54 protein-coding genes (2 of these 54 cut by a window edge) are annotated in these 57030 nt (G+C 65.3%); 20 read left to right on the top strand and 34 right to left on the bottom strand.

Annotated features, from left to right (window positions below):
- The 4 genes from CIT37_RS12220 to CIT37_RS40190 all read right to left on the bottom strand — a co-directional run.
- Positions 1–293, bottom strand: the start of a protein-coding gene (locus CIT37_RS12220; RefSeq protein ID WP_095427035.1) for an AI-2E family transporter. The gene continues 820 nt to the left of window position 1, outside the view; only the first 293 of its 1113 coding nucleotides appear in the window; it begins with the start codon at positions 291–293; its stop codon lies off the left edge, out of view.
- Positions 294–341: 48 nt separating this feature from the next.
- Positions 342–584, bottom strand: a complete 243-nt coding sequence (locus CIT37_RS12225; protein ID WP_038949682.1) for a hypothetical protein — start codon at positions 582–584, stop codon at positions 342–344.
- A 30-nt stretch (positions 585–614) separates the two neighbouring features.
- Complete coding sequence (locus CIT37_RS12230) at positions 615–2054, bottom strand: basic amino acid/polyamine antiporter (protein WP_038949681.1); 1440 nt, start codon at positions 2052–2054, stop codon at positions 615–617.
- Positions 2055–2185: 131 nt separating this feature from the next.
- Positions 2186–2485 (bottom strand): DUF6894 family protein, encoded by a 300-nt coding sequence (locus tag CIT37_RS40190; protein WP_414645265.1) that lies wholly within the window; start codon positions 2483–2485, stop codon positions 2186–2188.
- Between the two features lie 142 nt (positions 2486–2627).
- Here CIT37_RS40190 and CIT37_RS12240 point away from each other — a divergent pair, with 142 nt between their 5' ends.
- Complete coding sequence (locus tag CIT37_RS12240; protein ID WP_095426980.1) at positions 2628–3338, top strand: Bax inhibitor-1/YccA family protein; 711 nt, start codon at positions 2628–2630, stop codon at positions 3336–3338.
- Positions 3339–3358: 20 nt separating this feature from the next.
- On the opposite strand, the gene CIT37_RS12245 is transcribed toward CIT37_RS12240, so the two are convergent.
- Entirely contained in the window at positions 3359–3862 is a 504-nt protein-coding gene (locus tag CIT37_RS12245) for a DUF1269 domain-containing protein (RefSeq protein WP_028143792.1), read from the bottom strand.
- Positions 3863–4074: 212 nt separating this feature from the next.
- Entirely contained in the window at positions 4075–4275 is a 201-nt protein-coding gene (locus tag CIT37_RS12250; RefSeq protein WP_095426981.1) for a DUF3551 domain-containing protein, read from the bottom strand.
- Positions 4276–4548: 273 nt separating this feature from the next.
- Here CIT37_RS12250 and CIT37_RS12255 point away from each other — a divergent pair, with 273 nt between their 5' ends.
- The 11 genes from CIT37_RS12255 (at position 4549) to CIT37_RS12305 (ending at position 18152) form a co-directional block, all read left to right on the top strand.
- Positions 4549–5655, top strand: a complete 1107-nt coding sequence (locus CIT37_RS12255; RefSeq protein ID WP_095427036.1) for an efflux RND transporter periplasmic adaptor subunit — start codon at positions 4549–4551, stop codon at positions 5653–5655.
- Positions 5652–8717: an efflux RND transporter permease subunit gene (locus CIT37_RS12260; protein WP_095426982.1), complete on the top strand. Its 3066-nt coding sequence runs from the start codon at positions 5652–5654 to the stop codon at positions 8715–8717. Before CIT37_RS12255 ends, CIT37_RS12260 begins: the two co-directional genes overlap by 4 nt.
- 143 nt (positions 8718–8860) lie before the next feature.
- Complete coding sequence (locus tag CIT37_RS12265; protein WP_095426983.1) at positions 8861–10294, top strand: basic amino acid/polyamine antiporter; 1434 nt, start codon at positions 8861–8863, stop codon at positions 10292–10294.
- Positions 10295–10320: 26 nt separating this feature from the next.
- On the top strand, positions 10321–11583 hold the full coding sequence (gene arcA, locus CIT37_RS12270; RefSeq protein ID WP_038949677.1) for an arginine deiminase: 1263 nt from the start codon (positions 10321–10323) through the stop codon (positions 11581–11583).
- A gap of 145 nt (positions 11584–11728) precedes the next feature.
- Complete coding sequence (locus CIT37_RS12275) at positions 11729–12550, top strand: outer membrane beta-barrel protein (protein WP_095426984.1); 822 nt, start codon at positions 11729–11731, stop codon at positions 12548–12550.
- 586 nt (positions 12551–13136) lie between these two features.
- A complete protein-coding gene (locus CIT37_RS12280; RefSeq protein ID WP_028143786.1) occupies positions 13137–14345 on the top strand; it encodes a sensor histidine kinase in 1209 nt (402 codons plus the stop codon).
- 60 nt (positions 14346–14405) lie between these two features.
- Positions 14406–15029: a response regulator gene (locus CIT37_RS12285; RefSeq protein ID WP_018318087.1), complete on the top strand. Its 624-nt coding sequence runs from the start codon at positions 14406–14408 to the stop codon at positions 15027–15029.
- Positions 15030–15197: 168 nt separating this feature from the next.
- The gene (locus CIT37_RS12290) at positions 15198–15833 is read left to right on the top strand and encodes a response regulator (protein ID WP_028143785.1); all 636 of its coding nucleotides are present in this window, start codon (positions 15198–15200) and stop codon (positions 15831–15833) included.
- Between the two features lie 130 nt (positions 15834–15963).
- On the top strand, positions 15964–17310 hold the full coding sequence (locus tag CIT37_RS12295) for a hypothetical protein (protein ID WP_167456563.1): 1347 nt from the start codon (positions 15964–15966) through the stop codon (positions 17308–17310).
- A 12-nt stretch (positions 17311–17322) separates the two neighbouring features.
- A complete protein-coding gene (locus tag CIT37_RS12300) occupies positions 17323–17832 on the top strand; it encodes a DUF2249 domain-containing protein (RefSeq protein WP_095426985.1) in 510 nt (169 codons plus the stop codon).
- Positions 17829–18152 carry a metal-sulfur cluster assembly factor gene (locus CIT37_RS12305; protein WP_028143782.1) on the top strand — a complete coding sequence of 108 codons (324 nt, stop codon included), beginning with the start codon at positions 17829–17831 and terminating at the stop codon, positions 18150–18152. The genes CIT37_RS12300 and CIT37_RS12305 overlap by 4 nt, the downstream gene beginning before the upstream one ends.
- Positions 18153–18169: 17 nt before the next feature.
- Here CIT37_RS12305 and CIT37_RS12310 read toward each other — a convergent pair whose 3' ends face one another.
- Complete coding sequence (locus CIT37_RS12310) at positions 18170–18766, bottom strand: UbiX family flavin prenyltransferase (RefSeq protein WP_028143781.1); 597 nt, start codon at positions 18764–18766, stop codon at positions 18170–18172.
- A complete protein-coding gene (locus tag CIT37_RS12315) occupies positions 18763–20286 on the bottom strand; it encodes a UbiD family decarboxylase (protein ID WP_095426986.1) in 1524 nt (507 codons plus the stop codon). The genes CIT37_RS12310 and CIT37_RS12315 overlap by 4 nt, the downstream gene beginning before the upstream one ends.
- Before the next feature lie 166 nt (positions 20287–20452).
- Here CIT37_RS12315 and ubiT point away from each other — a divergent pair, with 166 nt between their 5' ends.
- The 3 genes from ubiT to ubiV are packed head-to-tail and all read left to right on the top strand — an operon-like array spanning position 20453 to position 22869.
- Positions 20453–20932: a ubiquinone anaerobic biosynthesis accessory factor UbiT gene (gene ubiT, locus CIT37_RS12320; protein WP_246554280.1), complete on the top strand. Its 480-nt coding sequence runs from the start codon at positions 20453–20455 to the stop codon at positions 20930–20932.
- Positions 20932–21909, top strand: coding sequence for a ubiquinone anaerobic biosynthesis protein UbiU (gene ubiU, locus CIT37_RS12325; RefSeq protein WP_161966535.1), 978 nt, complete (start codon positions 20932–20934; stop codon positions 21907–21909). Before ubiT ends, ubiU begins: the two co-directional genes overlap by 1 nt.
- A gap of 27 nt (positions 21910–21936) precedes the next feature.
- Positions 21937–22869 carry a ubiquinone anaerobic biosynthesis protein UbiV gene (gene ubiV / locus CIT37_RS12330; protein WP_095426989.1) on the top strand — a complete coding sequence of 311 codons (933 nt, stop codon included), beginning with the start codon at positions 21937–21939 and terminating at the stop codon, positions 22867–22869.
- Between the two features lie 21 nt (positions 22870–22890).
- On the opposite strand, the gene CIT37_RS12335 is transcribed toward ubiV, so the two are convergent.
- The 20 genes from CIT37_RS12335 to CIT37_RS12430 all read right to left on the bottom strand — a co-directional run bounded on the left by CIT37_RS12335 (position 22891) and on the right by CIT37_RS12430 (position 45217).
- The gene (locus tag CIT37_RS12335; protein ID WP_095426990.1) at positions 22891–23517 is read right to left on the bottom strand and encodes an FMN-dependent NADH-azoreductase; all 627 of its coding nucleotides are present in this window, start codon (positions 23515–23517) and stop codon (positions 22891–22893) included.
- Between the two features lie 3 nt (positions 23518–23520).
- A complete protein-coding gene (locus CIT37_RS12340; RefSeq protein ID WP_095426991.1) occupies positions 23521–25092 on the bottom strand; it encodes an isochorismatase family protein in 1572 nt (523 codons plus the stop codon).
- 21 nt (positions 25093–25113) lie between these two features.
- Positions 25114–25962 (bottom strand): N-acyl homoserine lactonase family protein, encoded by an 849-nt coding sequence (locus CIT37_RS12345; RefSeq protein WP_018318076.1) that lies wholly within the window; start codon positions 25960–25962, stop codon positions 25114–25116.
- Positions 25963–25993: 31 nt separating this feature from the next.
- Positions 25994–26878: an amidohydrolase family protein gene (locus CIT37_RS12350; protein WP_095426992.1), complete on the bottom strand. Its 885-nt coding sequence runs from the start codon at positions 26876–26878 to the stop codon at positions 25994–25996.
- Positions 26875–27996 carry a vWA domain-containing protein gene (locus CIT37_RS12355; RefSeq protein ID WP_095426993.1) on the bottom strand — a complete coding sequence of 374 codons (1122 nt, stop codon included), beginning with the start codon at positions 27994–27996 and terminating at the stop codon, positions 26875–26877. The genes CIT37_RS12350 and CIT37_RS12355 overlap by 4 nt, the downstream gene beginning before the upstream one ends.
- The gene (locus CIT37_RS12360; RefSeq protein WP_095426994.1) at positions 27993–28874 is read right to left on the bottom strand and encodes an AAA family ATPase; all 882 of its coding nucleotides are present in this window, start codon (positions 28872–28874) and stop codon (positions 27993–27995) included. The genes CIT37_RS12355 and CIT37_RS12360 overlap by 4 nt, the downstream gene beginning before the upstream one ends.
- A gap of 10 nt (positions 28875–28884) precedes the next feature.
- Positions 28885–29907: a xanthine dehydrogenase family protein molybdopterin-binding subunit gene (locus tag CIT37_RS12365; RefSeq protein WP_095426995.1), complete on the bottom strand. Its 1023-nt coding sequence runs from the start codon at positions 29905–29907 to the stop codon at positions 28885–28887.
- Between the two features lies 1 nt (position 29908).
- Positions 29909–31501 (bottom strand): xanthine dehydrogenase family protein molybdopterin-binding subunit, encoded by a 1593-nt coding sequence (locus tag CIT37_RS12370; RefSeq protein WP_028143769.1) that lies wholly within the window; start codon positions 31499–31501, stop codon positions 29909–29911.
- 8 nt (positions 31502–31509) lie between these two features.
- Positions 31510–31986 carry a (2Fe-2S)-binding protein gene (locus tag CIT37_RS12375; protein WP_038949659.1) on the bottom strand — a complete coding sequence of 159 codons (477 nt, stop codon included), beginning with the start codon at positions 31984–31986 and terminating at the stop codon, positions 31510–31512.
- Between the two features lie 3 nt (positions 31987–31989).
- Complete coding sequence (locus tag CIT37_RS12380; RefSeq protein ID WP_038949658.1) at positions 31990–32808, bottom strand: FAD binding domain-containing protein; 819 nt, start codon at positions 32806–32808, stop codon at positions 31990–31992.
- Positions 32809–32810: 2 nt separating this feature from the next.
- A complete protein-coding gene (locus CIT37_RS12385) occupies positions 32811–33254 on the bottom strand; it encodes an SRPBCC family protein (RefSeq protein ID WP_095426996.1) in 444 nt (147 codons plus the stop codon).
- A gap of 2 nt (positions 33255–33256) precedes the next feature.
- Positions 33257–33694, bottom strand: coding sequence for an SRPBCC family protein (locus CIT37_RS12390; protein ID WP_018318067.1), 438 nt, complete (start codon positions 33692–33694; stop codon positions 33257–33259).
- A 9-nt stretch (positions 33695–33703) separates the two neighbouring features.
- Positions 33704–36619, bottom strand: coding sequence for a flotillin family protein (locus tag CIT37_RS12395; RefSeq protein ID WP_095426997.1), 2916 nt, complete (start codon positions 36617–36619; stop codon positions 33704–33706).
- 26 nt (positions 36620–36645) lie between these two features.
- Positions 36646–37479, bottom strand: a complete 834-nt coding sequence (locus tag CIT37_RS12400; RefSeq protein WP_028143764.1) for a phosphoenolpyruvate hydrolase family protein — start codon at positions 37477–37479, stop codon at positions 36646–36648.
- A gap of 3 nt (positions 37480–37482) precedes the next feature.
- Positions 37483–39693, bottom strand: a complete 2211-nt coding sequence (locus CIT37_RS12405) for an ABC transporter permease (protein WP_095426998.1) — start codon at positions 39691–39693, stop codon at positions 37483–37485.
- Positions 39686–40468 (bottom strand): ABC transporter ATP-binding protein, encoded by a 783-nt coding sequence (locus tag CIT37_RS12410; RefSeq protein ID WP_028143762.1) that lies wholly within the window; start codon positions 40466–40468, stop codon positions 39686–39688. Before CIT37_RS12410 ends, CIT37_RS12405 begins: the two co-directional genes overlap by 8 nt.
- Positions 40461–41543 (bottom strand): branched-chain amino acid ABC transporter permease, encoded by a 1083-nt coding sequence (locus CIT37_RS12415; RefSeq protein WP_038973241.1) that lies wholly within the window; start codon positions 41541–41543, stop codon positions 40461–40463. Before CIT37_RS12415 ends, CIT37_RS12410 begins: the two co-directional genes overlap by 8 nt.
- 1 nt (position 41544) lies before the next feature.
- Positions 41545–42555 (bottom strand): branched-chain amino acid ABC transporter permease, encoded by a 1011-nt coding sequence (locus CIT37_RS12420; protein ID WP_095426999.1) that lies wholly within the window; start codon positions 42553–42555, stop codon positions 41545–41547.
- A gap of 458 nt (positions 42556–43013) precedes the next feature.
- On the bottom strand, positions 43014–43841 hold the full coding sequence (locus CIT37_RS12425; protein WP_028143759.1) for a helix-turn-helix transcriptional regulator: 828 nt from the start codon (positions 43839–43841) through the stop codon (positions 43014–43016).
- A gap of 125 nt (positions 43842–43966) precedes the next feature.
- Positions 43967–45217, bottom strand: coding sequence for an ABC transporter substrate-binding protein (locus tag CIT37_RS12430; RefSeq protein ID WP_028143758.1), 1251 nt, complete (start codon positions 45215–45217; stop codon positions 43967–43969).
- A 233-nt stretch (positions 45218–45450) separates the two neighbouring features.
- Between CIT37_RS12430 and CIT37_RS12435 the strand changes: the two genes are divergently transcribed.
- Positions 45451–46308 (top strand): SDR family oxidoreductase, encoded by an 858-nt coding sequence (locus CIT37_RS12435; protein ID WP_028143757.1) that lies wholly within the window; start codon positions 45451–45453, stop codon positions 46306–46308.
- Positions 46309–46394: 86 nt separating this feature from the next.
- Here the strand turns inward: CIT37_RS12435 and CIT37_RS12440 are convergent, their stop codons facing one another.
- Positions 46395–46910 carry a YciE/YciF ferroxidase family protein gene (locus tag CIT37_RS12440; protein WP_038973240.1) on the bottom strand — a complete coding sequence of 172 codons (516 nt, stop codon included), beginning with the start codon at positions 46908–46910 and terminating at the stop codon, positions 46395–46397.
- Positions 46911–46997: 87 nt separating this feature from the next.
- Between CIT37_RS12440 and CIT37_RS12445 the strand changes: the two genes are divergently transcribed.
- A complete protein-coding gene (locus CIT37_RS12445; protein ID WP_038973239.1) occupies positions 46998–47192 on the top strand; it encodes a hypothetical protein in 195 nt (64 codons plus the stop codon).
- Positions 47189–47500, top strand: coding sequence for a hypothetical protein (locus CIT37_RS12450; protein ID WP_131233148.1), 312 nt, complete (start codon positions 47189–47191; stop codon positions 47498–47500). Before CIT37_RS12445 ends, CIT37_RS12450 begins: the two co-directional genes overlap by 4 nt.
- A 156-nt stretch (positions 47501–47656) precedes the next feature.
- Here the strand turns inward: CIT37_RS12450 and CIT37_RS12455 are convergent, their stop codons facing one another.
- Positions 47657–48007, bottom strand: coding sequence for a RidA family protein (locus CIT37_RS12455; protein ID WP_095427000.1), 351 nt, complete (start codon positions 48005–48007; stop codon positions 47657–47659).
- A gap of 203 nt (positions 48008–48210) precedes the next feature.
- Between CIT37_RS12455 and CIT37_RS12460 the strand changes: the two genes are divergently transcribed.
- Entirely contained in the window at positions 48211–50532 is a 2322-nt protein-coding gene (locus CIT37_RS12460) for a molybdopterin guanine dinucleotide-containing S/N-oxide reductase (protein ID WP_095427038.1), read from the top strand.
- A gap of 24 nt (positions 50533–50556) precedes the next feature.
- On the opposite strand, the gene CIT37_RS12465 is transcribed toward CIT37_RS12460, so the two are convergent.
- Positions 50557–51543, bottom strand: a complete 987-nt coding sequence (locus tag CIT37_RS12465; RefSeq protein WP_161966380.1) for a helix-turn-helix domain-containing protein — start codon at positions 51541–51543, stop codon at positions 50557–50559.
- A 355-nt stretch (positions 51544–51898) separates the two neighbouring features.
- On the opposite strand from CIT37_RS12465, the gene CIT37_RS12470 reads away from it, so the two are divergent.
- On the top strand, positions 51899–54781 hold the full coding sequence (locus CIT37_RS12470) for an ATP-binding protein (protein WP_095427003.1): 2883 nt from the start codon (positions 51899–51901) through the stop codon (positions 54779–54781).
- Between the two features lie 52 nt (positions 54782–54833).
- Here CIT37_RS12470 and CIT37_RS12475 read toward each other — a convergent pair whose 3' ends face one another.
- The 3 genes from CIT37_RS12475 to CIT37_RS12485 all read right to left on the bottom strand — a co-directional run.
- Positions 54834–55790, bottom strand: a complete 957-nt coding sequence (locus CIT37_RS12475; protein ID WP_038949644.1) for an alpha/beta fold hydrolase — start codon at positions 55788–55790, stop codon at positions 54834–54836.
- Between the two features lie 190 nt (positions 55791–55980).
- The gene (locus CIT37_RS12480) at positions 55981–56688 is read right to left on the bottom strand and encodes a hypothetical protein (RefSeq protein WP_038949643.1); all 708 of its coding nucleotides are present in this window, start codon (positions 56686–56688) and stop codon (positions 55981–55983) included.
- Between the two features lie 118 nt (positions 56689–56806).
- On the bottom strand, positions 56807–57030 hold the final stretch of the coding sequence (locus CIT37_RS12485) for an ATP-binding protein (RefSeq protein WP_028143740.1). 2635 nt of this gene lie beyond the right edge of the window; only the last 224 of its 2859 coding nucleotides appear in the window; its start codon lies beyond the right edge, outside the window; it ends in the stop codon at positions 56807–56809.

The raw sequence follows: 57030 nt of genomic DNA on the forward strand, positions 1-57030 counted from the left end.
AGGCCGAAACAAGAGAGCGCGGACAGAAGCAAGACAACGAGCGTCAACCGCCAGGCTCGTTTGAGTGGAAGGACCGGCGCCAAAGCTCGCGCCAATGCGTCCAGGAAGGCGGCGAACAGCACCCCGGCAAAGACAATCAGAAGGCTGGAGACCATTTGCCAGATCAGGAATAAAGCGACGCCGGCGGCGAGGAGGGTGAGACCGACGGCTAGCAGGCTTGGCCGTCCGGCTTCTCCGGGCTCGTCGGCAGCGTTCTCATGCCGGGGGAGCTCTCGGTATTCTTCGGAGCGCATGCCGGATCCGCTGTCAGGTTGATCCATTGAAGGGGCCACTACGATGTCTCAGGTGCGAAGGCGGCGGCTGCCATAATGCGGGTGTCTGCCGCCGCGATGACGCCAGTACCGGTGCTTTGTCGGGTTGGTGTTGGTGTTCGGGGGCGCCTCCTTTTTGGATGTGGCGGTCCCGATCTGCTTTGCCATCGCCGCGCTGTCGTCTTTCGATTGCGCGAGCGTGACGGTGGGCGGCGCCGCGACGGCCAGCAACCCGGCAAGGAGCAAGCTGCAACGCGTGATCGTCATGTTCATGTTCGCTTCCCTACAATCAAAGACGCTGGGTCAGATCGAAATGGCACCGACGGCGAGCCCATAGACTCCACCGGCCGCCGCGATTGCGACCGCCGCAAACAGGATGGCTTCGGTTCTCGTGAATGTGCTTTCCTTGCGCTCGCGTTTGGCCATCAGGAACAGCAAGGTTCCGGGCGCGTAGAGGATCGAGGACAGCAGGAGAAACTTTGGTCCGCCGGCGTAGATCATCGCGGCGGCGTAGAGCGTCGCAACGGCGGCGCGGATCCAATCGGTCGTGCGGGCGCGCTCGCCGGCGTAATAGGTCTCGCCGGTCGATGCGAGCTTGAGGCCGTAGGCCGCGACGAGAACGTAGGGAATCAGCGTCATCGCGCTCGTCATCTTCAGTGCGAGCGTGAAGGCATATTCGGCGAACCAGCTGACGAGCAGAAACGCCTGGATCACACAGTTGGTCAGCCAGAGCGCACCGACAGGAACCTTGTTCGCATTCTCACGCGCGAGAAAGGACGGCATCGTGTGGTGCATCGCCGCCGAATGCAGGATCTCCGCGGCGAGCAGCGACCAGGACAGATAGTTGCCGAGGATCGAGATCAACAGGGCCAGGCTGATGAACACGCTGCCCCAGCGCCCGACCATTGATTCCATCACGCCTGCCATCGACGGCGTCGAAAGATCCGCCAGCTCGCTCCGCGGCAACACGCCGTAGGACAGCAGCGTCACCAGGACGAGCAGGCAGAGAACGCTCAAGAAGCCCACCACCGTCGCAATGCCGATGTCGGCGCGATTCCTGGCGTAGCGCGAATAGACGCTCGCGCCCTCGACGCCGACGAACACGAATACGGTAAGCAGCATCGTAGAGCGCACCTGGCTCAGCACCTGCTGGAGATTGGGCGGCTCAGTTCCCCAGAAATTCTGCACCAACAGGTCGCGATCGAGGACGAACGCGGCCACGACGATGAACAGGAGTATCGGAACGATCTTTGCGAAGGTTGCAATCGTGTTGAGCCTGGCCGCGCCCCTGATGCCCCGCAGCACGAGAAAGTGCACACTCCACAAAAGCAGTGTCGCCGATGCAATGGCCGTCGGCGTCGTGCCGTCGCCAAAGATCGGAAAGAACTGCCCGAGTGTGGCCTTGATCAGAATGAGACAGGCGACGTCGGCAAGACAGCAGCCGATCCAGTAGCCGGCCGCCGACGCGAATCCGATGTAGTCGCCGAATCCGGCCTTGGCGTAGGCATAAATGCCGGCATCCAGCTCCGGTTTGCGCTGCGACAGCGACTGGAAAACGAGCGCCAGCATGAGCATGCCCGTCCCTGCGATGATCCATGCGATGATCGCACCGAAGGCGCCGGTGGCACGCCCGAAGGCCGCAGGCAGGGCGAAGATGCCGGATCCCACCATCGATCCGATCACAAGCGCGATCAACGCGTTGCGCGAAAGCTCTTGATTGGCCTCGTTCGACGAAGACGCCATGACGGAGAATGGTCTCCCAATCCGCAACGCGGCGATGGTCGCATCTGCCGACCGCCCCCTGCGGACGACCTTAGAAGTGTCTGCCACATGCGCACATCAGGGATTCTCTGTAGGTGGTGCGGGCAGAAAAATCAGCCGCCGCCCGGGGCTCCGCATGCCGTCTGCGGCGGGCTGGCCACAAGCACGACGCTGCCGCGGCAGAATTCACCGGCCTTGGCGAGCTCGGCGGCAAGGCGTCTGGCGTGCAGGATGGCTGCATCCTGATCTCGGCAGTCCTGTCCGATCCCGTCGGGAAAGAGGCCGTATCTGTCGGCGATGTGAAAGAAGAAGCGCATGGCATGGGTTAGATCGCGACCCGCGCCGGCTTCCAAGTGACAAAGCCGTAAGGAGCATACGCCAAAGGGCTTAGACGTCGTTCCAAGCTCTCGCATCGGTAATGTGCGGCATCTCTGCGATGCCCGCTGTTGCGACAGAGGGTAATTTCCACGGGCGGCATTCGGGTGATTGTCCGATGCCTTTCCGGAAGCCCGAGGATTAGCGTCGTCGCCCCGGCGAAGTCCAGAGGAGGCGGATGTGTCAAATTTCGATCAGAACCTGGCGGCGGCAGAGTCGGCTGGCGGCGCGTCTGCGGTGGACGCTGGCCTGCATGAATATATGCTGCGCATCTACGCACACATGGCCGCGGGCGTCGGCTTGACCGCCGTCGTGGCCTGGCTGACCTATCAGCTCACCGGCCCGGCGCTGCTGCAGAGCCCATTGATGTGGGTCTTCATTCTGGCGCCGCTGGGGCTGGTTTTCTTCATCGGCTCGCGCATCAATACGCTGTCCGTGTCGACGGCGCGGCTGCTGTTCTTCCTCTACGCCGCCTTGGTCGGCGTATCGCTCTCGACGTTGTTCCACATCTACACGAACTCGTCGATTGCCCGGGTCTTCTTCATTGCGGCCGCGAGTTTCGGAGCGCTCAGCGCCTTCGGGTATACGACGCGACGCGATCTCTCCGGGCTGGGCACGTTCCTGTTCATGGGGTTGATCGGCGTCATCATCGCAAGCCTGATCAACATCTTTCTGTCCTCGAGCGCACTTGACTGGCTGATCTCGATCGTTGGCGTCGGCGTATTTGCCGGGCTTACGGCCTACGACACGCAGCGTATCAAGGCGATGTACGACAGCGCGGATGACCATACCGCTGCGGGTCGCAAGTCGGTCATCGCGGCGCTGTCGCTCTATCTGAACTTCATCAACCTCTTCATGATGCTGCTGCGGCTTGCGGGCGGCCGGCGCTGAGACAGGGAGGAACGGCGGCTTCAGGCCGCCGGCCGCTCTACTGCACTCGTCAGCGCATCGCGGAGGAGTTTTTCCTTCGTCTCGTCGAGTGACGTCTTGAGCACGACGCCGCCAGCGCTCTTGATCTCGTTGATCACCTTGTCCGCCGTCATGTGCTTGATCAGGACGAACAAGGCCGCGTTGCCGGGCTGGAGGCTGGTCGACAAGCTCTTCATGAAGGCGTCGTCGATGCCGAAGTCCGAGAGCGCGCCGCCGAGCGCGCCGGACGCGGCGCCCACCGCGACTCCGAGGATTGGGTTCAGGAACAGGACGCCGATGAGAAGGCCCCAGAAGCTTCCCGTCATTGCGCCCATCGCAGTGGTATTGACGAGTTGATTGAGCTTGATGCCGCCCGCGTCCGTCTTCACGGCAATCACGGCGTCGCTGATTGTGATCAGATATTCCTTCTGCAGCTTGAATAGCTGCTGGCGCACTTCTTCTGCCTTTGCTTCCGACGGATACACGATCGCGACAAGATCGGACATTGACACCTCCCGTTGATCCAAATGCGAACCGGAGCAGTCGAAGCTACCGTGCAAGGAGACCTGCCGCGATTGGAGGAAACCCCGGACGTTGGCGGAGGAATGTCCCGATGGGGCAGGGACGGTTGCGGCATTCAGGCCGAATCCGGGTGGCGTACGACAACCAACAGCGCGTCATTTACGCCGCCCGGCCGATATCGGACTGAGCGCTGCCGTCAGCGGCGGCGATTTTGCACGCAGGTGCCCTGCCGTCCGCTCACCGATGCGCGGCATTGGGAACGGGTCTCATACATGCAGTTGAGCATTCCCTTGATCTTCGAGCACCATGCCAGATCCTGCGCTTGTACGGGCGTCGACGGGCCCATCGCGCTGAGCGCAATGAAGACGGCGGCGGACAGCAAAGCCAGCTTTCTCATGTCGATCCTCCTAAGGTCGTGTGAATCATTCGGAGCCTGAGCGGCCGGTTCCCTTGCCACCTGCTGCTTTGGCGAGAGCGCCGCGGCGGGAGCAGGTGCAGCCTTAATGCACCGCTTGCGGCGTCCCCGGTATCGGGTGATTGCCTGACGTTGCCCTGGGAATCTTCTGACCGCTGCCGGAAGGTTCTCCGGACCACGATTGCATCGGTGATCGCTCAGTAGATTTACCGATGGAAGGGAGATGATCTATCGACAAGATCGTCGGTGGAGCAGTTGACCGATGATCATGTCATGCCGATGCGGCCGCTGAATATCGCGCTTGTCGCAGCGGTCGCCACGCTGCTGGTTGCCGCTTGTGAAAGGGACCCGGTGGAGGATACGTCCCCGGCGCCACGTCCGGTTCGCACGACCACCGTCGAGAAGCGCGAGCAGCTGACGCCGTTCACGTTCACCGGGCGCATCGAGGCGGAGGACGAGGTAAGCATTGCATTTCGAATCGGCGGGCGGCTGCTTTCGAACAGCACCCGGCTTGGTGATCGCGTCCAGGCCGGCCAGCTTCTGGCGCAACTGGAATCGCAGAACGAAGCGAACGCGCTACGCCAGGCGCAGGCGGCGCTTGCTGCTGCGCAAGGCCAGCTCATTCAGGCCCGCAATCATTTCGAGCGTCAGCAGACGCTGCTGGCGCAGGGCTGGACCACCCGCGCCAACTTCGAAGCCGCGACGCAGGCGCAGCAGACCGCCCAATCGCAGCTCGATATGGCCGAAGCCCAGTTGAGCGCCGCCCACGATCAAGTCGGCTTTACCGAGCTGCGCGCCGATGCGCCGGGCAAGGTCACCGAAACCGGCCCCGCCGCCGGCGAGGTCGTCCAGGCCGGACAGACGATCGCGAAGATCGCTCGCCAGGACGGTCGCGATGCGATCTTCGATGTGCCCGCCCAACTGGTGAGAGCGGCGCCTGCCGATCTGCAGGTCACGGTCGCGCTCACGGACGATCCGGCAGTGACAGCGCAAGGGCGCGTCCGGCAGGTCGCCGCCCAGGCCAACCCGGTCACGCGGACCTTCGAGGTCAAGGTGGGCCTTACCGATCCGCCGGCTGCGATGCGGCTCGGGGCGACCGTGGTCGGGCGCGCCGAGGCGAGCTCCGGACCGATGATCGGCATTCCCGCAACCGCGCTGACCAGGATGAATCAACAGCCGGCCGTCTGGGTCCTCGATCCCTCGGCCAATACGGTCTCAGCGCGGAACGTCGACGTGCTGCGGTTCGACCAGGCGCAGGTGATCGTCGCGCAAGGGCTTGATGCCGGCGAGATCGTCGTGACTGCAGGCGTTCAGGCACTTCATCCAGGCCAGAAGGTGCGCGTGCTCGGGTCGGGGCGATGAGTGGATTCAACCTTTCGGAATGGGCACTGGGGCGACGCTCGCTGGTCGTCTACCTCATGCTGATAGCGGTGGCCGCCGGCGTCCTGTCATATTTCCGGCTGGGCCGGAACGAGGATCCCGCCTTCACGATCCGGACCATGGTCGTTCATGCCGTCTGGCCAGGGGCGACGGCCGACAAGACGATGAAGCAGCTGACGGAGCGCCTCGAGCGCCAATTGCAGGAGACCCCGCATCTGGATTTCCTGCGCAGCTTCACCCGGCCGGGCCTCACGACCATCTTCGTGAACCTCAAGGGAAGCGCCAATGCGCGGGATGTCTCCGATACCTGGTACCACGTACGGAAGACGATCGGCGACATTCGCCATACGCTGCCTGCCGGTGTCGTCGGGCCGTTCTTCGACGACGATTTCGGCGACACCTTTGGCATCGTCTACGGCTTCACCAGCGACGGCTTTGCGCAACGCGAGCTGCGTGACCGGGTCGAGGCGATCCGTTCGCAGCTCCTGGCTGTACCGGATGTCGCGAAGATCGAGCTGCTGGGCGCACAGGAGGAAGTGATCTTCGTCGAGTTCTCCAAGCAGGAGCTTGCAAATCTCGGCGTCGATCGCACGGCCCTGATCGCGGCGTTGCGGGCGCAGAACATCGTGATGCCGGCGGGAACGATTCAGACCGGCACCGAGCGGATATCGCTGCGGGTGTCGGGCAGCTTCCTGTCCGAGCAGGACATTGCCGATATCAACTTCGCCGCCGGCGGTCGCATGCTGCGCCTGAGCGACCTTGCGATGGTGCGGCGGGGTTACGCCGATCCACCCCAGCCACTGTTCCGGATCAATGGCCGTCCGGCGATTGGGCTTGCCATTGCCATGCGCGATGGCGGCGACATCCTCGCGCTGGGCAGGAACGTCAAGGCGGAGATGGTGCGGATCACCGCTGATCTGCCGATCGGGATCGAGCCGAGCCTGGTGGCCGACCAGGCCGTCGTCGTGGGCAAGGCGGTCGGCGAGTTCATGACCTCGTTGTTGCAGGCGATCGCCATCATTCTGGTCGTGAGCTTCATCAGCCTCGGCGTTCGTCCGGGCCTGATCATCGCGCTGGCGATCCCGCTCACGCTTGCGATCGTGTTCCCGGTCATGGCGGTCCTTCAGATCGACATGCAGCGCATATCGCTCGGAGCCCTGATCATTGCGCTTGCCCTGCTGGTCGATGACGCCATGACGACAACGGACGCCACGCTCATTCGCCTGGCGTTGGGCGACAGCAAGGTCGAGGCCGCCAGCTACGCGTTTCGGACCCACGCGCTTGCCATGCTTGCGGGGACGCTCGTGACAATCGCGGGCTTCATTCCAGTCGGCTTTGCCGCCAGCGCCGCGAGCGAATACACGTTCTCGCTGTTCGCAGTGGTCGCGATCGCGCTGCTGGCGTCCTGGTTCGTCGCGGTGATCTTCGCGCCACTGCTCGGCGTTGCCATCCTTGTCCCGCCAACGCAGAAGGGCGCTACGACTCCCGGACGGGTGTTCCGGCTGTATCGACGATTCCTGATATCGGCGATCCGCGCCAAGTGGTTGACCCTCGGTGGGACGGCCGCGCTGTTCGCCGCCTCCGTGCTCGCGCTGCCGCTCGTTCCGCAACAGTTCTTTCCGTCCTCCGATCGGCCGGAACTGCTGGTCGATCTCAGCCTGCCGCAGAATGCATCGATTTTTGCCAGCGAAACCGCGGCAAAGCGTCTGGACAAGATGCTCACGGGCGATCCCGATGTCGCGCATTGGAGCACCAATGTCGGGCGCGGTGCGATCCGGTTCTATCTGCCGCTCAGCGTCGAATTGCCGAACGACTTCTTCACGCAGGCGGTCGTCGTCGCCAGAGACATGGGGGCGCGTGAGCGGCTCCACGGCAAGCTGGAACGATTCCTCGCCGACGAGTTTCCGAACGCGATCTCGTCGGTGTCTCCGCTCGGCCTCGGTCCCCCGGTCGGATGGCCACTGCAGTATCGCGTCAGCGGTCCGGACGTCGAGCGGGTGCGCGACATCGCGCTCGAGGTCGCACGGATCGTCGGGGCCGATCCGGCCGCCAAGAGCGTGAATTTCGACTGGATGGAGCCCGATCGCCAGGTGCGGATTCGCGTCAACCAGGACGAGGCCCGCCTTCTCGGCCTCAGTTCGCAGACGATTTCCACCGTTCTGAACACCGTGATATCCGGCACGCCGGTCACGCAGGTGCGGGACGATATCTACCTGGTCGATGTGGTGGTCCGCGCAACCGACGAACAGCGCGTCTCGCTGGCGAGCTTGCGCACGTTGCAGATGCCGATCGCGGGCAGGCGAACCGTTCCACTGAGCCAGTTTGCATCGTTCGAGTATGATCAGGAGTTTCCTCTGATCTGGCGACGAGATCGCGTGCACACGCTCACGGTTCGGGCCGCCATTGCCGACCGCGTGCTGCCGGAGACGGTCGTCAACAGGCAGGCCGCGGCCATGGCAAAGCTGAAGGCGGCGCTGCCGGCTTCATACCGCGTCGTGGTCGGCGGCACGGTGGAGGAAAGCCGGAATTCGCAGGCGTCCGTCATGGCGGTGGTGCCTGTGATGCTGTTCGTCATGTTCACGGTCCTGATGGCCCAGTTGCAGAGCTTTCCGCGATTGTTGATGGTCGTCAGTGTTGCGCCGCTCGGTCTGATCGGCGTCGTCGCAGCGCTGCTGTTGTCGGGCCGGCCGTTGGGCTTCGTCGCCATTCTCGGTGTGCTTGCGCTGCTCGGCATGATCAGCAAGAACGCGGTCATCCTGATCGGTCAGATCGAGGCGGAGCGTTCACTGGGGAAGGGGCCCTGGCTGGCCGCGGTGGACGCCAGCAGTTCCCGCTTTCGTCCAATCATGCTGACGGCCATCTCCACCGTTCTCGGCATGATCCCGATTGCTCCGACGGTGTTCTGGGGGCCAATGGCCTTTGCGATCATGGGCGGCCTGCTGGTTGCGACCGGTCTGACCCTGGTCTTCCTGCCGACACTGTATGTCGCCTGGTTCGGCGGAAAGGAGCAGGCCGAAGCGTCCGGCTCTTCGTCCGCGGCCTGAGAGCGCGTGGGCGGTGAGGGTAATCCCGGACCTCGACTAGGTAATCACCTGATTGGCCATGCGTGCCCCACGGCGCATCGTCCGGGTCGCAGCGAGCGAAGCGGCCGCAACGCCAACCATCACTCGCGGTTCGAGGCCTTCACATGAGCGCGACGCCGTCGATCCAGAAGCTCTCGCTGTTTGCTCTGACGGCCATGGTGGTCGGCTCCATGGTCGGTTCCGGCATCTTCTCACTGCCGCGCACATTCGGCATCGCAACCGGTCCATTCGGCGCCATCTTAGCCTGGTGCATCGCCGGCGGTGGCATGTACACGCTGGCGCGCGTGTTTCAGTCGTTGGCGGAGCGAAAGCCTGAACTCGATGCTGGTGTCTACGCCTATGCGAAAGCAGGTTTCGGCGATTATCCCGGCTTCTTGTCGGCGCTTGGATATTGGATGGGAAGCTGCATTGGCAACGTGTCGTATTGGGTCCTGATCAAGTCGACCTTGGGCGCGTTCTTTCCTGTGTTTGGTGACGGCAATACCGTCATCGCGATCATCGTTGCCTCGATCGGGATCTGGCTTTTCCACTTCATGATCCTGCGTGGCGTGCAACAGGCCGCCGCGATCAACACCATCGTGACCATTGCCAAGATCGTGCCGATCCTGGTCTTTATCGTCATCCTGATCTTCGCCTTCAAGGCCGACCAGTTCCGCGACAATTTCTGGGGCGGCGAGGGCATGCCGGACAAGGGCCTCTTCGAGCAGATCCGCGCGACCATGCTGGTCACGGTGTTCGTGTTCCTCGGGATCGAGGGCGCCAGCGTCTATTCCCGCTATGCCAAGGAGCGATCCCATGTCGGCGCGGCGACGATCATCGGCTTTGTGATGGTGACCAGCCTGATGGTGCTCGTCACCATGCTGCCCTACGCCGTGCTGCCGCGTCCCGACATCGCCGACATGCGTCAGCCGTCCATGGCAGCGGTGCTGGAGGCCGTGGTGGGACATTGGGGCGCGGTCTTCGTCAGCATCGGACTTCTGGTTTCGGTGCTCGGGGCTTATCTCGCCTGGAGCTTGATCTGCACCGAAGTTCTTTCGGCCGCGGGCCGCACCAGGGATATGCCGGCCCTGTTCGGCACCGAGAACGAGAACAAGGTCCCGGCGGCGGCGCTGTGGCTGACCAACATCGTCGTCCAGCTCTTCGTCATCAGCACCTACTGGTCGCGGGACGCTTTCTCGCTGATGCTCAATCTGACGAGCGTCATGAATTTGATCCCGTTTTTCCTGGTCGCAGCCTACGGGCTCCTGCTGGTCAAGCGGGGCGAGACCTATGAGAAGCGTCCGGACGAGCGTCGAAGCGGGCTGGTCTTTACCGGAATTGCGCTGATCTACACGCTCTTCCTGATCTATGCGGCCGGAATGAAATATCTGCTGCTGTCGGCCATCCTCTACGCGCCCGGCACGGCACTGTATTTGTGGGCACGCCTCGAGCAAAAGGCGAGAGTCTTCACCTTCGTCGAGTGGATCATCTTCATTGTCGTTGCGATCGGCGCGGTCATCGGCATTCATGGCCTGGCCACCGGCTACATCACGATCTGAACGGAGCGGTTCCGGAGATAGGCCCCATGACAAAGCAGACATCGGATGCAGGGATTCCCTTCGGTGTTCATTCGGAAGTCGGCCAGCTGCGCAAGGTGCTGGTCTGTTCGCCGGGGCGGGCTCATCAACGTCTGACGCCGACGAACTGCGACACCTTGCTGTTCGATGACGTCCTATGGGTCGACAATGCCAAGCGCGATCATTTCGATTTCGTGCAGAAGATGCGTGACCGCGGTATCGAAGTCGTCGAGATGCACAATCTCCTCGCCGACACGGTCGCCATTCCGGAGGCGAGGACGTGGATTCTCGACAACCAGGTAATCCCCAATCAGGTCGGCCTCGGCCTGATCGACGAGCTGCGCGGCTATTTGGAAAGTCTCAAGCCGCGCGAGCTGGCGGAGACGCTGATCGGCGGATTGTCGACCCAGGACTTTCCCGAAGCCCGCGGCGGCGAGACGCTCAGGCTCATCCGCGAAGCGGCCGGCATGACCGAGTATCTCCTGCCGCCGCTTCCCAACACCCTGTACACGCGCGATACGACCTGCTGGATCTACGGGGGGGTTACGCTGAATTCGCTGTTCTGGCCGGCGCGCCACGAAGAGCCTATCCTCGCCGCCGCGATCTATAAGTTCCATCCGGATTTCGCCGGCAAGGTCAATGTCTGGTGGGGCGATCCGACACAGGATCACGGCCTTGCGACGCTCGAGGGCGGCGACGTGATGCCGATCGGAAAAGGCAACGTGCTGATCGGATTGAGCGAGCGCACCTCGCGGCAGGCCATCAGCCAGCTCGCCGCCGCCCTGTTCAAGAAGAAGGCGGCCGAGCGCGTGATCGTGGCCGCCATGCCCAAGCTCCGAGCGGCGATGCATCTGGATACGGTCTTCACGTTCGCCGATCGCGATTGCGTGCTGCTTTATCCGGACATCGTCAACAATATCGCGGCATTTTCCTACCGTCCGGCCGACAGCTCCGCAGGCGTCGAACTGCGCAAGGATGAAAAGCCCTTCGTCGAGGTCGTCGCAGAGGCGCTTGGGCTGAAGAAGCTGCGCGTGGTCGAGACAGGCGGAAATGCCTATATGCGCGAGCGAACCCAGTGGGATAGCGGCGCCAATCTCGTCTGCGCATCCCCGGGCGTCGTGTTTGCCTATGACCGCAACACCTACACCAACACGCTGCTGCGCAAGGAGGGCATCGAGGTCATCACCATCGTTGGCGCGGAACTCGGACGTGGTCGCGGCGGCGGTCATTGCATGACCTGTCCGATCATCAGGGACGCAGTCGACTATTAGGCCCGCAGCAGCGGCCCTTGCGGCTGTTTGCGAAACGATGATCGATCTCATCAACCCATGATTTAATCGAATAACATTAACACGCCACAATCGTGTCACAGCCTGACGCGAATCCCGATGCACGCGACAGCCATCGAGGGACGCCATGCGAAGGTCCAGAATTCTTCTGCCGATCTTTGGTCTGTTCGGCGCAAGCACGGCAGGCGCAGCCGACCTTGATGTCACCGAGTTCAAGACGATCGCGGCCCCTGTACCGTACACCTCCGCACCATTCTGGAGCGTCGTCGGTTCCATCGCGCCCACCTTCACCGACAACGCCCTGTTTACCCGGGACAACCGCAAGTCGGATGTTTACTACGTGCCCGACGTGAGCGTCCGGCTGGACGGGAACCTCAGCAATGACCTGTCGTACCGCCTCTATGCACGCGCGCAATATGAAGCGTTTTCGCGGGAGAAGGACGGCAACTTTGCCGTCGCGCGGATGGGCGGGCGCCTGACCCAAAACTGGGACGGCTGGCGTTTCTCCGCCATTTACGAGCATCGCTACGATTTTGACGGTATCTACCGCGACCTGGCCTTCACCTCGAACGATGTGATGGGCTCGGTTGCGCGTGACTTCCGCTTCGACAACGCGACGTTTTCGCCGTTGCTGCTCCTGACCTATCGATTTTCCGACCTGGCGGAGGCGCGCCGCTGGCGCTTCGACGCCGTGCTCGGTATCGAGGTCAAGCTCGATTCCAAATGGTCGATTGTCAGCACGCCACTGTTCGAGGCTTACTGGTTCACCGATGGGCTCAATAGCGGGCGGCGCGATCAGCTCTATTCGGCAGACGTCGGCCTGAAGTATAATTTTGCGAGCAATGTGTCGCTCACGACGACCGTGCTGTACGAGGCTCGAACGTCGAACGTACCGCTACGGCGATACAGGGACGTTCGCATCGGCCCTCGTCTGGATTTCGCATTCTGAGAGGTATCCGATCGATGCACGCAAGAGGCTTGTCGCTGTTGATCGGCATTGTTGTGGGCATAGCGGCGGTATCCCTTGCCGCCGCCGATCCACGCGATGCCGTCGATCGAAGCCAGCGTCTTGATACCGATGCGCTTCGGGACGATGCTGCGACGAACCGTTTGACGCTGCCATCGCATCCCCTGCAGATTGCGCCACCTCCGACGGCTCCGAAAGCAAGGACGGAACGCAGGAGGAGGTCCGGCGCAAATGGTGGCGGCAGCCGCTAGCGCCTCGCTACGTTGGTAGGCATGGCCGCCTATCGGCGCGGGAGTTCGCTGTCTCGGAATTCCGCATTTTTAATCTCTGTTGCGCCAAATTCGAGCGCTTGCGCAGGACACGAACTGCTTCGCCGCGCAGACGCCGCGTCGCGAATTCGAGATTTTAATCCTAAGAAAATGCTACCTCTTGTTGTGGGGCGATTCCAAGGTGTATAATTGGATCGGCTCCAAGGCGCCGCGGGCCGGCGAGGGGACATGTCCCCGAACAGGCGAGCGGACACAGGTGATGCTGTTGTCAGCGTCGCGATGTCGCCGGAGAAGAGTGAGTGCGTATCGTGAAGGTACATGTCTCCCCCGCCAGCGAGTCGCATCGAACCGGCCTCGGGAACTGGCTGCGGACAGGTTCGGAACAATCGATCGAAGCGCTCTATTGGACGTTTTCGACTGATCTCCTCTTCGTCGTGCGCCCGTCTCCTGAAGGGCGCTTCGTCTATGAGGCGATCAATCCGGAGTTCGGGTCCCGGCTCGGTCTCTCGCCGGAGGACGTTTACGACATGGATGTGTTCGATTGCATGAACGCAGACGACGCTAGAATCGTCTGCCAGGCGCTGGGGGCGTGCGTTGCGGAAGGAGCGGAAATCAGGATCCGGCAGCGTCTCGCGTTCGGCGGCTCGCCCCGGAACGTCGAAACGGTAGTAACTCCGGTCGTTCAATCTTCGTGTGGTGGTGCGGTTCGCTTGATCGGCAGCCACCGCGCCCTGCGCAGCCGCGCGTTCGAGAGCGGGGTCGGACAGGGCAACGGGCTCGACGTGAACCTTGGCCTGGTATCGATCCAGGAAGGCATCCAGCAGCGGATAGCGTCCGATCTCCACGATTCGACCTGCCAGCACCTGATTGCCGCGAGTCTCGGTCTCATGCGGATCCGAAGCAGCATCGGCGAACCGGATTTGGCCGAGCGGCTCTGCGACGAAATCGATGCATCGATCGATGAAGCCCTCCGGGAAATCCGCGCCTTTGCCTATCTGCTGCATCCCCGGAACCTCGCCGGTGAGGGCCTGAAGGCTGCGATCGAGCGGTACGCGGAGGGATTTGCGGCGCGCACGTCGTTGCGCGCGAGTGTCAACATCGTGCCGGATGTGGATCGGTTGCCTTACGAGACGAAACGAACGTTGCTACGGGTCGTCCAGGAAGCGCTGACGAACGTCTTCCGTCATGCGAACGCGACCGAGGTGGCCATCGTTATCGACACCGCGGACGGCCGGTTTCACCTGACGCTCAGCGACAATGGACGTGGGCTCCCGCCGGGTTTCGGCAGGAGCGCGGTCTCTGTTGGTGTCGGAATTCCGGCGATGCAAGCACGGCTGCACGAGATCGGGGGTACGCTCGATATCCAATCCAGTCGCGCGCCCCGGCATGCCGGCACGGTGCTGTGTGCAGTATTTCCGTATGCTCCCTCGGCGAACAGGGCCAATCGCCGCGGGGCCACGACAAATGCAAGGGCCCGCGCAGGCGCACAATCAGCGAAAAAACACTAACTGCGGGGCGGCGGGCCGGGGTCACGGCCCATCGCCGATGCGGATTCGGAGTGCTCTGCCATGAAGCGAATTCTTATCGCGGACGATCATGAGGCGGTACGGTCGGGCTTGCGGGCGGTGCTCGAGCAACGGGTGGATTGGGAGGTGGTCGCCGAAGTGAATGACGGCGGCATGGCGGTAGCAGCCGCGATCGAAAGCCGGCCCCATGTCGCCATCGTCGATTTCTCGATGCCGCGCATGACCGGTGTCGAGGTGGCTCGGCGGATCAGAGAGTATCCGCTGCAGACTGAGGTGCTGATCTTCACGGTGCACAATTCGGGCTTGCTTGCCCAGCAAGCATTCGAGGCGGGCGCGCGTGCATTCCTGGTGAAGTCCGACGCCAACAAGCTGCTTGTCGCAGCTGTCGAAGCCTTGTTGCTGCACCGGCCGTTCTGGCCCCGGAAGACCGAACTCGACCATGCGCCGCGGACCAACGGCGAGCGGCATCACGAACTCACGGCCCGCGAGCAACTGGTCGTCAAGCTGGTCGCGGAGGGATACAGCAACAAGGGCATCAGTGCGATCCTCGACCTCAGCGTCAAGACCACCGAGGCCCATCGGGCAGCGGCGATGCGCAAGCTGGAGGTGAACTCGACGGCGGGGCTGGTCCGGTACGCCGTTCGGACCGGGCTGGTCGAGGCGTGAAACGGCGATATTAGCGAGCAATACGGGCGTCGGTACCTTCGCCGGGAGATATCAGGGTTTTGTGGGATAACGATTCCAGCCACGCTCCCTATGATCGTTCGACTGTGCTGCCGGTTTGCTGCCGGTATCGGCCCGGAAGCGCAAGGGTCGGCCAACGGGAACGACACGGTGAAACGCATCTTGATTGCGGATGATCATGAAGTTGTGCGTTCCGGGCTGCGTGCAATCATCGAAGCGCATTCCAGCTGGATCGTGAGCGGCGTGGCGACCGATGGCGAGCAGGCGGTCGCGCTGGCGCTCGAGACCAGGCCGGACATCGTGATCGTTGACTACTCCATGCCCGTCATGAACGGGTTGGAGGTCAGTCGCCGCCTCAAGGCACTCCACCTTGGCGCGCAGGTCCTGATCCTGACCATGCACGAGAGCGAAGAGCTTCTGACCGAAGCCATTCTGGCCGGGGTGCGCGGCTTTCTGTTCAAGTCAGACGCGCGCAAGCACCTCATCTCCGCCATCGAGGCCCTGCTCGACGGCAGGCCCTACTTCACCAGCATCCTGCTGGAGAGGCTGCTGCACGACTACCAGGGCAACAAGGAGAATCGGGCCGACATGCTGCTGACTTCACGCGAGCAGAGCGTGGTCCAGCTGATCGCGGAGGGGCATACCAACAGGTCGATCAGCTCCATCCTGAAACTGAGTGTGAAGACCGTCGAGACCCATCGCGCCTCGGCCATGCGCAAGCTCAGGATGTCGTCCACCGCTGAGCTCGTCCGCTACGCGATCCGCAAGAAGTTGGTCTTGCCCTGAACAGATGCTGACGTCGGCAGTCGCGAAAGGCGCCGGAGTTTGCGCCTCGACAAAGTGGTCGTGACTGCAACCGCTTACCTTTTCGGGTGCTGACACGGGGTTTCGTGTTGCACGCGATGGGAAGCAAGCCGTGATTGGAACCAGCCTCTGTAAATGGGCCATCAGCTACTTCGCGGTCGCAATCGTATGGCTGCTGCTCGCGGAAGTGCTTGTTGTCGCCGGGTTCTGCTTTCCGAACCACGACATCGGCGGGCCGGACACGCTCGTCATCGTGCACATGGTTAGCATTGGCTGGTTGAGCACGGTCCTGTGTGGCGCGCTGTTCCAGTTCGTGCCGGTGCTGGCCGCAAGGCCGCTCTATGCGGAGCGCTGGACACTGCCGGCTCTGGCGCTGCTGACGCTTGGGCTGACCATCCTGCTCGCGGGCTTCCTGACGCTTGGCGGGCACTTCAACGGGTCGCCCCGGCTGCTTCCGGTCGGCGCGAGCCTGCTGATTGCGGGCTTCGCGTTGGTCGTTGCCAATCTCGGCATGACGCTCTGGTCGGCCCGTCCGCTGCCGGGGCCGGCGCGGTTCGTCGCAGCCGGGCTGGGCTGCATCTGCGTCACGGCGGCATTCGGCGGCATGTTCTCTCTCGTGCTGTCCGGAACCGCTATCGGCGCGCAATGGCCGGACCTGCTGGTGTCGGGCGTTCCGATCCACGCCATTGCCGGGCTTGGCGGATGGCTGACCTTCACGGCCATGGGGGTCAGCTATCGCCTGCTGGCGATGTTCATGCTCGCGCCCGACAGCGACGCGCGGCTAGGCCGGCTGGCCTGGCTTGCCGGCATTGCCGCGCTGGCCGTCGGAGCTGTCGGCGGCGTGCTCGCACTCTGGCGTGCGACCGGGGTGAAATTGGCGCTTCTGCTGGCAGGAGCCGCGGCGCTGCTGTCGCTAATCGCCTACGGCCGCGACATGCTCGGCCTGTACAGAGCCCGCAAGCGTCGCGCGCTCGAGCTCAACACGCGCATGAGCCTCGTTGCGCTGGCGAGCCTCGTCGCAGTCGCAATCCTCGGCGCCGTGTTCCTTGCGACCGGTTCTCTCCAATCGCATGTCGGAGCGCTCGCGTTCCTGGTCGCGTTCGGCTGGCTCACTGGCCTCGTGCTCGCCAATCTCTACAAGATCGTCCCGTTCCTGACCTGGCTCGAGACCTACGGTCCGGTGATGGGCAGAGTGCCGACGCCCCGCGTGCAGGATCTCGTTGACGAGCGCCGCGCGTTGAAATGGTTCATGCTGTTCTTTGCCGGAAGCTGGGCGGCAACGTTGATGCTCCTGGTCGACGAGGCACCCGGTTTCCGCGTCGCCGTCGCGGTCGTGACGCTTGCGACGCTCGGCCTGGGCGAGGAGCTCATCAGGGCAAGGCGGCTTGCGGACGTGTCGGAGCCGCTGCGCCTGCCGACGGGAGCAGTCGTGCCCCATCTGTTGGTCTCGCGAAACTGAAAGGAGACTGCAATGACCCAATTCATCGACGTCGATGTCCGGCCGATCCTGCGTGCAGGCGGCGAGCCGTTCTCGATCATCATGGCCGCGCTCGCGCGGCTCGAGCCCGGGGAGGGGCTGCGGCTCTATGCCCCCTTCAAACCGGTTCCCCTGTTCGACGTCATGGCGAGCAAGGGCTTTGCGCATCGGGAGGCCGAGCTCGAAGGCGGCGAATGGGAGATCCGGTTTCTGCCGGACGACGGCTCGTCCGATGCGGCTGAACCGGCGCCCGCGGTGGCGAGTGGTGGCGATTGGCCGGAGCCCGTGGTTCATCTCGACAACCGCGACCTCGATCCACCGGAGCCGATGGTCCGGATTCTGGCTGCAATGGAGCGGCTCGCCCCCGGGCAGCCCCTCTTCGCCTTGCTCAGTCGTGAACCGGTCTTCCTGTTTCTGGAACTGACCAAGCGCGGCCATCAATGGCGCGGCGGCTTCACACCGCAGAACGACACCTATCAACTGACCGTGAGGGTTTGCGCATGACGATCAACGACGACGATCTCGTGGCTCAGATAAGGCAGGCGCTGAAGGTCGTGATCGATCCGGAGCTCGGGCACAACATCGTCGACCTCGGCTTCGTCTATGACGTGTCGATCGACGACGGCGTCGCGCACATCACCATGACGGCGACGACACCAGGTTGTCCCGCCGCATCCTTTCTCAAGGAGGGCGTCGCCAACAGCGCGTGCCTGGTTCCTGGCGTGGAATCGGTCGACGTCACCATGACGTTCGAGCCGCCCTGGCAGCCCTGGATGATCTCGCCAGGCGTCAAGGCGTCGCTCGGTTTTGCTGAGGTGAACTGACCCGGCGAGGCGGCCGGCTAGACGCCTTCGCCGCCCGGGCCGGACCAGGTCCTTGCGGGTGCGCGAAGCTTTGTCAGGTCGAGCAGGTTGATCGCCCGGGCGGCGATCTGGTCGATCACCTCATCCAGCGACTGTGGTTTCAGATAGAAGGCCGGCATCGGCGGGGCGATGATCGCGCCGATCTCGGTCGCTTGCAGCATCGCTCTGAGATGGCCGAGATGCAGCGGGCTCTCGCGGACCAGCAACACCAGCCGGCGCCGTTCCTTGAGCTGCACATCGGCCGCGCGCGTCAGAAGGTTGTCGAGCTGCCCCCAGGCGATGGCCGAGAGCGTACGGATCGAGCACGGTGCCACGATCATGCCCGCGACCGGATACGAGCCGCTGGCGATCGCGGCGCCGATGTCGGAATGAAGATAGTGGCGGAAGGCGAGGGCGCGCAGCCGCGCGAGCGCATCGTGCCCGACTTCTTCGCTCAGCGTACGCTCAGCCGCGGGCGAAACCACGAGATGCACCGCGTAGTGTGGATTGTCGGCCAGCAGCTCGACGATGCGCAAGCCGATCGCGGCACCCGAGGCGCCGCTGATGCCGACGATGATGCCTTGCCGCCCGCTCATGTGAGGACCGGTGCCGGCATGCCGGACAGGCCGAGGTTCGCCCACATCGCATCGACACGCGCGACCACGGCGGGATCCATGGCCAGCGGAACGCCCCATTCCCGATCCGTCTCCGGCGGAATCTTCGTGGTGGCGTCGATGCCGAGCTTGCCGCCGAGCCCTGATTTCGGCGAGGCAAAGTCGAGATAGTCGATCGGCGTGTCGGTGAGCGTCACGAGATCGCGCGAGGAATCGCTGCGCGTCGAGACCGCCCACATCACGGCACGCCAGTCGCGGATGTCGATGTCGTCGTCGACCACGATCAGCAGCTTGATGTAGCTGAACTGCGGAAGCATCGACCACAGGCCGAGCATCAGCCGCCGCGCCTGGCCGGGATAGCGCTTTTTAATGGCCGCAATCGCGATGCGGTAGGAGCAGGCCTCCGGCGGCAGCCAGCAGTCGGTCACCTCAGGGAATTGCTGCCGGATCAACGGCACGAACAGCTGGTTGAGCGCCTCGCCGATCCGCGACGGCTCGTCCGGCGGCCGGCCCGTGAAGGTCGAGAGGTAGATGGGCTGGCGCCGGCTCGTGATCGCGGTCACGCGCATCACGGGGAACTGTTCGACGGAATTATAATACCCGGTGTGATCGCCATAGGGTCCTTCGGGCGCGGTTTCGGTCGCGGAGACGAAGCCCTCGATGACGATTTCGGCCTCGGCCGGAATCGCGAGCGGGACCGTGAGGCATGGCGCGAGGTCAGGCCGTTCGCCGCGCAGGATGCCGGAGAAGCGCAGCTCGGACAGCGTCTCGGGCAGCGGCAGCACGGCGGCAAGGATCGTGGCCGGATCGGCGCCGATGACGATCGCGACCGGCATGTCGCGCCCGATCGCCTTCCATTGCTGGTGATGCCTGGCGCCGCCGCGATGCGCGAGCCAGCGGATGATGGCGCGGTCGCGGCCGAGCACCTGCATGCGGTAGACGCCGACATTCTCCTCCTGGTCCGCCGTCGCGGATTCCGGCGGCACGGTGATCACGAGTGGCCAGGTGATCAGCGGCGCCGGCTCGCCGGGCCAGCAGATCTGGACCGGCAATCTTGCAAGATCGACGTCGGGCCCCATCGCGACGCAGTCCTGCACCGGGGCCGCCGGGCGTGTGCGCGGGCGCGTCGCCAGCGCAGCGCGCGCAAGCGGGATCTTCTCGAAAGCATCCCTGATGCCGTGCGGTGGTCGCGGCGCGCGGAGCTCGGCCATCAGCGCGCCGAGCTCTCCGAGACGGTCGGGCGTGATGCCCATGCCCCACGCGATCCGCTCGACCGTTCCAAACAGGTTGGTGAGGAGCGGCATCTCCGACGCGTTGCCATCGGCCCTGACGGGCTGCTCGAACAATAATGCCGGTCCGTGTGCCTCAAGCACACGCCGGTGGATTTCCGTGATCTCGTGGACGACGGAGACCTTCTCGCGAATGCGTCGCAACTGCCCCCGGCTTTCGATGAAGCGCAGGAAGTCGGACAGGTCGCGAAAGCGCGGCACATCACGTTGCAACTGGACGAGCTCCCAAAAAATCAGAGCTAGCCGGGTTGTTTTCGGTCTTCATTGTTCCCGCTCAAATACAGCGGCGTGCAATCCGTCCAGATGTGGGGCCATGAATGATCCGTCCGCCGCATCGCCCGGCCCGTTGCCGACGATTCCGCCCCTTGTCGCATTGGCCATGCGTCCCCTGCCTCTGCTGCCGCTGCAGCTCGTTCTCGCCGGCGTCCTGCAGGGGATCCACCGGCGCAACCCCGCAATATTCGACCGGCTCGGTGATCACGCGCGCGCGCGGTTCGGTATCAAGCCGATCGATCTGCCGTTCGCCTTCGTGGTCGAGGCCAGGCCGCCGCGCCTGTCCGTGGTGCGCGACTTGTCGCGAGGTCTGGATGCGCGGATCTCAGCCTCGCTCGCCAATCTGCTGGCGCTGCTCGAAGGCAAGGTCGATGGCGATGCCCTGATGTTCTCGCGCGAGCTCGTGGTCGAGGGCGATGTCGAGGCAGTGCTGGCGCTGCGCAATGCGATCGACGACGCCCAGCTCGATCTGGCCGAAGAGCTGTCCTCGCTGTTTGGCCCGCTGGGCGCGCCAGCGAGGCGCGCCTTCGAAGCCGCCCGTGGCCGCGTGATCGGCTCCTCAGGCCATGGCGAGCAATCGAGATGATGGAGCTGATCTGTCCTGCCGGCACGCCGGCGGCGTTGAAGAGCGCCATCGATGCCGGCGCCGATGCGATCTATTGCGGCTTCAACGACGAGACCAACGCGCGCAATTTTCCGGGGCTGAATTTCAGCCGCGACGAGCTGCGCAAGGGGATCGCGCTGGCGCATGGCCGCGGCGCGAAGATCCTGGTGGCCATCAACACCTTTCCGCGCGCCTCCGCCGTCGACATCTGGCATCGCGCGGTGGACGATGCGGCGAGTGCGGGGGCCGATGCGCTGATCCTCGCCGACATCGGATTGATGGACTATGCCGCAAGGCGCCATCCGAACCAGCGTTTGCACGTTTCGGTTCAGGCTGCGGCCGCCAATCCCGATGCCATCGCCTTCTACGCCGAGACTTTCGGGGCGCGGCGCGTCGTGCTGCCGCGTGTCCTGAGCGTGCCTGAGATCGCCGAGATCACCCGGGAGTCGGCCTGCGAGACCGAGGTCTTCGTGTTCGGCGGCCTCTGCGTCATGGCCGAAGGGCGCTGCTCGCTATCGTCCTATGCGACCGGCAAGTCGCCGAACATGCAGGGCGTCTGTTCGCCGCCGAGTCATGTGACCTACGAACAGACCGCGGAGGGGACGAAGTCCAGTCTCGGTGGCTTCGCCATCAACCGGTTCGCTGTGAGCGAGCCCGCGGGCTATCCGACGCTGTGTAAGGGCCGCTTCTCGACCTCCCAGGGCTCCGGCTATATTTTCGAGGACCCGGTCAGCCTGGATGTCACGACGCTGCTCAAAGGCTTGCGCGATGCCGGCGTGACCGCGCTCAAGATCGAGGGCCGCCAGCGCGGCCGTGCCTATGTCGAGAGCGTGGTGCGCCATTTCCGTCATGCGCTCGCCGCGCTCGAGAGCGGCAGCGAGGCGGACATCGCGAGCCTGAAGCCGTTCACCGAAGGTCAGGCCTCCACGGTCGGCGCCTATCGCAAGACCTGGCGCTAATCTTTTCGAATAGGTGAGGTCCGGAAGATGCAACTCAGCCTCGGTCCAGTTCTGTACAATTGGGCGCCGGAACGCTGGCGCGACTTCTATTTCCGGATCGCCGACGAAGCGCCGGTCGACGTCGTATCCGTCGGCGAGATCGTCTGCTCGAAGCGCTCGCCGTTCTTCGCAGACTTCATTCCGGTCGTGGTCGAACGGCTGCAGAGCGCGGGCAAGCAGGTGCTGCTGGGCTCGCTGATTCTGGTCTCGCTGCGCCGCGAGCGCCGCCAGACCGAGGAGCTCGCGGCGGTCGAGGGCGCCGTGGTCGAGGTCAACGATCTGACCTGTCTCAGGGCGCTTGCAGGCCGGCCGCACGCCATCGGTCCGTTCGTCAACATCTACAACGAAGCGAGCGCGGCCTTTCACGCCGCACGCGGGGCGAGGCGCATCTGCCTGCCGCCGGAATTGCCGCTGGCCTCGGTGGCCACGATCGCGAAGGCTGTTCCCGACGCCACGATCGAAGTGTTCGCGTTCGGCCGGGTGCCGCTGGCCATCTCCGCGCGGTGCTATCATGCGCGCCTTCACAAGCTCACCAAGGACAATTGCCGCTTCGTCTGCGAGAAGGACCCGGATGGTCTTCTCCTCAACACGCTGGAGCAGCAAGACTTCCTGACCATCAACGGCGTGCAGACGCTGTCGCACACCTGTGCCAATCTGCTGGGTGAGGCCGGCCTCTTGCACGAGAGCAACGTCGGATCACTGCGCCTGTCGCCGCAGGATTGTGACATGGTCGTCGTCGCCAGGACCTTTCGCGACGTGCTGGACGGTCGCGACGATGTCGAGGGTGGAAATCGCCGGCTTGCCGCGGCCTATCCGGGCGTGCCGTTCTCGAATGGCTTCCTGTGGGCCGAGCCGGGGCACGTCTACCGTCAGGCCCGATCAGGGGATGCGCAAGGCGCGGCGCAGATCGGGACTCGCTAAACGGGGCGACGCTCCGAGCGCTCAGAAAGTCGCGGCCATTGCGGCCAGCCGTCGATGGGCCCTGTCCCGCGCGGCCTCGATCGGCTGTTGCGGTCCCGTGGTTGGCCCGATCGGCACGAAACGGACATTGTCGATACCGATGAAGCGCAGGATGTCGCGCAGGTAAGGCGTTGCCATGTCGATGCGGCCGCGGTTCATGCCGGTGGCGAAGTCGCTGCCACTGGCGAGAATCACCAGCGTCGGCCGATCCTTGAGCAGCGGGAGATAGCCCTGTGACGGGTCGAACCGGAACGTCAGCCCGGGCTGGACGATGATGTCAAACCACTGCTTGAGCTTGTAGGGAATGCTGAAGTTCCACATCGGCGTCGAGATCAGCACGCGATCGGCCAACGAAAACCGCAGCGCCATTCGCTCGGCCTCGGCAAAGCTGTCGCGTTGCGCGTCGTTGAAGGCTTGCCCGTTCATCCGTGCATATTTGGCCTCGGCGATGGGGCCTGAGAATTCCGGCATCCGCTCCCGCCACAGGTCCACGACATCGAGGTCCCAGTCCGGCCGGGCCTGGCGAAAGCCGTCAAGAAAGACGCGCGCGCCGGCACTCGACTCGGAGTCAGGGCGCGGCGAGCAGGAGAGGTGCAAAATCTTTGCCACCGCTCATCCCAACGCCCTGATGACGGCATCCGCCCTCGTGACGATCGCCACGTTCTGCATGGCAAAATTAATCGACGCATTGTGCCAGTCGGCGTTCATGGTCGAGCAGCAATCTTCGGGGACGATCATGAAGTAGCCCTTGTCTGCCCCGGTGCGGGCGGTGTGCTCGACCGACATGTTGGTCCAGGCACCGGTGTTGATGATCATGTCGCGCCCGGTCGCCTTGAGGATTGTCTCCAGCCGCGTGCCCTCCCACGCGCTCATCCGCATCTTCTCGACGACGAAATCGCCGGGCCGGGGCTCGAGGCCGGAGACGGGCGCCGCGCCCCAGCTTCCACGCACCATCGCCTTGCTGTCGACGAGGCCTTCGAACAGCGGTGCGTTCAGCGTGACACCCGGCGCACCCGGCTCGACGACGAACCAGACGTGGATGATGGCGACGCCGCGGGCCCGCGCGGTCTCCGCGAGACGGCGGACATTCTCGACGACATGTTGCTGTTTCGCATGACCGGGAGCGCCGGACTCGGCGAACGCGCCGCCGTCCATGATGACGTCGTTCTGCAGGTCCTGGATGATCATGGCGCAGCGCTGCGGATCAAGCCGCATGTCGCCGTCAGCGAGGATAGGCGCCGGCGAGGCGCTTGCCGCCTGGCCGCCGCTGCTTCGCCGGCCGGCCATATAGGGCTCGTGCCGCGGACCGACCTTGGTCGGAATGGCATAGACCGAATGTGTCGAGGTCAGATACAGCGTGCGGAAATCCGGCCCGCCCCAGGCGAGGTTGGCGACCATCTCGGGCGCGCGGACCTTGCCGAGCAGCTCGCCGCGCGGCGAATAGACCCAGACGCCGCCGGGCGCGGTGACCCAGATATTGCCGTGCTGATCGCACTTCATGCCGTCGGGCAGGCCGGCTTCGAGCTCGGAGCGGATGCCGCTTGCGAACACCCGCGCATTCGACAGCGAGCCGTCGGCGTTGACGTCGAAGACGCGGATCAGCGCCTGCACGGTGTCGTTGACATAGAGCAGCTTCTCGTCCGGCGAGAAGCACAGGCCGTTCGGCTGGTCGAACAGATTGCGCTCGACCACGAGCTTCGGTTCGCCGCCGGGCACGAGGCGATAGACGCCCTGGAAGCCGAGCTGGCGCGGCCGCTCCACGCCATAGACCGGCATCCGGCCGTACCAAGGGTCTGAGAAATAGATCGCGCCGGAGGAGTGCACGCAGACGTCGTTCGGGCTGTTCAGCTCCTGGCCCTGGAAGTGCGAAGCCAGCACCTCGCGCCGCCCGTCCGGCCGTTCGCGGATCAGCGACGAGGTCGCGTGCTCGCAGACGATCAGATTGAGCTCGGCATCATAGGTCATGCCGTTGCACTTGTTCGAGGGACGCTTGACCTCGGCCACGCCGCGCCGCGCATCCCAGCGCCGGCGCACGTCACCCGGCATGTCCGAGAACAGCAGATAGTGATCGACCGGATGCCAGATCGGTCCCTCCGTGAAGTCAAAGCCGGTGCCGACCTGCGCGACCGGCGCATAGGGGTCGATCAAAGTTTCGAATTCGCTTCGCAAGGTGACGTGCGTCATCGGTCGATCCCCAAGATCATCTCAAGCCGGGAACCAGTTGCGTGCGGGCAAGGACTGCACGATCGGTCCGGGGACCTGATCGTGCAGGCGCCCGACGACGTTGCCGCCTTCGATCTTGGCCGGGCGGTCGTGCACCGGCAGCAGATAGCGCGAATTGCTCAGCAGCTTCTTGATCGAGGCTTTCTCGGCGCGCTTGCTGGTGCCATGATTGCCCGTCGTGCGCGGCTCCCAATCGTGGATCTCGTTGAAGGGCGTCACGATCTGGTCGTTGAAATCGTAGATCACGTCGCCGCAGATGGTCGCAATCCCGTCGGCGGTCTCGACGATGACGTTCATCGAGCCCTCCGTATGCGCATTGGCCGCGTCGCAATAGACGCCGGGCATCAGCTCGATCGGGCCGGTGATCTCTAAGTCGAGGAAGCGCAGCGCGCTCTTGGTGTGCAGCCGGTCGATCAGGTGCTTGATGTCGGGCGCCGGATATTGCGGATGCATCAGGCCGGAGACGGAATACTCGAGTTCCTTGCGGTTGAGCACGACGGTCGTGTTCATCGGGAACAGATCGTCCTTGCCGGCGTGGTCGATGTGCAGATGGGTGTGGCAGACGAAGCGGACGTCGCCCATGCGCACGCCGTGGCGCGCGAGCTGGTTCTCGATCATGTTCTCGTGGTACTGCAGCCCGCGCATGCCCAGCGTCTCCATGATCTGGTTGGAGCGGTAGCCGGTGTCGACCACGACCGGATATTTCCCCCCGAGGATCAGGAAACCGAGGGTGAGGACGCGGCGGGTGCGACCGCAGTCGCGGCCGAGAACCAGAAAGCTCGATTCCAGCTCGATATCGCCATAGTCCAGGATCTTGATCTCCAGCGCCATTCGTTGCCCTCCCTCAACTGTTTCTTGTCTGTCAAAGCCGGTAGACGCGCGTCGCCGTCGTCTTGAAGATAGCGTCCTGCTGCTCCGCGCTGAACGGCGCGGCGGCGGTGCGAAAGGCGCCGACGAGCTCGAGATAGCTGGTCCACAATTTCTCGATGGGGAAATTGGAGCCGAACAGGCAGCGCTCGGCGCCGAAGATCGCGACGGTGTCGATGAGCACGGCGGCGATGTGCGCAGGATCGTTGCGATGGATGAAGGTGCCGAGCCCGGAGAGCTTTGAGACCACGTTCGGGCAGGCCGCGAGCCGGGCCATGCCGCTGCGCCAGGCGGCGCGGCCACCAGGAGAGAGATCCTCCAGCATGCCGGCATGCTGGAGGATGAAGGTCACGTCGGGGCAGGCTTCGGCCAGCGCTGCGGCATCCGGCATCTGCGGGGTGAACACCTGCAGGTCGAAGCTCCAACCATAGTCGGCGAGGCGCGCGACGTTGCGGCTGATCATCGGATCGGTGCAGAGATCGGGGCGGGCGGCAAAGCGATAGAGCGGGTTCTCGTGCCAGTGCAGCTGCATGCGCACGCCGCGCACCAGCTTGTAGCGCTTCAGGCGATCGAGCTGCGGACGCACGTCGTCCACGGCGAAATTGGCATAGGCGACGATCGCGTGCGGCCAGCCGTGTTCGTCCGCAGTCTGCTGCACCCACGCGGCCTCGTCCTCGAAGCGGTCGTTGGCCCAGTTGGTTTGCACATAGACCGAACGCGTGACGCCGGTATCCTTGAGGTCGTCGAGATATTCCTGGATCGGATAGTCGCGCCGGATCGGCTCATAGGGTCCGAAGATGCGCGGCTGCATGGGGCCGGTCAGCCAGGGCAGGTCGGCCTGCCGCCAGATGTGATGATGGCCGTCGACAATGTCGGTCACGCCGCTCTCCTTCGTCCCAGCGCCAGAATATGCGCGACGATCGACGCGCTCGAACCGCCATCCACGAGGTCGTCGACGAAGCGCTCGATGGCGATGAGCGCCTCGGTCTGCGGGTGGAAGCCGGGGCTTGTCGCCAGCGGCGTCAGCCAGCTCAGGCGCCAGGCCCGCCGCGACAATTTCGCGACGGCGTCGCGAAGCGCATCGGTCTCCCCACGCTCGAGTCCATCGGAGACGATGATCACGGCGGCGCCGCGCGCATAGCCGCCGAAGCGGGGCACGGCGAGGAAGGCCTGGAGTGCGTCGCCGATGCGGGTGCCGCCGTCCCAATCGCTGACCAGATGCGCGGCGGCGTTCATGGCCTGCTCGCGGCGCTTCAGTCGCAGCGGGCGGGTGATGCGGGTCAGCCGCGTGCCGAAGGTGAAGACCTCGACACTGGGCGCGGCCTGCACCAGCGCATGCGCGAGCTTCATGTTCTCCTCGGTGCGGCTCTTCATCGAGCCGGAGACGTCGATCAGCAGGAGCATCTTGCGCGGACGCTGGCGTCGCTTCATGTGACCGAGCCGCAGAATCTCGCCGTCGCTGCGGACACTGTCGCGCAAGGTGCGGCGGAGATCGGCAAACGGCCCGCGGCGGGCGCGCATGCGGCGATGGCCGCGCCGTCGCGGCAGGCGTCGCGGCGCCTCCCGCGCCAGGCGGCGCAATGCGTCCGTGCTCGAGGCCGCCCCAAAGCGACGCTCGACCAGCGCCTCGCTTCGGGTCGCGGTGAGGCCGGACTCATTGGCCTCGTCGGAGAGCAGGGGGGCATCGTCGCCGCGGCCCTCTTCCTGGAGGCGGACTGTCTCGTCGTCCTCGCCCTCGTCGTCGCGCGCGATGGCCTCGCTGCCGCGGAAGTGGAGATCGAACAGCCGGTCGAAGGTCACACGGCGCTCGGGCGGCGGCGCCAGCGTCGCGAGGGCGGCTTGCCTGACGTGCTCGATGTCGCGCGGGCCGAGCAGCTCGATCGCGGCGAGGAATGTGGTGGTTTGCTCCGGTGCGACGGCAAAGCCGTTCGCGCGCAGCAGCGGGACGAAGGCGACGAAGATGCGCGCGGCGCGCGGGAGCTGCAGTTCGGCGCTCATGCGGTCGCCTCCGCGAGCATGGCGTCGAGCCGCGGCGAGATGAAATGCAGATCCTCTTCGTCCTTCAGCGCCACGCCGATCGAGCGCTTGAATGCATCCGGCCAGCGCGCGCCGCCCTTGTGCAGCAGCGTCGCGGCCTCGGCCCAGTCGACGGCCTCGGCAATGCCGGGCGCCTTGCTCAGCGGCTCGCGCCGCAGCCTCTCCACGGCTGCGACGACGGCGCGGGCCGTGGCCTCGGCGACGCTGGAGGCGCGCATCATGATGATCCGCGCCTCGCGCTCCGCGGTCGGATAGTCGATCCAGTGATAGACGCAGCGGCGGCGCAAGGCCTCGTGCAGATCGCGCGTCCGGTTCGACGTCAGAACGACCACGGGGCGCTCCGCCGCGCGAACCGTGCCGCGCTCGGGAATCGAGATCTGGAAGTCGGAGAGGAATTCGAGCAGAAACGCCTCGAACTCCTGGTCGGCGCGGTCGATTTCGTCGATCAGCAGCACGGTGGAATCGGGCGCGCGGAGCGCGGCCAGCATGGGACGCTCGATCAGGAAGGTCTCGCCATAGATGTCGATGCTCTCGTCGCCGGCCTGGCGGATCGCCAGCATCTGGCGCGGATAGTTCCACTCATAGAGCGCGGCAGAGGCGTCGATGCCCTCGTAGCATTGCAGGCGGATCAGGCGCCGGCCGAGCACGGCGGCAATGGCTTTTGCGGCTTCCGTCTTGCCGACGCCGGGTGCGCCCTCGAGCAGCAGCGGCTTGCCGAGCGCGAGACCGAGATAGGCTGATGTCGCAAGGCCCTCGTCGGCCAGGTAATAGGCTGCCCGCAGCGCCTTCTCCAGCGCCTCCGGGCTGTCGATGCCGACGATGTTGCTGCGAACCGCCACGACTGATCCTCTAGCGCCGTGCCTGCGGCCGCGCGCCGCCCTGGGCCTTGATCGCGCGCAGCACCTTTTCAGGCGTGATCGGCAGGTCGTCGATGCGCACGCCGACGGCATTGAAGATCGCATTGGCGACGGCCGGTAGCACCGGGTTGGCGCACATCTCGCCGGGGCCCTTGGCACCAAAGGGGCCATCGGGAGCGGGACGTTCCAGCACCGCGATATCGTGCGGGCAGATGTCGCCGGGGCCGGGCATCAGATATTCGACGAAGTCGCGGGGGCCGTGAATGGGATCGGGATAATAGGGCTCCGGGGTCTCATAGAGCGCGTGGCTGACACCCATCCAGGCACCGCCGACCAGTTGCTGCTCGACCAGACGCGGGTTCAGCGCGCGACCGAGCTCATAGGCGGAATCCATCCGGACCATCGCGACATCGCCGGTCTCGTCGTCGACCTCGACCTCGGCGACGAGGCAGGCATGGGCGTAGCAGGTCGCCGGCGACATCTCGCCGGTCTCCGGATCGACGTTGGAAAGGGGAACCAGAAAGATGCCGCGGCCCGAAATGGTCTTGCCCTGCTTGAACTGCGCGGCAATCGCGACATCCTTGGTCGAGATCGAACGGTGCGGCGCGCCCTTGACGTGAATATTGCCGCGGCCGTCGGTTTCGAGATCGGCGGCATTGACCTCGAGCTCCTCAGCCGCCGCTTCCATCATCACGCCGCGGGCCTCGCGCGCCGCGGCCATCACGGCATTGCCGACCCGGTGGGTGCCGCGCGAGGCGAACGAGCCCATGCAGTGCGGGCCGGTGTCGGAATCCGCCGTGTCGACATAGACGTCCTCGACCGGCACGCCCAGCGTCTCGGCGCAGATCTGCCGCGTCACCGATTTCATGCCCTGGCCGAGGTCGATCGACGACAGCGCCACCGTGAACTTGCCGCTGGGATTGGAGTGAACCAGGGCCTGGCTCGGGTCGCCGCCAAGGTTCATGCCGATGGGGTAGTTGATCGACGCCATGCCGCGTCCGCGATGCCTGGTCATGTCAGCGTCTCCTGGTGCCGAACACCGACGAGAACCGCGTCGCGCCGTGCGATGGTGCGGCCGGGCGTGGTGGGGGAGGCGGCGGTGCCGGCGGGGGTGGATCGCGCGGCGGCTCCCGTGTCGTGGTTACGGGTGCACGGTCGTAGCTCGTGCGCTGCTGTGCAGGCGCAGCCGGACGTGCGCGGGACTCCGTTGCGGTCGGCGGGATCACCGCGCGGCTGCCGCCGCCGTCCTTGCGCGAGGAGGCGCGCTTGAACTCGTCGCGGATCGGCCATTTGGCCTTCTCGGCCGCGACCTGAACGCATTCGATCAGCGCGGTGTTCTTGGCCTCGCGCCGGTGCGCCTTCATGTCGCCGTCGCGATAGGCGTTCAGAATGCGAAACTCCATCGGGTCCATGCCGACGAGGTTTGCGAGCTTGTCCATCTGGCATTCGATCGCGAAGTCCATCGCGGTGACGCCGAAGCCGCGCATGGCGGTCGCGGGCGTGCGATTGGTGAAGACGCAATAGACGTCGCCATAGACGTTCGGGATGGTGTAGGGGCCTGGAAGATGGGCGGCGCACTTCACTGCGGCGTAGCTGGAGAGTCGCGTATAGGCGCCGCTGTCGAAAAAAGCGCGGATCTTGCGCGCGACGATGCGGCCGTCGCGCATCACGCCGTCCTTGATGTAGATGCGTTCGGCGCCGCGCGGCGGGCCGTACTGCATCTCCTCCTCGCGCCCGAACACGTAGCGGACGGGGCGTCCGGTCAGCATCGCGCCGAGGATCGCAAGTGGCTCGGTCAACGTGTCCACCTTGCCGCCGAAGCCGCCGCCAACGGTGCCGCCGATGAAGTGGAACGTATTGGAAGGCACGTCCAGAATCTTGGCGCAGGTGTCGACGGAGAAGAACAGCGCCTGGGTCGAGGTGTAGACGACGTAACGGCCGTTGGTGTCGGGTGCCGCAATGGCGCCGTTGGTCTCGGTCGGCGCGTGCTCGATCGGGGACATCTGGTAGCGCTGCTCCAGCACGTGGTCGGCGCTGGCGAGCGCCGCGTCCGCATCGCCGAAGCGCAGGCGCTGGTGATCGTAGACGTCGTGATAGATGAAGGCGTTCTTCGGATAGGTCTCGTTGACCACGGGCGCGCCGGGCTTCAGCGCGTCCTCGACATCGAACACAGTCGGGAGCGGCTCGTAGTCGACCTTGACCCTCGCGATGGCCTCGAACGCTTCGCGCTCGCTGTCGGCGACGATGGCGAGGATCGGCTCGCCCTTGTAGCGGACCTTGTCGACCGCCAGCGACGGCTCGTCATCCTTGCCGAAGTTGATCAGGCTGAGCAGCGTGTTGAGATTGACCGGCACGTCGGTGCCACGGATGATCCGGCGAACGCCGGCCGAACGTTCGGCCTCGGTGGTATCGATGCGACGGATCCTTGCATGGGCCTGGGTCGAGCGTACGACCTTCAGGTGCAGCATGCCTTGCAGCTTGTGATCGTTGAAGTAGCTCGACGTGCCCGTGACATGGCCGAGCATGTCCTGGCGCTGGGTGCCCTTGCCGATTTCCTTGAGGTTATCGTCGCGCTCGTCGGCGAAAATGTCCTTGCGCAGTTCCAGCATGGTTGACCTCAGGCGCTGACCCGGCCGCTCGCTGCGGCCAGGATGGCATTGATGATCGGCTCGTAGCCGGTGCAGCGGCAGATGTTGCCGGAGATGGCTTCAATGACCTCGTCGCGGCTCGGCGAGGGATTGCGGTCGAGCAGCGCCTTGGCGGCCATCAGCATGCCCGGCGTGCAATAGCCGCACTGGGCCGCGAAATGGTCCGCGAAGGCGCGCTGCAGAGGGTGCAGGTTCGGGCCCTGCTTCATGCCGTCGAGCGTCTCGATGGAACGGCCGGCCACCGTCTCCGCCAGCGTCAGGCAGGAGAGATGAAGCTCGCCGTCAACAAGCACACTGCACGTGCCGCAGCCGCCCTGGCCGCAGCCGAATTTCGGCGTCATGTCGCCGATCAACTCGCGCAGCGCCACCAGCAGATTGGTGCCGCCGTCGACGAAGATCGCGACATCGCGGCCGTTGTGACGAAATTGCAGGGGTATCTTGGACATGCTCTATTCCTGGCCTGACAGCAGGCGCCGCAGATGGACGCCGACGATCTCGCGGCGATACCACGCGCTGCCGAGCGCGTTGTCGGATGGCGATGTTCCCTCGGTCGCCGCCGATGCGGCGGCCGCGATGGTTGCAGCGTCCAGCGAGCGGCCCTCCAGCGCGCGCTCGGCGGCACGGGCGCGGATCTGGGTCGGCGCCATCGATCCCAGCGCGATCCGTGCGCCCGCGATCCGGCCGCCGCTGATCGGCAGATGCGCGGCAAGCGTGACGACCGAGCCGCCCTTCGGCTTGATGCGGGCGATCTTGCGATAGCGGAACGCGTCGCTGCTCGCCGGCCGGGTGCAGGAGACCGACAGCACCAGGGTTCCGGCCTGACGTTCGCGCGCCTGCAAGAACTCCTCGATCGGGATGTCGCGGGCACCAAAGCCGCCCGCGACGGCGACGGTCGCATCGAGCGCCAGCAGCGCCACGGTGAAATCGCCGTAGGGAGCTTTGGCAAAAAGATTGCCGCCGACCGTGCCCATGTTGCGCACGGCGGGACCGCCGATCGAGCGGGCGGGCGCGTGCAGGAAGGCGAGGTCCCGCTCAGCAAGGATGCGCGCGAAGGTGACGCCGGCGCCGAGCGTGATGCGCGGTCCCGAGGCGTCGATCCGGGTCAGCGCCTGATCGTTGGCGCGGACCACGATCGAGATCGCGACATCGCCCTCGTTCAATGCCCGCATCACCAGCGTGCCGCCGCCGAGATAGCGCGCGCTGCGGTCCGAGGACAATGCCCCCGCCGCCTCGCTGGCGCTTGCAAACGTCTTCACTGTCACGGCCATGACTATGCGGCCTCCCTCAGATGCCGGCGGATTGCCTCGAATCCAGCCTGGTAAATGTCTTCCGCGACCATGTGGGTGATGCGGTCCCGATCTTCCGGCTTGGTGGTGAAACGGGATTCCCAGTGCCAGAAGGTGCGGTCGCCGTCGGTGACCGGCAGCAGCCTGACATGGGCGACGTAGTTGAACATCGGCACCGGCGTGTCGAGCAGGCAATAGCTGAAGGACTGCTCCAGGTCCGACAGCGCCAGCAATTGCTCGCGCAGCTCGGAGCCGTCGTTGAGCTTGAACCGCCTGATGCAGCCGATCCTGTCGGAGGACTGCGTGCGTTCGATCGACGAGGTCGCGACAACCGGATGCCAGCGATCGTGCCCGTTGAAATCGCGCAGCACGGTCCACACCGTATCGGTCGGTGCGTCCAGGATCGTGCTCTTGACGACATGCGGCACGGTCAGCCTCCGAACACGCGCTTGAGCGCATCAAATCCGCCCTGGAACACGCCGCCGCCGATATTGCTGACGAGCTCGGTCTCCCGCTCCGGCGCGCAGTCGAATTCGGCGGTCCATTCCATGAAGGTCTGGTCGCCGTCGGTGACGGGGGTGAGCCGCAGGGTTGCGACATAGTTCTCGACACCCATCGGCGATTCCAGGATCGAATAGGTGCAGAACATGTCGTAGTCGGAGAGGCCGAGCAGCTTCTCGCGGATGCGGTCGCCGTTGCGCAGGCGAAAATCTCGCACACAACCGATCTTGTCGGCGGGCTCGCCGCCCTCGATGCGGCTTTCGGCGATCGCCGGATGCCAGTTCGGCAAGCCATTGAAATCGCGCACCCGCGCCCAGACGCGGTCGTTGCGGGCATTGACGACGGTGGAGACGTAGACGCGAGCCATGGCGCGACCTCAGCTCTTCTTCCGCGGCCCGCGCTCGGCCGGCGGTTCCCCACCTTCGGCCGAGGGGGCCGGCGAGGCCGCCGGCTTGTCGCCGCCACCTCCGCCTCCGCCGCTCTTGCGCGCGGACTCCCTGATCCCCTGCATGTCACGGGCTTCGCGGATCAGGCCCGGCATTTTGGAGAGACTGCCGCCTTCGACGCCGATGTCCGACAGGATCGAGTCGATTAGCGGCGCCTGGACGCGATAGCGCAGGGCGGAGTCGATGACTTCGTCGGTGGCGCTGCGGCCGCCATTGCCGCCGTGGCCGTTGCCGTTGAGGCCGTCGACCTGGAGGATGCGGATGCCCTCGATCTTCTCCATCGGCTTGACGCTCTCGCGGACGATGCCCTCGATCCGGTCGAGCAGCTTGCGGCGGAACAGCGAGTAGCGCGCCTGATCGGTCAGCACGTTCTCGGCCTCGTTCAGCATCCGCTGCGCTTCGGCCTCGACGGCGGCGCGCACGCGCTCGGCTTCCGCGGCGATCCGGGTCTCCTCGGCCTGTTTCTCGGCGAGCAGCACCTCGACCGTCTTGCGCCGCTTGGCGATCTCGCTCTCGCGCGCGGTAATGACGCGCTCGGTGGCTTCGGTCGCGCGCATCCGCGCTTCCTCGGCCGACGCCTTGGCGGCGGACTCTTCGAGAGACTTCAGATGGATGGCGATGGCCTTCTCCATCAGGACGGTCTCGACCTCCTTCTCGCGGTTGACCTCGAGCTTGCGCAGCTCGCGCTCGCGGCCGACGCGGGCTTCGTCGAGGCCGCGGTCGGATGCGATGCGCGCGCGCTCGACCTCCTCGCGAGAGGCGATCTCGGCCTCCTGCAGCGACTGCACCCGGGCGACTTCGAGCTGCTCGATCGAGCGCCGCCGCTCGATCCGGGCCGCTTCCAGCGCCTGCTCGCGCGACACGTCCGTGGTCTCGACCTCCTTGCGCGCGACGATCTCGGCCTGCCGGACCTGGCGATCGGCATCGATCCGCTCGGACTTCTTGGTCGACAGTGCGATGACGCGGTCCTCGTCGGCGATCTCGATCGCCTTCTTCTGCTCGATGTTGAGCACCTCGCGCTTCTTGGAGGAATTGATGCGCTCGGCCTCGAGCGCCAGATCGACCGTGATGCGCTGGCGCTCGATGGCGTCGCGCCGCTTCAGCTCGGCCGCCTCCAGCACGCCGGTGCGCTCGATCTCGAGCGAACGCGTATCGCGCTCGGCCTGGATGCGCTCGGCCGCGACCGCCTTCTCCTGGGCGATGCGGGCCGCCTCGATCGCCTCGCGCGAGGCGATGTCGGCCTCCTCGACGGCGCGGTTGCGGGCGATCTCCAGCGAGCGCACGCGCTCCTCCTGGGCGATCCGGCTGGCCTCGGTGGTCTCGCGCGCCGCAATGCCGGCGACGTCGAGTGCCTGGTTGCGCTCGATCTCCAGCTGCCGCGTGTTCTGCTCGGCGGCGATGCGCTCGGCGGCGAGCGTCCGCTCGCGGGCGATGCGGGCGGCCTCGACCGCGCGCTGCGCCTCGATCTCGGCCTCCTGGATGGTGCGAACCTGCTGGATCTCCAGCGCGCGGGTGCGCTCGTCCGAGGAGATGCGCTCGACATTGACGATCAGCGTCTGGGCGATGCGGGCCTTCTCGGTGGCCTCACGGGCGGCGATCTCGGCCTCGTCGACCGCGCGGGTGCGCTCGATCTCGCGGCGGCGCGTTTCCTCCTCGTTGGCGATGCGGGCATCGGTGACGACGCGGTCCTGCTGGATCCGCGCCTTCTCGATGGCTTCGCGCGCCGCGATCTCGGCTTCCTCGACCGTGCGCATCCGCTCGATCTCGCGCTGGCGCACCTCGCGCTCGGATGCGATCCGCGTGGTGTCGATCGAGCGCTGGTTGGCGATCCTCGTCTTCTCGATCTCCTCGCGTGCCAGCAGCTCCTTTTCCTCGATGGTGCGGGTCCGCTCGATCTCCTTCTGGCGGGTTTCGCGCTCGGAGGCGATGCGGGCTTCCGCAATCGCCTGGTCGTTGGCGATGCGGGCGCGCTCGATGGCTTCGCGCGCGGAGATCTGCGCCTGCTCGGCCTCGGTTTCGCGCAGCGCCCGTTCGCGGGCGACTTCCGTGCGCTGAAGCGCGCGGCGCATCTCGATGTCGCGTTCCTGCTCCAGCCGCGCGGTCTCGCTCTCGCGCTCGATCTCCAGCGCCTGCCGCTCGGCCTCCAGGTTGCGGGCGCGGATCTTGATCATCGAGTCCTGCTCGATGTCGTTGCGCAGCTTCCGCTTGGCCTCGATGTCCTGCATCAGCTGGGTCAGGCCTTCGGCGTCGAACCGGTTCGAGGGGTTGAAGAATTCGAGATCGGTCTGGTCGAGATCGGTGATGGCGACCGACTCCAGCTCGAGGCCGTTCTGAGCGAGGGCCTCCGCCGCGTTGGCCTTGACGCGGGCGACATACTCGCCGCGCTGCTCGTGCATCTGCTCGAGGGTCATTTCGGAGGCGATTGAACGGATCGCCGAGATGAACTTGCCGGCGAGGAGGGCATGCAGTTGCCCCGGCTCCATGGTGCGGCGGCCGAGGGTGGCGGCCGCGATGGACACCGCTTCGCGGGTCGCCTGGACGCGGACGTAGAAATCGGCCTCGATGTCGACGCGCATGCGGTCGCGGGTGATGACGGCGTCCTGCCGGGAGCGCACGATGCCCATCGGCAGCACGTTCATGTTGACCGGCGTGTAATCGTGGATGAACGGCAGCACGAACGCGCCGCCATTGATCACCACGCGCTCGCCGAGGAAACCGGTCCGGACGAACGATGTCTCCTTGGAGGAGCGGTGATAGAGCCAGTTCACGATATAGACGCCGACCACGATCACGACGATCGCGACGATCAGCCAGAGGATCAATTCACCGACGAGCATCCCCGACATCTTTTCCTCCCTCGAACCTTCAGGCGTTATCGCGCGCCGATCGCCTTGAATTGACGTACCTGCTCCGTCAACGCCCGCTCCACGGGAAGCCGTTCCATCGAGGAGGCCCCGTAGAAGCCGTGGCAATGGCGGGTGTTCTTCATGATGAAATCGGCGTCGGCGGGATCCGCGATCGGGCCGCCATGCGCCAGCACCAGGATGTCGGGATTGACGCTGAGCGCGGCGGAGGCCCAGGTGTCGATCTGCGCCGGACAGTCCTTCAGCTTCAACGCGGTCTGCGCGCCGATCGAGCCGCCGGTCGTCAAGCCCATGTGGCAGACGACGATGTCGGCGCCGGCGATCGCCATCGCGGCGGCTTCCTTCTCGCTGAACACATAGGGCGTCGTCAGCATGTCCTTGTCGTGCGCCTTGGCGATCATGTCGATCTCGAGCGCGTAGGACATGCCGGTCTCTTCGAGATTGGCGCGGAAGGTGCCGTCGATCAGGCCGACGGTCGGAAAGTTCTGCACTCCTGCGAAGCCGAGCGCCTTCAGCTGGTCGAGAAACGCGTCCATGTCGCGGAACGGATCGGTGCCGTTGACGCCCGCGAGCACCGGCGTCCTCGTGACCACGGGCAGCACTTCGCCGGCCATCTCCAGCACGATGGCGTTGGCATCGCCGTAAGCCATCAGGCCCGCGAGCGAGCCGCGTCCGGCCATGCGGTAGCGTCCGGAATTGTAGATCACGATGAGATCGACGCCGCCGGCCTCCTCGCATTTGGCTGACAGGCCGGTGCCGGCGCCGCCGCCGACGATCGGCTCGCCGCGCTTCGCCATCTCGCGGAACCGCCTCAGAAGTGCTGCGCGTTCAAACCTTGGCATCGCTCACCTCGCTAGTCTCCGCCGCGTGCCCGTGCGGCCGAACAGGGTTCGGAACGCACCGACGATGGCGGCGGCGAAATCGGGATCGTTGATGTTCTTGGGCGTGCGGATGAGCTGGCGATGGCCGGTCTGCCGCACGGTGCGCTCCAGCGTGCGGAACAGCGCGGCATCGGCGTCCGGATCCCAGAACGGCTGGCCCCGCGCATCGAGCGCGGAGACGCCGCCCTCGGGCAGGAAGAAGCGCACCGGGCCGTCCATCTGGTTGAGCCGCTCGCCGATCCAGCGGCCGACGCGCTCGTTCTCTTCCACGTTCGTCCGCATCAACGTCACTTGCGGATTGTGGACGTGGAATTTGCGGCCGCGGTAGCGCTCGGGAATGGTGTCGGGCGCGCCGAAATTGACCATGTCGAGTGCGCCGACCGAGCCGACATAGGGGATACGCGTGCGGATGATCGCACCGAAGCGGTCCTCGGTTGCGGGAAACACGCCGCCCATCAGGAGATCGCAGACCTCCGTCGTGGTGAGGTCGATGATGCCGGCGAGCTGGCCGGACTCGACGAGTTTCTCCATGGAACGGCCGCCGACGCCGGTGGCATGGAAGACCAGGCACTCGACATCGTCGCGCAGCTCGGCGGCGATCTTCTGCACCGCCGGCGTCGTCACGCCGAACATGGTGATGCCGACCGAAGGCAGGCCGCCAGCCTCCCGTGCCGTCGCGGCGCGCGCATCCAGCCGCGCCTTGACCATGCCGGCAAGCGCATGGGCGCCGTTGGCCAGCACCGCGCGCGAGATCGAGTTCAAGCCCTGCACGTCGGTGACCGAGTGCATCATGGTGATGTCGGCCGGGCCGACATAGGGCCCGACATCGCCGGATGCGACGGAGGAGATGATCAGCTTCGGGACGCCGACCGGAAGCGCGCGCATCCCGGGGGCAACCAGCGACGCCGCGCCCGACCCGCCCGCCGTGATCACGCCGACGACATTGCCCTGGCGCCGTAGCCAGCTCGCGAACGCATCGGCCATCGCGGTCACGGCCGCGCCGCGGTCGGGGCCGAATACCGCGGCACCGCCGCGGCCGTGGTTGAGGGCGATCTCCTGCGCGGAGACATCGCAGCTGGAATGCTTGCCGCTGGTCGAGACGTCGACCAGCCGCGTACGCAGGCCGGTTTCGGCGATGATGTCGCGGATGAAGCGCAGCTCGAGGCCCTTGGTGTCGAGCGTGCCGACGACCAGGACGACAGGCGGGCCCGCGGTCTGCGCCGCCATCGGCTCGCGCTTGCGCCTTGCCGTCTCGTCGAGCCGCGCGATTTGCGTCGAGAGCGTGCGGGCTGCGGCCTCGATGCGGGCGATCGGCACCGGCTGCGACCACCGCGTCGGCAGTGTCGGATTGGAGACGTAGATGCGGATCGGCCCGTCGCGGCGTGGCGCCGGCGCCGGTTTGGCGTCCGGGCCGGATGGGGGGATGTCGAGATCCGGCTCGAGCTCGGCGTGAAGCCCGACGCCGAGCAGGCGTTGCTGGAGCTCGCGGTCGGCGGCGAGCCGCGCGGAGTCGATGATGCGATTGATGCGGCCGTTGACCATGATGGCGACGTTGCGCGAGACCGCGGTGGCGACGCCGATATTCTGCTCGATCACGAGCACGGACATGTCGCCGTCCTCACCGAGCCGCAGCAGCATCTCCTCGACCTGCGCCACGATGACGGGCGCAAGTCCCTCGGTCGGCTCGTCCATGATCAGCAAATGCGGATTGGTGAGCAGCGCGCGCGAGATCGCCAGCATCTGCTGCTCGCCGCCGGAGAGCTGGCCGCCGCCGTGATCCCTTCGCTCGGCAAGGCGCGGGAAGGTGTCGTAGATGCGCTCGACCGTCCAGGCGCCGGAGCGCATGCCGCCGGCCAGCCGCAAATGCTCGTCGACGCTGAGCGAGCGCCACAGGCGGCGCCCCTGCGGTACGTAGCCGACGCCGAGCCGGGCGATCTGGGCGGGCGGCCGCCTTGTGATGTCCGCGCCGCGGACACGGATCGACCCGCCGCTGACGCCGACCAGCCCCATGATCGCCTTGCACAGCGTGGTCTTGCCCATGCCGTTGCGGCCGACGACGGAGAACACGCCGCTCTCGAGCGTGAGGTCGACGCTTTGCAGCGCGTGCGAGTGCCCGTAATAGACGTCGAGCCCGCGGACCTCGAGCCCGGCGGCGGAGCGACGGGCCTCATTCATGGCCGCCTCCGAGATAAAGCTCCTGCACCTCGGGGTCGGACTGGATCTCCTCCGGCAGGCCCTCCTTGAAGATGCGGCCGTTGTGCATCATCGTGACGCTCTCGACGACGCGCAAGGCGACGTCCATGTCGTGCTCGATGATGATGTAGCCGATATGCGCCGGCAGCGAGGTCAGGATCTCGATCAGCTCGGCCCGTTCGGTCGGCGACAGGCCCGCGGCCGGCTCGTCGAACAGGACGAAGCGCGGGGCGCCGGCGAGCGCGAGCGCGATCTCGAGCTGGCGCTGCTGGCCGTGCGCGAGCTCCGCCACGCGCTGGTCTTTCACGGCGGCCAGATGCACGGCCTGGACGAGGTTGTCGGCCGCATGCATCAGGGCATCGTTCTGTCCCGGCCGCAGCAACGAGAAGCGTCCGCGCGAGACGCCGCGGCAGGCGAGATAGACATTGTCCTGCACGGTGAGGCCGGGAAACAAGGCCGAGATCTGGTAGGTCCGGCGCAGCCCGCGGCGGATGCGTTCATAGGGCGGGAAATGCGTGACGTCCTCGCCGAAGAAGCGGATCGTGCCGGAGGAGGGCGCGAAGTCGCCGGTGATGCAGTTGAACAACGTGGTCTTGCCGGCGCCGTTGGAGCCGAGCACGGCGCGGCGTTCGCCGGGCCGCACGGTGATGGTGACGTCGGTCAGCGCCGCGAGCGCGCCGAACAACCGCGTCACGCCGCGCAGCTCCAGCGCGGCGCCGGCGCCGACGGCCGAGAGGCGTTGGGCGACGCTATCCATGGCCGCGTCCTCCGCCCGGTCGATTTGCGGCAGGACGCCGGCTCTGGCGCCAGCGCTGCCACAGGCCGATGACGCCGTCCGAGGACCAGAACACGATGGCGAGGAAACCGAGACCGATCAGCAGGCGGAAGCGGTTGCCGTCGAGGCCGAGCCTGACAAGGAAGTCGAGCGCGAAGGTGCGCAGCAGCACGAAGATCAGCGCGCCGATGAAGGGACCGATCGGACGCGTGATGCCGCCGACGACGGCGATGATCAGCACGTCGATGCAGGCCCCGACGCTGACCGAGCCCGGCGAGATCTGGCGGTAGTTCCAGACCTGGAGGACGCCGGCGAGGGCGGCCACGAAGGAGGCGAAGGCATAGGCGGCGACGCGGTGCGCATTGACGTTGAAGCCGAGCGCCGCCATGCGCCTGGGATTGTCGCGCACGCCCTGAAGGGCGAGGCCGAACGGGGCGCGCGAAAGATATTCGACGGCGAAATAGCACAGCGCGGCAACCGCGAGCACGATATAGTAGAAGGGAATGTCGGCGCGCCAGTTCACGCCCCAGAAGTGCGGCGTCGCCACGGTGTTGATGCCGGTATGGCCGTTGAAAATCGCCCAGTTCTGGTTGGTGAAATAGTAGAAGGCCGCTCCGATCGCGAGCGTGATCATGATGGTGTAGATGCCTTCGGTGCGCACCGCGAGCGCGCCGCCGAGCGTGCCGAAGGCGGTCGCCAGCGCCAGCGCCATGGGGACCGCGAGCCACCACGGCCAGCCCAGGCTGATATTGGCGTTGCCGCTGACGCCGAACACGGCGACCATGTAGGCGGAGAAGCCCGCGATGGTGAGCTGCATCAGGCTGACCATGCCGCCATAGCCGGCAAGGAACATCAGGCTGAGCGCCATGATGCCGAGAATCAGCGTGGTCGCGAAGATCTCGATCAGGAAGAAGCCGCTCGCGATCAACGGCATGATCAGGAGAATGATCGCGACGATCCAGGCGGCGGGATTGTTGATCTCCGGCCATGTCCGCGCCGGGCGCTGCGCAACATCGGCGGGGCGAACGGTAACGCGGGCATCGTGGGCGAGCGACATGTCAGCGCCTCGCCAACAGGCCTTGCGGCCGGATCGCCAACACCAGCACCATGATCAGGAAGGTCACGACGATGGCATAGGTCGGGATGTAGACCGAGCCGAGCTGTTCGGCGAGGCCGATGATCAGCGCGCCGAGCGCCGCGCCGGGGATCGAGCCCATGCCGCCCACGATCACGACGACGAGGGAGGCGAGCAGGAAGCGGATGTCCTCGCCCGGGGATAATGACTGGAAGGTGCCGCCGACGACGCCGGCGATGCCGGCAAGTCCTGCGCCGAACGCGAACACCGCCACGAAGACGAGCTGGATGCGCACCCCGGTCGCGGCGAGGATATCGCGGTCGTCGACGCCGGCGCGGATGATCATGCCGGCGCGGGTGCGATTGAGCGCGAGCCACATCGCCACGCCGATCACGACGGAGGCGGCGAAGATCACCAGCCGCACCAGGGGATATCGGAGATAGACCGGCTCGCCCGAGGATTTGATCGCCGTGACCAGCGGCAGCTCGATGGGGCCGATCAGCCAGTTCGGCGTCTGGATCTGGTAGAAGTCGCCGCCACAGGCCCACAGCATGAGATCGGCGAACACGATCGAAAGCCCGATCGTCACCATGGTCTGCCTGAGGTCCTGTCCCTCCATCCGGCGGAACACGATCAACTGGAGCAGGACGCCGACCAGGGCGGTGAGGATGAAGGCGACGATGAAGCTGAGCAGCCAGGAGCCGGTCGCCGTGCTGACGGCGTAGCCGACATAGCCGCCGAACAGATAGAGCGAGCCGTGCGCGAGGTTGACGTTGCGCATCAGGCCGAAGATCAGCGTGAAGCCGCTGGCGACGAGGAAGTAGAGTCCGCCGAGCGTGATGCCGTTGAAGACCGCGTTGAGGAAGACGCGCTTGCGGCCGATGGCCTCTTCCAGGCCCGGCGGCCAGACCGCGAAGACCAGCCACAGCCCGACGGCAATGGCAATGATCGAGATCAGCGCCCAGGCCGGATGGCGTTCGACGAAGCGGCTCATGCTCTCGCCTCGTATCGCTTGCGGCGGGGCAATGGCATATCGTAAGCGGATTTTCCGCGGCCCATCCTTCGAGACGCCCGCTTTGGCGGGCTCCTCAGGATGAGGGCAGAGTATGCGGCAGCAATTTCAGCGGGGTCGATGCCGATTAGCCTCATCCTGAGGAGACCGCGCAGCGATCGTCTCGAAGGAGGAGGCGCTTGTTCAGGCGGCTCCAGGAGATCGTGTGCGATTGCGCTCGCGCGTGCGGAGAGAGGTCGCGCCGAGCACGCGGGTTCACCCCAACCCTCTCCCTGCAAGCGGGGCGAGGGGGCATGCAAGCCGTTGCCGGCTGCTGCTGGCCCTGCCATGGACGCACGTCCTCCCTGGACTCGCGACCCTCTTTCGGGATCGCGTTGCCCGCATCCTAGCGGGGCTGCGAGGGCGACGTTTGATCGTGAGTATCTTTTCGTGGCCCGCTCTCAGGCGCGCAAAATCTTGGCTGCGCGTCGATAATCGGTCGGGGCCATTCCCACATTGGCGGCGAAGAAGCGGGTGAAGCCGCTCTGCGAGGAGAAGCCGAGATCGAAGCCGATATCGGCGATCGGAGTCTCGCTTGCCACCAGCGCTTCGAGCGCATGTTCCATGATCAGCGTGTTGAGATAGAGGTTCGGCGTCACGCCGGTCTGGACGCGGAACAGCCGGTAGAAATGCGGTCGCGACAGTCCGGATTCCCGCGCGATCGTATCGAGCTCGATCTCGGCGCCGGGGCTCTCCGACATCATCTTGATGCATTTGCGCACGCGGAAATCGGTGACGGAGCCGTTTGCGCGTGGATCGCGCGCGATCTCGGCCTGCTGCCAGCTTTCGTCGTAGCAGATGTCGATCAGCCGCCGCAGCTCGGAATCGAGGCTGGAGAGCGATGGTGCGCCGCACACGAGCGCGGCCGTCCGCCTGATGTGCTTGTCCAGCGCCGGCGTGCGCCGGAACTGGGTGCGGCCGAAACGCATCCGGTGGGTGCCGGAGGCATCGGGTGCAAACCATTCGGCATTGACATAGAGCACGAAGAAGATCGCGCCGCCGTCGAGATCGGCGGGCAGGAAATTATGCGGCTCCCAGGGATTGACCGCGACGACGGACGTCTCGTTGAGATCGTGGTGTCCCTCGGAGACGTCGATGCATGCCGGCATGCCGCCAACATGGAAGATCAGATGACCTTCACGATGGGCGTGGATATTGAAAGGGCGGTTCAACTGATAAACCGTCGCCCGGCCGAACCGGCCGTGGAAGACGGCGAGCGCACGGCTCATGCCTTCCCCTCCCGAATGTTCTTGTCTTTTCGCTCAGCGTTCAACAACGCCGACGAGATTGCAAGAGCGGAGAGCGACCGCGTCAGCAAGTCGCTCCCCGGGTTGTGCATCGCGGAGGTGATGCGTCAGTATTTCTTACATTCCGGCACGGTGCGGCTCGGCAGCCCGATCTTGGAGAAGACGGCCGGATCGTAGCCGAGCGTCTGGTTCACGTTCGGGATCACCTTCACGACCTTGCTGAACAGCGCGCCCTTGCCGTCATCGACGACTTCGGTGACGAAGTTGGTGCCGATCGCCTGCCGGTTGGAGTCGAGCTTGATCTTGCCGTTCGGCGCATCGATTTCGATTTTGGCGAGGGCTTCCTTGTACTTGGCCTGGTTGTTGGAGAGATCGCCATTGACCTCACGCAGCGCCAGGATCAGGGCCATGGTCGAGCCGTAATAGTTGGTGGCGAGCAGTGACGGGCTCGGGAAGCGCTTGTTCGGCGGGAAGGCGTCCTGATAGGCCTTCACGAATTTCTGCCAGCCCGGATCCTCCCAGGTATCGGCCTGGCCGCTCGCCGCGATGGTGCCGACCAGGGCGTTCTTGGCGTTGCCCTTCGACGACAGGATGGTCTGGTCGATCATGATGGAACCGCCCATCAGATGCGCCTTGCCGCCGGCCTGCTGGTACTGGTTGAGGAAGTTGACGGCATCGGCGCCGCCAAGCCCGAGATAGATCGCGTCGACGTCGTCGGGCAGTGCGGCGATGACCGAGGCGAAATCCTTGGTGCCGAGCGGCACCCATTGCCGGTTGGTGACCTGTCCGCCGGCGCCGCAGAACTCGAGCACGAGGCCGAACACCTGGGTGTAGATGAAGGAATAGTCCTCGCCGACGGTCGCGATCTTGCGATACTTCTTGTCCTCAAAGGCGTATTTGCCGAGGCCGACCTGCCACTGCGCGCCGTCCATGTTGTAGCGGAAGAAGTTCGGGGCAGGATCGACATAAGTGGTTTCCTGCGCGCCGGAGGCTGCGTTGATGAAGGTCAGCTCCGGATGGGTCTTTGCGAAGTTCTTCACCGCGATGCCTTCGTCGCCGGAGAGCGGCGACAGCAGGATCTGCACCTTGTCCTGCTCGATCAGCTTGCGCACGGCGCGCACCGCGCTGTCCGGCGTTGCGTCGGTCGAGGCGACGATGAATTCGAGCTCCTTGTCGCCGACCTTCTTGCCGAGGACGTTGAGTGCCGTCTGGTGGCCGCGCATGCCGTCCTCGCCGAGCACCGTGTAGGTGCCTTCGAGGGTTGCGGTCACGCCCACCTTGATCTTTTCCTGGGCGATCGCTGCGCTTGAAAGAAACAAGCTGCTCAGCGCGAGCAGTCCCACACTGCATTTCGACATTGTGCTCCTCCCTGTGTGTCGTCTTTTGTCGCCGCGTGGCTCTCGAAAGGCCCGCGACTTTGATGGGAAAGCTAACCGAAGTCGGATGCGGTGCATCCGTTAGCGCCTCCTTTGGTTTGACGGGCAGTCTCATTTTTGAATGGTGCGGCGCAAATGGTTCCGCGGTGCAACAGGCTGTCACAGGAACGCTTCGGGCGGGGCTCCGTTAGCGGAGCGAATTGCTGGAGCTGTCCATGATCGAATACCCCAAGCCGCCTTATCCTTCGCAACAGCAGCCGATGCCTGGTTCGACGGGTGCGATGAATCCACGCCCCGATCATGGCGAGGAGAGCTACAGAGGCTCAGGACGTTTGGCCGGAAAGAAGGCGCTCATCACCGGTGGTGACAGCGGCATCGGCCGAGCGGTCGCGATCGCCTATGCCCGTGAGGGCGCGGACATCGTCATCTCCTATCTGAACGAGGACGAGGATGCAGCCGAGGTCAAGGCGCTGGTGGAGCAAGCGGGACGCAAGGCGATCCTGATTCCCGGCGACATCAGCAATCCCGAGCACTGCCGGTCCATCGTGCGTCGCACCGTCGAGGAGCTCGGTGGGATCGATATCCTCGTCAACAATGCCGCCCACCAGGCCACGTTCAAGGACATCGCCGACATCAGCGACGAGGAGTGGCAGCGCACGTTCGAGACCAACATCCACGCCATGTTCTATCTGACCAAGGCCGCCGTGCCTCACATGCGGCCGGGCGCTGCGATCATCAACACGGCGTCGGTGAACTCCGACATGCCGAACCCGACCTTGCTGGCTTACGCCACGACCAAGGGCGCCATCCAGAATTTCACGGGTGGGCTGGCGCAGATGCTGGCCGAGAAAGGCATTCGGGTCAACGCCGTGGCTCCGGGGCCGATCTGGACGCCGCTGATCCCGTCGACGATGTCGGAGGAAAGGGTCAAGAATTTCGGCAAGCAGGTCCCGATGCAGCGCGCCGGCCAGCCGGCCGAGCTCGCGACCGCCTATGTCATGCTGGCCGATCCGCTCTCGAGCTTCACCTCGGGGGCCACCTTGGCCGTCACCGGCGGGAAGCCGTTCATCTGATTGAAGGTGCCTCGTCAGCGTCTTGAGAGCACGAGGATCGTGGCGGCGCCGGAGGCCGGGCTGCCACGTCCTGGCCAGCAGATCGATCAGGCGGCGTTGGACGCCTTGGCGTTGACGCCCTTGCGGAGCGCCACCGTGTTCAGCTTGGTGTTGGCGGCCTTCTCTTCGTTCAAATTGGTCGTGAGGAAGCGCACGATGTCGTCGTGGCCGAGCTCCTGCGCCCAGGCGATCAGCGTGCCGTAGCGGCACATCTCGTAGTGCTCGACGGCCTGCGCGTTGGCCACGATCGCGGCATCGAGCACGGCCTTGTCCTCGATCTCGCCGGCGGTCGCGTCGGCTTCCTCGATGAGGCCGTCGATGGCGGGGCACTGCGTGCCGCTGGGCTCCTTGTCGAGCTTGGCGAACACCTTGTTGAGCCGTTCCACCTGCTTGTTGGTCTCGTCCAGATGAGCCTTCAGGCCGGCGACGAGATCCCTGTTGGTCGCCTTGTCGATCATCTTCGGCAGCGCCTTCAGGATCTGCTGCTCCGCGTAATAGATGTCCTGCAGCCCGTGCAGCAGCAGGTCTTCCATCGATTTGATGTCCTTGGTGAAGAATCCCATAAAAGACGCCTCCTTTTCACAATGATGACACTGGAACGCTGCGCGGCCGCAGCTGTTCCATTCCTGTGTGCAGACCAGGAGGGCCGAATGAGCGACGGAATTGATCATCTTGCGGGCTTGCTCGGCCGCGCGGCGATGGACGTGTGGGGCGACATGCCTCGCGACATCCAGGAAGCACTGTTCGAGACGGCTATGAAGGGGCGCGAGCCCGAGCGCGAGGAGCTCGCGCGGCTGTTGCACGAGCGGCACCCGCGTACGCTTCATCCGGCCCGGCCGGGATGATGCAGCGACTGGAACCAACACACGCGCCGCCGATTGGTAAATTGAGCGACGCGCCGCCGAATGGTCCGCATGAGGCCGCGGGAGGTGCATCGCTCGACGGTTGGAAAATTTGTGAGTCGATCGCCGTGACTGAGATGAACATCGGAAAATGGTACGACCCGATCTCGGAACGGTGGATCGCGCCGCGTGAAGCGCGCACCATCGCCGGCTATGGTCAGTCCGGCGCCGATAAGGTGACGGAGAGCCACGAGAGACGCGAGGCGCAGCGGATCTGGCAGCTGTTGGTGGATTGCTGCGCAGGTGAGTGATGCCGTTCCAAATCGGACGCGCCCCGTGACCGCGCATTGTGTCATCGTGCGATGACGGAGTCATGGCGCGATGACGGACCGCGAAGCACTGGCGATTGGAGATGACGGGATCCTCTCGCGTCGTCGACGCAGCAAGCAGCGAATCCCTTGGCCGCACTATTGCGCGGCAGCTATGGCGGTCATCTCGAGTTTGACACCCGGACCGAGATCGGCCACGCCGATTGCGGCGCGAGCCGGCAGATGAACTTCTGCGAAGTGCGATTTCCAGACCGCGTTGAACTCAGCCTTCTCCTTGAGATCTGTCATGTAGATCGTCACCTGCAAGACGTTGGCTGGGTCGGATCCGAGCGTCTTCAAGAGCTGCGTCAGTTGAGTGAGGACGTCCTTGGCCTGGCCCGACATATCGAGGCTGGTGTCCTCCGGGACGATGCCGCCGATGTAAAGCACGCCATTGTGCTCGACCACTTCGTGGAGCAGACCTTCGTACGGCAAATGGCGTTTGATCATGAGGTGTCCGTTGTCGCTGTGAGAGGAGCGGCATATCGCAAATTTTCGGCGCATTGTCCTGTGAATCGCCGCCGCATGGTCTGGCGACGGTTGCCAGCCCGGGCTTGCGCACGACAGCCCGGCGTTTCTGTCGGCGCTGATCTCGGCGACATCCCGGCTGGGATCGGTATACTGCCGCCACGTACCGGAACAAGGATCAGATGATGGACGATACGATTGGCTTCCCCGATCCCGGGCTCGACCTGTCGGACGGCTTCAAGCCGCACACCTCGCATTGGGGCGTGTTTTCCGCGCGTCAGGGCGCGGCCGGGCTGGAGGTCAGGGCCTATGCGGGCGACCCCGATCCGAACGGCATCATCGACAATTTCCCCGGCGCGCTCCGCCATCAGGCGCGCATTTCCCAGCCGGCGATCCGCCGCGGCTGGCTCGAGCGCGGGCCGGGCCCCGACGATCGCCGCGGCCGCGACGAATTCGTCTCCGTGAGCTGGGAGAAGGCGCTTGACCTCCTCGGCGACGAGCTGTCGCGCATCCGCGATACGCGCGGGCCTGGCGCCGTGTTCGGCGGCTCCTATGGCTGGTCGAGCGCCGGCCGCTTTCATCACGCCCAGAGCCAGGTGCATCGCTTCCTCAACATCGCGATGGGCGGCTATGTGCGCTCGGTCAACACCTATTCCTCCGGCGCGTCCTCGGTGCTGCTGCCGCAGATTCTGGCGGGTTACGAGGACATCACCAAGCGCAATGTCACCTGGGAGCAGATCGCCGAGACCACCGACATCGTGCTGGCCTTCGGCGGCATGGCGCTGAAGAACTCAATGGTGGCCGGCGGCTCCATCAGCAAGCACGTCGAGCGCGGCGCGATGGCAGCGGCGAGCCGGCGCGGCTGCGACTTCATCCTGGTCAGCCCGCTGCGTGACGATCTGCCGGTGGAAGCCGGTGCCGAATGGATGAGCTGCGTGCCCGGCACCGATACCGCGCTGATGCTCGGCATCGTTCACACGCTGGTCAGCGAAGGTCTGCACGATCAGGCCTTCCTCGATCGTTACACCGAGGGTTGGCCGGTCTTCCTGCGCTACCTCACTGGCGAGAGCGACGGGCAGGCCAAGCATGCCGACTGGGCCGCCGCGATCTCAGGCGTCGAGGCGGATATGATCCGCAAGCTCGCGCGCCGGCTCGCCGGAAAGCGCGCGCTGATCACCGTCTCGCATTCGCTGCAGCGCGCCGAGCATGGCGAGCAGCCGGTGTGGATGGGCATGGTGCTGGCGGCGGCGCTCGGCCAGATCGGCCTTCCCGGCGGCGGATACGCCTATTCGCTCGGAGCGATCGGCTATTACGGCCGCCGCGTCAACGACGTGCCGGGGCCGACGCTGGGCCAGGGCCGCAACGGCGTCGCCGATTTCATTCCCGTGGCGCGCATCGCCGACATGCTGCTCAAGCCGGGCAGCACCTATCGCTACAATGGCGAGACGCGGACCTATCCGGACATCCGCATGGTCTACTGGGCCGGCGGTAATCCCTTCCATCACCACCAGGATATCAACCGCCTGCGCAAGGCTTTTGCGAAACTCGATACGTTCGTCGTGCATGAGCTTGCCTGGACCGCCACCGCCCGGCATGCCGACATCGTGCTGCCGTCGACGATGACGCTCGAGCGCGAGGACATCGGCTATTCCACCAACGATCCCTTGATGGTCGCCATGCACCAGATCGCCGAGCCGTTCGGCCTTGCGCGCGACGATTACGATATCTTCGCCGATCTCGCCGACCGTTTGGGGGCCCGCGAACCCTTCACCGAGGGCCGCACCTCGCGGCAATGGCTGGAGCATCTCTACGAGCCGACCCGCGCCTCGCTCGCCAAGCGCGGCCTGGAGGCCCCTCGCTTCGACGAGTTCTGGGCGCGCGGCAGCCTGGTCGTGCCGCAGCAGCCCGATGACGGCGGCCGGCTGCGCCGCTTCCATGAGGATCCCGTCAATCACGCGCTGCCGACGCCGAGCGGGCGCATCGAGATATTTTCGGCCAAGATCGCCGGGCACAACGATGCGGATTGTCCGGGACATCCGGTGTGGCTCGACAAGACCGACATGCCCAAGCCAGGGGCGCCGTGCTTCCTCGTCGCCAACCAGCCGGTGACGCGCCTGCACAGCCAGCTCGATTTCGGCGGGCACTCGCTTGCCGCCAAACATCGCGGCCGCGAGGTCGCGCGGATGAACCCGCGCGATGCGAACGCGCGTGGCATCAAGGACGGCGACATCATCCGCCTGTTCAACGATCGCGGTGCGTGCCTCGCCGCGGTCCACGTCACCGACGGCATCGCGCCCGGCGTGGTGCAGCTTCCGACCGGCGCCTGGTACGATCCGATGGACCCCAAAGACGAGGCGCCGCTCTGCGTTCACGGCAATCCGAACGTGCTCACCCGCGACATCGGGACCTCGTCGTTCGCGCAAGGCTGCACCGGGCAGCTGACGGTGGTCGAGGTGGAGAAGTTCACCGGCAATCTGCCGCCGATCCGCGCATTCGATCCGGTGTAGCCCTCACGTGCGCCCGACGCTGCACTACGCCGCGGCGCTGGCGATCCAGCCGATCTGCGGGGAAGGACGCCGCCGCAGCGGCGCTTCGACCTCGAGCCGCTCGCCCCTGCTGGCGAGACGCCAGCGTGCCGGTGATTCGCCGCTGATGCGCTTGAACACGGTCGAGAAATGCGCCTGTGTGCTGAAGCCCACGGCAAGCGCGATCTCCGCCAATGGCCGCTCGGTGGTTGCAAGCAGCGTCTTCGCCTGCTCGGTCCGGTGATTGAGCAGATATTCGCGCGGACGGTAACCGGTCGCGGCGCGGAATTGTGCCGCGAAATGCATCCGGGACAGGCCGGCGACGTTGGCGAGCTCGGACAGGCTGATGCAGCGGTGGAAATGATCGGCGATATATTGCTCGACACGCCGCAGCCGCCATTTCGGCAAGGCATTGACCCTGACGCGCGGCAGCTCCATCCGGGTGAGATGCATCGCCAGGGTCTGGCCGATGCACTGCGTGAAATGCCGGTCTCTGGCATCATTCTGCTCGATCAGCGCCTTGGCAAGCTCGGCGGCGAGCGGATCGCGGAGCAGCACGAGGTCATTGAGCCCGTCGGCCGCAACGACATGCGCCGGAAGATGATCCGTGGAGATGTGGACGTGCAGGAAGGCGCATGGCGACTGGAACTGCACGCCGAGAGATTTCGACGGAGCGGTGACATAGAGCGTCCCTGCAGGCATGGTGCCGTCGAAAATGATCTGACGGTCCCGTGTCAGCTTCGCGCGCGTGGTCTTCAGGGCGATGCCGATGAAATAGCGATCGTCCGGCGTCGTCGTTTCGTGCGACGAGCTGCTCCGCGAGTCCTCCCATCGCGAGATCGTGATGTCCTCGGTCGCGCCGTCCGGAGTGCGATCGATCTGACGCCATTGGCTCTCCCGGGCGATCACCTGCGTGGGGCGAATAACCTCGTGATCCCGCGAGCCGGCTGGAAAATCGATCCAGGCATGCGCCGCGTGCAAATTGTTCGACATCGTTCGTCCTCTCCTGGCTCTGCCGCTGTTTGCTGGTGACCGGCAAACGCGCAAACCCAATGCTTTCCATGCTCGGAGGATAGGCGTGAGCTGGCCAGGACGCCCGTTAGTGGTGATTAGGATCTGTTAGATTTTGTGCGTGTGCATCGGGTGCGACAGCCCGCCGCAGACGTTTGATTAAGTCCAATTTGTCGGAGATTTACCCGGCTGCCCTGTTTGAGGGGACCTCACGGAGCATCGCGTGGCGATCGACGTGCCGGTGTGAGATCCACACAGGGCCTTCGCTGGACCTCGCGTCGGTGCCGGGTATAGTCCCTGCGCGTTTCGAGGAAGCCGCCGTCAAGATGAGCAAGATGTGACCGACCTCTCGGCAGGACATGGCCCCCGCAGCGGCGGCGCCGGAACGATCCTCGATCTCGATGCCGTCACGTTCGGGCCGTTCTCGCTGCGGTCGCGGCTGCTGGAGAAGGACGGTGTGCCGGTCAAGCTCGGCAGCCGCGCGACGGATATTCTGCGCCTGCTCGTCAGCCGTGCCGGCGAGGTGGTGCCAAAGAACGAGATTCTCAGCTACGCGTGGTCCGGCCTCTCGGTCGAGGAGATCTCCTTGCGGGTTCATGTCGCGGAGCTGCGCAAGGCGCTCGGCGACGGCAAGGACGGTGTCCGCTACATCACCAACATCCCGAGCCGGGGTTATTGCTTCGTCGCGCCGGTGCAGCGTGGCACGCGCGCCGAGCCGCCCGCACTCACGTCGCGGCCGGCCGGAAAGGTGACGCTGTCACCGTCTCTGCCGCATCGCCTGGACCGGATGGTCGGACGGGACGAAATCGTGGCCGAATTGGCGCCGCGCTTGCTCCGCGATCGTTTCATCACGCTGCGCGGGCCAGGCGGCATCGGCAAGACCACCATTGCGGTCGCGCTCGCGCATGACCTGTGCGACAGGTTCGAGGGCAAGGTTCATTTCCTCGAATTCGGTCCGCTCAAGGATGCCGCATTGGTAGCGAGCACGGTTGCCGCCGCGCTTGGCCTCGTCGTGCATCACAACGATCCGAGTGGCAGCATCGTCAATTTCCTGCGCGGGCGGCGGCTGCTTCTCGTTCTCGATAGCTGCGAGCACGTCATCGACGCAGTCGCACGTCTCGCGGAAGACATCCACCGCGAGGCGCCCGGCGTCGCCATCCTCGCCACCAGCCGCGAGCAGCTGTCGGTGGCTGGCGAGCAGATTTTCGAGCTCGCTCCGCTGCCGGGCCCGCCGCAGGGCGCGCGCCTCAGCGCCGGCGAGGTGCTGGGTTATCCCGCGGCGCGTCTGTTCGTCGACCGCGCCAGTGCGGCGGGGCATCGCGACGACCTCACGGACGAGGATGCGGAAATCCTGGTGCAGATCTGCCGCAAGCTCGATGGCATCGCGCTCGCGATCGAACTTGCCGCCGCGCGCGTCGGTCTCTACGGGCTGCGCGAGATGGCGGCGCTGCTCGACAGCCGTCTGCAGCTCGAATGGCGCGGGCGGCGAACGGCGCCGCCGCGGCAGCAGACGCTCGGTGCCACGCTCGACTGGAGTTTCGGCCTGATCGGCGAGAACGAGCGCATCGTGTTTCTGCGGCTCGCCGTCTTCGCAGGTCACTTCACCCTGAAGGGCGCCATAGCGGTGGCGGCCGAGGAGGCAACGCCGGAGGATCGCGTCATCGAGGCGCTGGAGCAGCTCGTGGCCAAGTCGCTGGTGTCCTCGCAGCCGGACGGCGCATCGCGGCGCTATCGCCTGCTGGATGCCACGCGTGCCTATGCCATGCAGAAGCTGGCGGATGGCGGTGAGGCCAACACTATCGCGCGCCGTCACGCCTGTTACGTTCAACGCACGCTCGAAGCCGGCCTGAGGGCGCAGGGCGGCAGCGGCCAGGTGTCCCGCTCGCAGGAGCGCGCGGGTCTGCTCGCCGATTCCCGCGCGGCGCTGGCCTGGAGCTACGCCCATGATGACGGCGCCGATTTGCGCGTGCCGCTTGCCGGCAGTTGCACGGGGCTGTTCGTCGAGCTCAATTTGCTGAACGAGGCGCGCATCTGGTCCGATCGCGCACTCGCGATGCTCGACGACGCCGATCGTGGCGGCCGATGGGAGCTCGAGCTCCAGTCGACGCTCGGCCACGCCTTCATGTTCACCGAGCGCAACAGCGAGCAGGCGGAAGCGGCGCTCAGGCGCGGGCTGGAGATCGCGCAGGCGCTCGGCGACCATGCCAACACGTTCAGGCTGCTGTCGCGACTGAACATGTTCTACCGCCGGACCGGCGGCTACCGGCATCTGGTGCCGACAGCGCGTCACGCCGAGCGGATCGCGCGCCTGATCGGCGATACCGCGGGCATTGCGGGCAGCAAGGCGCTTCTCGGCGTGTCCTATCACCTCGCCGGCGACCAGGCCGAGGCGCAAGCTCATCTCGACGAGGGCATGCGCGACGACGCCGCGCTGCGGGGCACCCAACCGGGACATTTCGCCTATTCGCGTACGCCGCAAATTCCGCTCGCGCGCGTGTTGTGGCTGCGCGGCTATCCCGATCGCGCGCTCGAATGCGTCCTCCCGCTCGTCGGCGCATCAGCGCCGCGCGACGTGGTCATGCATTGTATCGCGCTGTGCTGGTCCGCCTCGGTGTTCGGTTGGGTCGGCGACTGGTCCGCCGTCGAGACCATGAGCGCTCGGCTGGCCACGCATGCGGGCATGCACGGGCTCGTCCCCTACGAAGCCGTTGCGACCGGCTTTCGGGCGCAGACCATGATTGCCCACGGCGAGGCCATTGGCGGCATCGACCTGTTGCGGAGCGCGCTTCCGCGTCTGCACGCGGATCGCTACGAGCTCTATATGTCGGCGTTCGCCGCGGATCTGTCTTCCGGACTGGTCTCGTTGGGGCGCTTGGCGGAAGGCGCTCAGGTCCTTCACGAAACCATCGACCGCGTCGAGCAGGAAGGCGGCGCCTTCGACATGCCGGAGCTGCTCCGTCTGCGCGGAGAGCTCGAGGCGCAGAGCGGAAAGCTCGACGCGGCCGAGGCTAGCCTTGTTGCGTCGGCAGAGCTCGCCGAGCAACAGGGCGCGCTGTCCTGGCGGCTGCGCACCGAGATGTCGCTGGCGCGGCTACGCGAGCGGCAGGGTGTACGAGATCCGCGCGAACAGCTCGCCAAGACGTACACGCGGTTCTCCGAAGGGTTCGAGACCGCCGATCTCAAGGCCGCACGGCTCATGCTGAATCCGCCTTCCCCCTGATCAAGCCGAACAGCGGCGGCGCCTCCGTAGCGATCCGCCCCGCGGGTTGCTGTCAGCCCTTGTGCCCGTCCAGTCGCGCAAGGAAGCCGCGAACGAGCGCAGCGATTTCGTCGGTGGCTTCATCCAGCGCGAAATGGCCCGCTTCCAGGATGTGAACCTGCGCATCCGGAACGTCGTCGCGATAGGCCGACGCGCCGGCGACCGCGAAGGACGGATCGTATTTGCCCCAGACCACCAGCGTTGGCGGCCGGGTCTTGCGCAACCATTCCTGCCATTCCGGATAGGAGGCGACGTTGGTCCGGTAATCCAGGAACAGCGTGGTCTGGATCTCGGCCTGTCCCGGACGGGTCAGGAAGGCGTATTCGTCGGTCCAGCTATCGGGGTCGTAGCGTTCGGGGTGCGGGCTGGAGCCGAGATGCCGCTGGCGCGTTGCCGCCAGCGAGGTGAAATTGGCCTTGAGCGCCTCGAGCTCGTGGGCCGGATCGGCCCAATATCTGCGACGCGCCTCCCAGAGCGGGCTCAAGCCCTGCTCGTGCGACACGGCATTCTGGATGATGATCCCGCGGACACGTTCGGGATGCGCCAGCGCCATGCGGAAGCCGACCGGGCCGCCATAGTCCTGCATGAACAGGACGTAGTTGCCAAGACCGAGCTTCACCGTAAGCTCGTTCATCACGCCGGCGATGTTGTCGAACGTATAGGTGAAATCGGACGGCGGCGGCGCGCTGCTGTTGCCGAAGCCGGGATAGTCCGGTGCGATCACGTGATATTTGTCGGCGAGCAGCGGCAGCAGGGGCTCCCACATCCGCGACGAGGACGGAAAGCCGTGCAGCAGCAGCACGGTCGGGGCGTCGGCTGGCCCAGCTTCGCGGTAGAATATCTTGAGGTCACGAACATCGACGCTGTGATAGCTGATCGAGCGCCGGCTCGAGCGCAATTCCTGCGCTGAGGCTTGCACGACGGCGCAGGCCATTGCGGCCGAGAGGGCGAGTGTGGCTGGAATGCTCATGTCATTGCTCTTGCACGTGGCGCGAGGGTTTGCGGAAAGTGCTGCGACGCATTCCACGCTTGTGGATGCGTCGCCCGGGTTTCGTTCGAGCACGTCGTGCGTTGCTCGCGAACCCAATCTGCGCTCGAGGCGGGCCGTTGGCTCGTTATGTAATGTTAGACGTTGAGAGCGGCGATATCAGGTGTCGCCGCTATTCGAAGACGGCGTCGAAGATCTCGACGTCCATCAGCACCGGCTTGGCAATCACGGTTCCATCGGGCCGCAATGTCTGCGCGCGCCGAAGTGTCGGCACCAGGATGCCGCCGAAGTTGTCATGAGCCCAGGAAGAATGTGCGACCTTCATCCCGAAGAGATCGTGATCTGTCCGCCGCTGCAGGGCGCTCTCGTCGAAATAGAATATCTGCTCGGGCGCGAGCGTCATCAGGTGAGCCGGGAATCGTGCCCGCAGCCGCCGCCAGGTTTCGGCATTCTCCTGCCAGGGCGACAGCTCCTCGATCACGACATCGGGGTGGGCAAGCAGGAATGGAATCGTCAGATAACTCCAGATCGCGACGCCGCAGAAGAAGACGAGATGCAGTTCATCGGCAAGCGCAGGTGGATCGACCTCGGAGAATGCAAGGCTCGGGTCACGCCAGGACCGCAGGACCTCACCATCCAGGCTCTCGATCGTGATCGCATCCGGTTGAAAGGAGCCGGAGTGCTCACCCCCGGTGATGCCGGTGAAGCGCACCGATTGCGTCCGGGTCGAGCCTTCAGCGGTCACATCCTTGAATTCCCGGGCATGGCCGGCACTGGAGAACAGCGTCCCGCCAACGGAAAGGTGGAGCGTGAACCGGCTCAAGCTGTTCCAGCGGGCCATTCCGCCGCTGGCATCGATTACATCGTCAAGAAGCGCCATGTCCCGCCACATCCACCGTGCAGTGTCTCCACCATGGCGGGGCGCATGCGGCTTGGCGTGTTAGAAGTTGTTAGGAGTTGCGAGCGGGCAGCATGGCAGTATCTCGTTGAAGATACTCTCAATTCAGGGTGCCCAGCAGCTCCCTGGCAGCGATCAGATCGCGGGTCTGGAGGCCCTCCTGGTAGCGCGCAACGAGGGGGTTGAGCAAAGCGCGGACGTCAGCGGCCTTGCCGGCCTGCTCCCAGATGCGGGCGAGGCTGATCGCCCCGCGAAGCTCCCAGCCGACCGCGGATTGACGCCGGGACAGATCGAGCGATCTGCGCAAGGTACTCTCGGCCTCCA

Source organism: Bradyrhizobium ottawaense (genome assembly GCF_002278135.3).
Lineage (GTDB): Bacteria > Pseudomonadota > Alphaproteobacteria > Rhizobiales > Xanthobacteraceae > Bradyrhizobium > Bradyrhizobium ottawaense.

Excerpts from the sequence above, each read along its gene's own strand:
- CIT37_RS12285 (WP_018318087.1), top strand. The coding sequence starts at position 14,406 with ATGAAGCGAATTCTTATCGCGGACGATCATGAGGCGGTACGGTCGGGC.
- ubiV (WP_095426989.1), top strand. The coding sequence starts at position 21,937 with ATGCAACTCAGCCTCGGTCCAGTTCTGTACAATTGGGCGCCGGAACGC.
- CIT37_RS12365 (WP_095426995.1), bottom strand. The coding sequence starts at position 29,907 with ATGACCAGGCATCGCGGACGCGGCATGGCGTCGATCAACTACCCCATC.
- CIT37_RS12420 (WP_095426999.1), bottom strand. The coding sequence starts at position 42,555 with ATGAGCCGCTTCGTCGAACGCCATCCGGCCTGGGCGCTGATCTCGATC.
- CIT37_RS12355 (WP_095426993.1), bottom strand. The coding sequence starts at position 27,996 with ATGAGCGCCGAACTGCAGCTCCCGCGCGCCGCGCGCATCTTCGTCGCC.
- CIT37_RS12450 (WP_131233148.1), top strand. The coding sequence starts at position 47,189 with ATGATGCAGCGACTGGAACCAACACACGCGCCGCCGATTGGTAAATTG.
- CIT37_RS12340 (WP_095426991.1), bottom strand. The coding sequence starts at position 25,092 with ATGACGCACGTCACCTTGCGAAGCGAATTCGAAACTTTGATCGACCCC.
- CIT37_RS12260 (WP_095426982.1), top strand. The coding sequence starts at position 5,652 with ATGAGTGGATTCAACCTTTCGGAATGGGCACTGGGGCGACGCTCGCTG.
- CIT37_RS12245 (WP_028143792.1), bottom strand. The coding sequence starts at position 3,862 with ATGTCCGATCTTGTCGCGATCGTGTATCCGTCGGAAGCAAAGGCAGAA.
- CIT37_RS12250 (WP_095426981.1), bottom strand. The coding sequence starts at position 4,275 with ATGAGAAAGCTGGCTTTGCTGTCCGCCGCCGTCTTCATTGCGCTCAGC.
- CIT37_RS12415 (WP_038973241.1), bottom strand. The coding sequence starts at position 41,543 with ATGTCGCTCGCCCACGATGCCCGCGTTACCGTTCGCCCCGCCGATGTT.
- CIT37_RS12445 (WP_038973239.1), top strand. The coding sequence starts at position 46,998 with ATGAGCGACGGAATTGATCATCTTGCGGGCTTGCTCGGCCGCGCGGCG.
- CIT37_RS12310 (WP_028143781.1), bottom strand. The coding sequence starts at position 18,766 with ATGAGCGGGCGGCAAGGCATCATCGTCGGCATCAGCGGCGCCTCGGGT.
- CIT37_RS12300 (WP_095426985.1), top strand. The coding sequence starts at position 17,323 with ATGACCCAATTCATCGACGTCGATGTCCGGCCGATCCTGCGTGCAGGC.
- CIT37_RS12480 (WP_038949643.1), bottom strand. The coding sequence starts at position 56,688 with ATGGCGCTTCTTGACGATGTAATCGATGCCAGCGGCGGAATGGCCCGC.
- CIT37_RS12430 (WP_028143758.1), bottom strand. The coding sequence starts at position 45,217 with ATGTCGAAATGCAGTGTGGGACTGCTCGCGCTGAGCAGCTTGTTTCTT.
- CIT37_RS12345 (WP_018318076.1), bottom strand. The coding sequence starts at position 25,962 with ATGGCGCTGGAGATCAAGATCCTGGACTATGGCGATATCGAGCTGGAA.
- CIT37_RS12275 (WP_095426984.1), top strand. The coding sequence starts at position 11,729 with ATGCGAAGGTCCAGAATTCTTCTGCCGATCTTTGGTCTGTTCGGCGCA.
- CIT37_RS12375 (WP_038949659.1), bottom strand. The coding sequence starts at position 31,986 with ATGTCCAAGATACCCCTGCAATTTCGTCACAACGGCCGCGATGTCGCG.
- CIT37_RS12435 (WP_028143757.1), top strand. The coding sequence starts at position 45,451 with ATGATCGAATACCCCAAGCCGCCTTATCCTTCGCAACAGCAGCCGATG.
- CIT37_RS12265 (WP_095426983.1), top strand. The coding sequence starts at position 8,861 with ATGAGCGCGACGCCGTCGATCCAGAAGCTCTCGCTGTTTGCTCTGACG.
- CIT37_RS12455 (WP_095427000.1), bottom strand. The coding sequence starts at position 48,007 with ATGATCAAACGCCATTTGCCGTACGAAGGTCTGCTCCACGAAGTGGTC.
- CIT37_RS12305 (WP_028143782.1), top strand. The coding sequence starts at position 17,829 with ATGACGATCAACGACGACGATCTCGTGGCTCAGATAAGGCAGGCGCTG.
- CIT37_RS12390 (WP_018318067.1), bottom strand. The coding sequence starts at position 33,694 with ATGGCTCGCGTCTACGTCTCCACCGTCGTCAATGCCCGCAACGACCGC.
- ubiU (WP_161966535.1), top strand. The coding sequence starts at position 20,932 with ATGGAGCTGATCTGTCCTGCCGGCACGCCGGCGGCGTTGAAGAGCGCC.
- CIT37_RS12395 (WP_095426997.1), bottom strand. The coding sequence starts at position 36,619 with ATGTCGGGGATGCTCGTCGGTGAATTGATCCTCTGGCTGATCGTCGCG.
- CIT37_RS12465 (WP_161966380.1), bottom strand. The coding sequence starts at position 51,543 with ATGTCGAACAATTTGCACGCGGCGCATGCCTGGATCGATTTTCCAGCC.
- CIT37_RS12400 (WP_028143764.1), bottom strand. The coding sequence starts at position 37,479 with ATGCCAAGGTTTGAACGCGCAGCACTTCTGAGGCGGTTCCGCGAGATG.
- CIT37_RS12225 (WP_038949682.1), bottom strand. The coding sequence starts at position 584 with ATGAACATGACGATCACGCGTTGCAGCTTGCTCCTTGCCGGGTTGCTG.
- CIT37_RS12425 (WP_028143759.1), bottom strand. The coding sequence starts at position 43,841 with ATGAGCCGTGCGCTCGCCGTCTTCCACGGCCGGTTCGGCCGGGCGACG.
- CIT37_RS12230 (WP_038949681.1), bottom strand. The coding sequence starts at position 2,054 with ATGGCGTCTTCGTCGAACGAGGCCAATCAAGAGCTTTCGCGCAACGCG.
- CIT37_RS40190 (WP_414645265.1), bottom strand. The coding sequence starts at position 2,485 with ATGCGAGAGCTTGGAACGACGTCTAAGCCCTTTGGCGTATGCTCCTTA.
- CIT37_RS12440 (WP_038973240.1), bottom strand. The coding sequence starts at position 46,910 with ATGGGATTCTTCACCAAGGACATCAAATCGATGGAAGACCTGCTGCTG.
- CIT37_RS12380 (WP_038949658.1), bottom strand. The coding sequence starts at position 32,808 with ATGGCCGTGACAGTGAAGACGTTTGCAAGCGCCAGCGAGGCGGCGGGG.
- CIT37_RS12410 (WP_028143762.1), bottom strand. The coding sequence starts at position 40,468 with ATGGATAGCGTCGCCCAACGCCTCTCGGCCGTCGGCGCCGGCGCCGCG.
- CIT37_RS12460 (WP_095427038.1), top strand. The coding sequence starts at position 48,211 with ATGGACGATACGATTGGCTTCCCCGATCCCGGGCTCGACCTGTCGGAC.
- ubiT (WP_246554280.1), top strand. The coding sequence starts at position 20,453 with ATGCGTCCCCTGCCTCTGCTGCCGCTGCAGCTCGTTCTCGCCGGCGTC.
- CIT37_RS12475 (WP_038949644.1), bottom strand. The coding sequence starts at position 55,790 with ATGAGCATTCCAGCCACACTCGCCCTCTCGGCCGCAATGGCCTGCGCC.
- CIT37_RS12370 (WP_028143769.1), bottom strand. The coding sequence starts at position 31,501 with ATGCTGGAACTGCGCAAGGACATTTTCGCCGACGAGCGCGACGATAAC.
- arcA (WP_038949677.1), top strand. The coding sequence starts at position 10,321 with ATGACAAAGCAGACATCGGATGCAGGGATTCCCTTCGGTGTTCATTCG.
- CIT37_RS12405 (WP_095426998.1), bottom strand. The coding sequence starts at position 39,693 with ATGAATGAGGCCCGTCGCTCCGCCGCCGGGCTCGAGGTCCGCGGGCTC.